The sequence below is a fragment of the Alicyclobacillus hesperidum genome, from assembly GCF_900107035.1.
Classification (GTDB): Bacteria; Bacillota; Bacilli; order Alicyclobacillales; family Alicyclobacillaceae; genus Alicyclobacillus; species Alicyclobacillus hesperidum.
The window spans coordinates 1-55,290 of the sequence record NZ_FNOJ01000019.1; the positions used below are offsets into that span (position 1 = coordinate 1).

At 56.0% G+C, this 55,290-nt stretch carries 57 protein-coding genes and 1 riboswitch; of the genes, 48 read left to right on the forward strand and 9 right to left on the reverse strand.

The features are described from left to right. The first annotated feature begins 105 nt into the window (after nt 1–105). The 7 genes from BLU70_RS12030 (at nt 106) to rho (ending at nt 7,052) form a co-directional block, all read left to right on the forward strand. Nucleotides 106–786: a 5-oxoprolinase subunit PxpA gene (locus tag BLU70_RS12030; protein WP_276326113.1), complete on the forward strand. Its 681-nt coding sequence runs from the start codon at nt 106–108 to the stop codon at nt 784–786. A 20-nt stretch (nt 787–806) separates the two neighbouring features. After that, nucleotides 807–1,595 carry an enoyl-CoA hydratase/isomerase family protein gene (locus BLU70_RS12035; protein WP_006445930.1) on the forward strand — a complete coding sequence of 263 codons (789 nt, stop codon included), beginning with the start codon at nt 807–809 and terminating at the stop codon, nt 1,593–1,595. Nucleotides 1,596–1,815: 220 nt separating this feature from the next. Further along, a complete protein-coding gene (gene rpoE / locus BLU70_RS12040; protein WP_006445929.1) occupies nt 1,816–2,337 on the forward strand; it encodes a DNA-directed RNA polymerase subunit delta in 522 nt (173 codons plus the stop codon). Between the two features lie 99 nt (nt 2,338–2,436). Then, nucleotides 2,437–4,053: a CTP synthase gene (locus BLU70_RS12045; RefSeq protein WP_074693622.1), complete on the forward strand. Its 1,617-nt coding sequence runs from the start codon at nt 2,437–2,439 to the stop codon at nt 4,051–4,053. A 126-nt stretch (nt 4,054–4,179) separates the two neighbouring features. Further along, nucleotides 4,180–4,542 (forward strand): response regulator, encoded by a 363-nt coding sequence (locus BLU70_RS12050; protein WP_006445927.1) that lies wholly within the window; start codon nt 4,180–4,182, stop codon nt 4,540–4,542. Nucleotides 4,543–4,709: 167 nt separating this feature from the next. Next, on the forward strand, nt 4,710–5,357 hold the full coding sequence (gene fsa / locus BLU70_RS12055; protein ID WP_006445926.1) for a fructose-6-phosphate aldolase: 648 nt from the start codon (nt 4,710–4,712) through the stop codon (nt 5,355–5,357). 399 nt (nt 5,358–5,756) lie between these two features. Then, a complete protein-coding gene (gene rho, locus BLU70_RS12060) occupies nt 5,757–7,052 on the forward strand; it encodes a transcription termination factor Rho (protein WP_006445925.1) in 1,296 nt (431 codons plus the stop codon). Nucleotides 7,053–7,170: 118 nt separating this feature from the next. Here rho and BLU70_RS12065 read toward each other — a convergent pair whose 3' ends face one another. Then, a complete protein-coding gene (locus tag BLU70_RS12065; RefSeq protein WP_074693623.1) occupies nt 7,171–7,356 on the reverse strand; it encodes a hypothetical protein in 186 nt (61 codons plus the stop codon). A gap of 249 nt (nt 7,357–7,605) precedes the next feature. On the opposite strand from BLU70_RS12065, the gene rpmE reads away from it, so the two are divergent. The 6 genes from rpmE (at nt 7,606) to BLU70_RS14655 (ending at nt 12,262) form a co-directional block, all read left to right on the forward strand. Then, complete coding sequence (gene rpmE / locus BLU70_RS12070; RefSeq protein WP_040288660.1) at nt 7,606–7,815, forward strand: 50S ribosomal protein L31; 210 nt, start codon at nt 7,606–7,608, stop codon at nt 7,813–7,815. Between the two features lie 139 nt (nt 7,816–7,954). Beyond that, a complete protein-coding gene (gene prfA / locus BLU70_RS12075; protein ID WP_040288772.1) occupies nt 7,955–9,025 on the forward strand; it encodes a peptide chain release factor 1 in 1,071 nt (356 codons plus the stop codon). Further along, nucleotides 9,022–9,936, forward strand: a complete 915-nt coding sequence (gene prmC, locus BLU70_RS12080; RefSeq protein ID WP_074693624.1) for a peptide chain release factor N(5)-glutamine methyltransferase — start codon at nt 9,022–9,024, stop codon at nt 9,934–9,936. Before prfA ends, prmC begins: the two co-directional genes overlap by 4 nt. Before the next feature lie 115 nt (nt 9,937–10,051). Next, nucleotides 10,052–10,744 carry a stage II sporulation protein R gene (gene spoIIR / locus BLU70_RS12085; RefSeq protein ID WP_058094386.1) on the forward strand — a complete coding sequence of 231 codons (693 nt, stop codon included), beginning with the start codon at nt 10,052–10,054 and terminating at the stop codon, nt 10,742–10,744. A gap of 57 nt (nt 10,745–10,801) precedes the next feature. After that, entirely contained in the window at nt 10,802–11,890 is a 1,089-nt protein-coding gene (locus tag BLU70_RS12090) for an L-threonylcarbamoyladenylate synthase (protein ID WP_074693625.1), read from the forward strand. Nucleotides 11,891–12,097: 207 nt separating this feature from the next. After that, on the forward strand, nt 12,098–12,262 hold the full coding sequence (locus BLU70_RS14655) for a hypothetical protein (protein ID WP_006445918.1): 165 nt from the start codon (nt 12,098–12,100) through the stop codon (nt 12,260–12,262). Between the two features lie 102 nt (nt 12,263–12,364). Here the strand turns inward: BLU70_RS14655 and BLU70_RS12100 are convergent, their stop codons facing one another. The 4 genes from BLU70_RS12100 to BLU70_RS12115 form a co-directional block, all read right to left on the reverse strand. Further along, nucleotides 12,365–13,582 (reverse strand): CaiB/BaiF CoA transferase family protein, encoded by a 1,218-nt coding sequence (locus tag BLU70_RS12100; protein WP_074693627.1) that lies wholly within the window; start codon nt 13,580–13,582, stop codon nt 12,365–12,367. Further along, nucleotides 13,579–14,433: an HpcH/HpaI aldolase/citrate lyase family protein gene (locus BLU70_RS12105; protein ID WP_074693628.1), complete on the reverse strand. Its 855-nt coding sequence runs from the start codon at nt 14,431–14,433 to the stop codon at nt 13,579–13,581. The genes BLU70_RS12100 and BLU70_RS12105 overlap by 4 nt, the downstream gene beginning before the upstream one ends. 42 nt (nt 14,434–14,475) lie before the next feature. Further along, nucleotides 14,476–15,747: an MFS transporter gene (locus tag BLU70_RS12110; RefSeq protein WP_040288654.1), complete on the reverse strand. Its 1,272-nt coding sequence runs from the start codon at nt 15,745–15,747 to the stop codon at nt 14,476–14,478. A gap of 189 nt (nt 15,748–15,936) precedes the next feature. After that, a complete protein-coding gene (locus tag BLU70_RS12115) occupies nt 15,937–16,635 on the reverse strand; it encodes a GntR family transcriptional regulator (RefSeq protein WP_074693629.1) in 699 nt (232 codons plus the stop codon). An 84-nt stretch (nt 16,636–16,719) separates the two neighbouring features. On the opposite strand from BLU70_RS12115, the gene BLU70_RS12120 reads away from it, so the two are divergent. Then, nucleotides 16,720–17,298, forward strand: a complete 579-nt coding sequence (locus tag BLU70_RS12120) for a hypothetical protein (RefSeq protein ID WP_143027537.1) — start codon at nt 16,720–16,722, stop codon at nt 17,296–17,298. Between the two features lie 355 nt (nt 17,299–17,653). After that, the gene (locus tag BLU70_RS12125; protein ID WP_244885204.1) at nt 17,654–18,385 is read left to right on the forward strand and encodes a YoaK family protein; all 732 of its coding nucleotides are present in this window, start codon (nt 17,654–17,656) and stop codon (nt 18,383–18,385) included. 14 nt (nt 18,386–18,399) lie between these two features. Here BLU70_RS12125 and BLU70_RS12130 read toward each other — a convergent pair whose 3' ends face one another. Continuing rightward, entirely contained in the window at nt 18,400–19,293 is an 894-nt protein-coding gene (locus BLU70_RS12130) for a C40 family peptidase (protein ID WP_176780904.1), read from the reverse strand. A 184-nt stretch (nt 19,294–19,477) separates the two neighbouring features. On the opposite strand from BLU70_RS12130, the gene BLU70_RS12135 reads away from it, so the two are divergent. The 27 genes from BLU70_RS12135 (at nt 19,478) to fabZ (ending at nt 42,052) form a co-directional block, all read left to right on the forward strand. Then, nucleotides 19,478–20,023 (forward strand): manganese efflux pump MntP, encoded by a 546-nt coding sequence (locus BLU70_RS12135; RefSeq protein ID WP_244885205.1) that lies wholly within the window; start codon nt 19,478–19,480, stop codon nt 20,021–20,023. Nucleotides 20,024–20,125: 102 nt separating this feature from the next. Continuing rightward, nucleotides 20,126–20,620 carry a low molecular weight protein arginine phosphatase gene (locus BLU70_RS12140; RefSeq protein ID WP_074693633.1) on the forward strand — a complete coding sequence of 165 codons (495 nt, stop codon included), beginning with the start codon at nt 20,126–20,128 and terminating at the stop codon, nt 20,618–20,620. Further along, nucleotides 20,595–21,251 carry a TIGR01440 family protein gene (locus BLU70_RS12145; protein WP_074693647.1) on the forward strand — a complete coding sequence of 219 codons (657 nt, stop codon included), beginning with the start codon at nt 20,595–20,597 and terminating at the stop codon, nt 21,249–21,251. Before BLU70_RS12140 ends, BLU70_RS12145 begins: the two co-directional genes overlap by 26 nt. A 111-nt stretch (nt 21,252–21,362) precedes the next feature. Next, nucleotides 21,363–22,619, forward strand: a complete 1,257-nt coding sequence (locus BLU70_RS12150) for a serine hydroxymethyltransferase (protein WP_040288647.1) — start codon at nt 21,363–21,365, stop codon at nt 22,617–22,619. Between the two features lie 68 nt (nt 22,620–22,687). After that, nucleotides 22,688–23,317 carry a uracil phosphoribosyltransferase gene (gene upp, locus BLU70_RS12155; protein WP_006445906.1) on the forward strand — a complete coding sequence of 210 codons (630 nt, stop codon included), beginning with the start codon at nt 22,688–22,690 and terminating at the stop codon, nt 23,315–23,317. 82 nt (nt 23,318–23,399) lie between these two features. Next, nucleotides 23,400–24,542, forward strand: coding sequence for a non-hydrolyzing UDP-N-acetylglucosamine 2-epimerase (gene wecB / locus BLU70_RS12160; RefSeq protein WP_074693648.1), 1,143 nt, complete (start codon nt 23,400–23,402; stop codon nt 24,540–24,542). A 390-nt stretch (nt 24,543–24,932) separates the two neighbouring features. Continuing rightward, the gene (locus BLU70_RS12165) at nt 24,933–25,193 is read left to right on the forward strand and encodes a hypothetical protein (RefSeq protein ID WP_237716379.1); all 261 of its coding nucleotides are present in this window, start codon (nt 24,933–24,935) and stop codon (nt 25,191–25,193) included. Next, entirely contained in the window at nt 25,190–25,591 is a 402-nt protein-coding gene (locus BLU70_RS12170; RefSeq protein ID WP_040288645.1) for a hypothetical protein, read from the forward strand. Before BLU70_RS12165 ends, BLU70_RS12170 begins: the two co-directional genes overlap by 4 nt. Before the next feature lie 8 nt (nt 25,592–25,599). After that, nucleotides 25,600–26,364, forward strand: a complete 765-nt coding sequence (gene atpB / locus BLU70_RS12175; RefSeq protein ID WP_074693634.1) for a F0F1 ATP synthase subunit A — start codon at nt 25,600–25,602, stop codon at nt 26,362–26,364. A 145-nt stretch (nt 26,365–26,509) separates the two neighbouring features. After that, nucleotides 26,510–26,758 carry an ATP synthase F0 subunit C gene (gene atpE / locus BLU70_RS12180; protein WP_006445901.1) on the forward strand — a complete coding sequence of 83 codons (249 nt, stop codon included), beginning with the start codon at nt 26,510–26,512 and terminating at the stop codon, nt 26,756–26,758. Between the two features lie 80 nt (nt 26,759–26,838). After that, nucleotides 26,839–27,333, forward strand: coding sequence for a F0F1 ATP synthase subunit B (gene atpF, locus BLU70_RS12185; RefSeq protein WP_040288643.1), 495 nt, complete (start codon nt 26,839–26,841; stop codon nt 27,331–27,333). Next, a complete protein-coding gene (gene atpH / locus BLU70_RS12190; RefSeq protein ID WP_006445899.1) occupies nt 27,327–27,890 on the forward strand; it encodes an ATP synthase F1 subunit delta in 564 nt (187 codons plus the stop codon). The genes atpF and atpH overlap by 7 nt, the downstream gene beginning before the upstream one ends. After that, on the forward strand, nt 27,887–29,395 hold the full coding sequence (gene atpA, locus BLU70_RS12195; RefSeq protein ID WP_040288642.1) for a F0F1 ATP synthase subunit alpha: 1,509 nt from the start codon (nt 27,887–27,889) through the stop codon (nt 29,393–29,395). The genes atpH and atpA overlap by 4 nt, the downstream gene beginning before the upstream one ends. A gap of 107 nt (nt 29,396–29,502) precedes the next feature. After that, a complete protein-coding gene (gene atpG, locus BLU70_RS12200; protein ID WP_006445897.1) occupies nt 29,503–30,363 on the forward strand; it encodes an ATP synthase F1 subunit gamma in 861 nt (286 codons plus the stop codon). Between the two features lie 38 nt (nt 30,364–30,401). Further along, a complete protein-coding gene (gene atpD / locus BLU70_RS12205; RefSeq protein ID WP_040288641.1) occupies nt 30,402–31,808 on the forward strand; it encodes a F0F1 ATP synthase subunit beta in 1,407 nt (468 codons plus the stop codon). A gap of 33 nt (nt 31,809–31,841) precedes the next feature. Continuing rightward, nucleotides 31,842–32,288, forward strand: coding sequence for an ATP synthase F1 subunit epsilon (gene atpC / locus BLU70_RS12210; RefSeq protein WP_074693635.1), 447 nt, complete (start codon nt 31,842–31,844; stop codon nt 32,286–32,288). A 112-nt stretch (nt 32,289–32,400) separates the two neighbouring features. Then, nucleotides 32,401–32,664, forward strand: coding sequence for a DUF1146 family protein (locus tag BLU70_RS12215; protein ID WP_083341290.1), 264 nt, complete (start codon nt 32,401–32,403; stop codon nt 32,662–32,664). A 159-nt stretch (nt 32,665–32,823) separates the two neighbouring features. After that, entirely contained in the window at nt 32,824–33,705 is an 882-nt protein-coding gene (locus BLU70_RS12220) for a YwmB family TATA-box binding protein (RefSeq protein WP_074693636.1), read from the forward strand. A 65-nt stretch (nt 33,706–33,770) separates the two neighbouring features. Continuing rightward, complete coding sequence (gene murA, locus BLU70_RS12225; protein WP_058094353.1) at nt 33,771–35,066, forward strand: UDP-N-acetylglucosamine 1-carboxyvinyltransferase; 1,296 nt, start codon at nt 33,771–33,773, stop codon at nt 35,064–35,066. A 213-nt stretch (nt 35,067–35,279) separates the two neighbouring features. Continuing rightward, complete coding sequence (locus BLU70_RS12230; protein WP_244885201.1) at nt 35,280–36,311, forward strand: SpoIID/LytB domain-containing protein; 1,032 nt, start codon at nt 35,280–35,282, stop codon at nt 36,309–36,311. Nucleotides 36,312–36,390: 79 nt separating this feature from the next. Further along, entirely contained in the window at nt 36,391–37,080 is a 690-nt protein-coding gene (locus tag BLU70_RS12235) for a M23 family metallopeptidase (RefSeq protein WP_074693637.1), read from the forward strand. A gap of 286 nt (nt 37,081–37,366) precedes the next feature. Next, nucleotides 37,367–37,675 (forward strand): sporulation transcriptional regulator SpoIIID, encoded by a 309-nt coding sequence (spoIIID, locus tag BLU70_RS12240; protein WP_006445889.1) that lies wholly within the window; start codon nt 37,367–37,369, stop codon nt 37,673–37,675. A gap of 94 nt (nt 37,676–37,769) precedes the next feature. Further along, nucleotides 37,770–38,789, forward strand: a complete 1,020-nt coding sequence (gene mreB / locus BLU70_RS12245) for a rod shape-determining protein (RefSeq protein WP_040288635.1) — start codon at nt 37,770–37,772, stop codon at nt 38,787–38,789. 44 nt (nt 38,790–38,833) lie between these two features. Next, nucleotides 38,834–40,045, forward strand: a complete 1,212-nt coding sequence (locus BLU70_RS12250) for a flagellar basal body rod C-terminal domain-containing protein (protein ID WP_074693638.1) — start codon at nt 38,834–38,836, stop codon at nt 40,043–40,045. Nucleotides 40,046–40,139: 94 nt separating this feature from the next. Next, nucleotides 40,140–40,925 (forward strand): flagellar hook-basal body protein, encoded by a 786-nt coding sequence (locus BLU70_RS12255; protein ID WP_074693650.1) that lies wholly within the window; start codon nt 40,140–40,142, stop codon nt 40,923–40,925. A 129-nt stretch (nt 40,926–41,054) separates the two neighbouring features. Then, nucleotides 41,055–41,594: a CDP-diacylglycerol--glycerol-3-phosphate 3-phosphatidyltransferase gene (pgsA, locus tag BLU70_RS12260; RefSeq protein ID WP_040288631.1), complete on the forward strand. Its 540-nt coding sequence runs from the start codon at nt 41,055–41,057 to the stop codon at nt 41,592–41,594. Between the two features lie 14 nt (nt 41,595–41,608). Next, a complete protein-coding gene (gene fabZ / locus BLU70_RS12265; protein ID WP_083341291.1) occupies nt 41,609–42,052 on the forward strand; it encodes a 3-hydroxyacyl-ACP dehydratase FabZ in 444 nt (147 codons plus the stop codon). A 91-nt stretch (nt 42,053–42,143) separates the two neighbouring features. Here the strand turns inward: fabZ and BLU70_RS12270 are convergent, their stop codons facing one another. Further along, entirely contained in the window at nt 42,144–42,776 is a 633-nt protein-coding gene (locus BLU70_RS12270) for a sigma-70 family RNA polymerase sigma factor (protein WP_083341292.1), read from the reverse strand. Nucleotides 42,777–43,093: 317 nt separating this feature from the next. Here BLU70_RS12270 and BLU70_RS12275 point away from each other — a divergent pair, with 317 nt between their 5' ends. After that, nucleotides 43,094–43,645, forward strand: coding sequence for a hypothetical protein (locus BLU70_RS12275; protein WP_244885202.1), 552 nt, complete (start codon nt 43,094–43,096; stop codon nt 43,643–43,645). 8 nt (nt 43,646–43,653) lie between these two features. Here the strand turns inward: BLU70_RS12275 and BLU70_RS12280 are convergent, their stop codons facing one another. Continuing rightward, nucleotides 43,654–44,322, reverse strand: a complete 669-nt coding sequence (locus tag BLU70_RS12280; protein WP_244885203.1) for a YigZ family protein — start codon at nt 44,320–44,322, stop codon at nt 43,654–43,656. A 678-nt stretch (nt 44,323–45,000) separates the two neighbouring features. Here BLU70_RS12280 and BLU70_RS12285 point away from each other — a divergent pair. Then, nucleotides 45,001–47,703, forward strand: coding sequence for a beta strand repeat-containing protein (locus BLU70_RS12285; RefSeq protein WP_074693640.1), 2,703 nt, complete (start codon nt 45,001–45,003; stop codon nt 47,701–47,703). A 587-nt stretch (nt 47,704–48,290) separates the two neighbouring features. Here the strand turns inward: BLU70_RS12285 and BLU70_RS12290 are convergent. Continuing rightward, a complete protein-coding gene (locus BLU70_RS12290) occupies nt 48,291–48,908 on the reverse strand; it encodes a tetratricopeptide repeat protein (RefSeq protein WP_074693641.1) in 618 nt (205 codons plus the stop codon). Nucleotides 48,909–49,272: 364 nt separating this feature from the next. Between BLU70_RS12290 and BLU70_RS12295 the strand changes: the two genes are divergently transcribed. The 4 genes from BLU70_RS12295 to BLU70_RS12310 all read left to right on the forward strand — a co-directional run bounded on the left by BLU70_RS12295 (nt 49,273) and on the right by BLU70_RS12310 (nt 54,889). After that, nucleotides 49,273–51,798 carry an HlyD family efflux transporter periplasmic adaptor subunit gene (locus BLU70_RS12295; RefSeq protein WP_143027539.1) on the forward strand — a complete coding sequence of 842 codons (2,526 nt, stop codon included), beginning with the start codon at nt 49,273–49,275 and terminating at the stop codon, nt 51,796–51,798. Continuing rightward, nucleotides 51,795–52,541 carry an ABC transporter ATP-binding protein gene (locus tag BLU70_RS12300; RefSeq protein WP_074693643.1) on the forward strand — a complete coding sequence of 249 codons (747 nt, stop codon included), beginning with the start codon at nt 51,795–51,797 and terminating at the stop codon, nt 52,539–52,541. The genes BLU70_RS12295 and BLU70_RS12300 overlap by 4 nt, the downstream gene beginning before the upstream one ends. Further along, nucleotides 52,531–53,748, forward strand: coding sequence for an ABC transporter permease (locus BLU70_RS12305; RefSeq protein ID WP_074693644.1), 1,218 nt, complete (start codon nt 52,531–52,533; stop codon nt 53,746–53,748). Before BLU70_RS12300 ends, BLU70_RS12305 begins: the two co-directional genes overlap by 11 nt. A gap of 247 nt (nt 53,749–53,995) precedes the next feature. After that, a riboswitch (cyclic di-GMP riboswitch) is annotated at nt 53,996–54,079 on the forward strand. Between the two features lie 48 nt (nt 54,080–54,127). Then, nucleotides 54,128–54,889, forward strand: coding sequence for a hypothetical protein (locus BLU70_RS12310; RefSeq protein ID WP_074693645.1), 762 nt, complete (start codon nt 54,128–54,130; stop codon nt 54,887–54,889). Nucleotides 54,890–55,290: the final 401 nt, after the last annotated feature.

The window sequence follows — 55,290 nt, forward strand, 5'->3', positions numbered from 1 at the left end:
GGTCACTTGAAATCTTCTCGAAGGTTGGGGTGAAGTCCTTTTTCATGTCTTCACACCCCTTGTCCTACAAGGCCTTATAAATCTGCAAAACGCTCGCTTCCGTATGTGACCTCGGTGAATCTCGCCTGTGGCTTACATGCAGGAGATCCGCATGTCATGTGGACGAGCGTCAACCTCGCCATCGATGCTGGGGTCGCCATCGGCGCTCATCCTGGATACCCTGATTTACAAGGCTTTGGGCGACGAGACATGGGACTTTCGGCCAAGGAAGTGTACGTCTATGTGCTCTACCAAATCGGGGCCCTCTCGGGCTTCCTGCGCTCCGCAGGCACGACCTTGCACCACCTGAAGCCGCACGGCGCTTTATACAATCGCGCGGCTGTCGATCCGGAGATCGCTCACGCCATTGTGCAGGCGGTCGCCGATTTTGATCCGGCGCTCGCCTTGTACGCGCCATTTGCCAGTTGCATGGCAAACGCGGGAGGGGAGTCCGGCCTGACCGTCTGCCACGAAGTCTTTGCGGATCGGCGTTATGAGGCGGACGGACGACTGACACCGCGCCGGCACCCAGATGCGCTCATTGAAGATCCGGAGGAAGCCTGTGAACAGGTACTAACCATGATTTGTGACGGGAAAGTGCGTGCCCGAACCGGCGAATGGGTCGAGGTGCGGGCAGACACGGTTTGTCTTCACGGCGATGGGACGGGGGCATTAGCCTTTGCCAAACGCATTCGCGACCGCCTCGCGGCAGCAGGCGTGCGCGTAGCGACATACACAAACGCTTAATCGAAGGGATTGGGGAAGAGATGGAAGCCTCGTTTATCAGTTGGCGTGTCGAAAGTGAAGTCGGCGTCTTGACGCTTAACCGGCCGCAGTCGCGCAATGCCCTGAGCCGGGCCGTGTTGTCGGAGCTTGGCGCACACCTCGCGATGTTGGTCGGCAATTCGGAAGTCCGCGCTCTGGTCATTCGCGGCGAGGGAAAAATGTTTTGCGCGGGGGCGGACATCGGGGAGATGCAAGGGCTCTCTCCTGCGGAGGCAGAGTCGTTTGCACGACTCGGCCAACGGATTTTTTCCGCACTTGAGCAGTTGCCTATTCCGGTTGTCGCACTGGTGCACGGTGGGGCCTTCGGCGGCGGACTGGAATTGGCGCTTGCCTGTGATATCCGATTTGCTGCTACGGGTACGCAGTTTGCGCTGCCTGAGGTTGGGCTTGGCATCAATCCCGGCTTTGGTGGCACATTCCGCCTGCCGCGCACGATTGGACTCGGCCGTGCACTTCCGATGATGCTGCTCGGGGAGCGCATCACTGCCGACGAGGCGCTGACTTATGGCCTTGTGTCGCGGGTCGTGCCGGAAGAAGAACTCGTTATGGCAGGCATGGAACTGGCGAAGCGACTTGCAGGTCAGTCGGCGTCGGCGGTGGCGGCCATCAAGCGCCTGGCTTACCTAGGTGCAGGTAGCGATCCGCAGCGGGCACAGACCCTGGAGGCTGCGCAGTTTGGCCTGTGTTTTGCGACGCCCGATGCCCGCGAAGGCATGGCGGCATTTCGCGAGAAGCGCAAACCAGAGTTCGGCGGATCGAAACCGATGTGAGCAGTTGTCTGTCGCGTAGCTTTGTACAGGCCAGGCCATTGTGTGGATGTACCTATAGTTGGGTAAAATGGTTGCAGAAACTGACGGGTGAACCGATTTCAGAGGCCGATTTGGTGGTCTAAACACATAGCGTCACCACATTGGCTGTGCTATAATCCATGTATTTGTGATGGGTAGGCGTGGTTGGTGTAGCAGCCCGGTGAGAAGGGAAGGTCGTAACATGGCAATTGCGTTGGCGCGGCCGGATCACGAGATTCAGCAAATGCCTTTGGTCGAACTCGTGTACGAGATTCTCAAGGCCCGCAAGGAGCCAATCTATTTTCGTGAAATCATGAAGGAAATTCAGGACTTGCGCCACATGTCGGACGATGAAGTCAAAGAGGTCATCGCGCGAGTCTTTACGGAGATCAACATCGATGGGCGGTTTGTCTGCATCGGTCAGAACATTTGGGGGCTTAACCGCTGGTATCCGACTGACAGAACGGCAGAACGCCTCGGCGGCAAGAAGTTCATCCGCAAGACGGGCGACGCTTTCGGTGACGAGGACGAAGACGAAGAAGAATTTGAAGATAGCGTGCTCGATGAAGAGAGCGAGTACGAAGAGATGCCGGTTGACGAGGAAGTTGGGTTCGACGAAACAGTCGACGAAGACGAGGAAGAAGTACTGGCAGAAGATGAAGACTATGAAGAATCACCGCTGTTCGACGAGGATGAGGATGACGAGGAGGAAGAGGAGGACTGACGTCCTCCCTCGCTTCTTCGCTATGCGTTCTGGATGCATCCGGAACGCTGTTTTTGTGTGCCTGTAGGCCATGGGACCAACTTGAGGAGGACGGGTGTGATGAGTGCAAAGTATATTTTCGTGACCGGTGGCGTGGTTTCCGGGTTAGGTAAAGGCATCACCGCCGCCAGTCTCGGCCGGTTGCTGAAGAACCGCGGCCTCAACGTCACGATTCAGAAGTTTGATCCATACATCAACGTCGACCCGGGCACGATGAGCCCTTACCAGCATGGCGAGGTGTTTGTCACCGATGACGGCGCTGAGACGGATTTGGACCTTGGCCACTACGAACGGTTTATCGATAACGATTTGAGCCAAGCCAACAATGTCACGAGCGGCCGCATTTATTGGTCGGTGATTCAGAAGGAGCGCCGCGGCGATTATCTGGGCGGCACGGTGCAGGTGATCCCGCACGTCACCAACGAGATCAAGGAACGCGTCATGCAGGCAGCGAAGCCTGACACCGACATCGTCATCACCGAGATCGGCGGCACTGTCGGCGATATTGAAAGTCAGCCGTTTCTTGAAGCCATTCGCGAGATGAAGGGCGAAGTTGGGCGCAATAACGTGCTGTATATTCATGTTACGCTCATTCCATATCTACGCATGGCGAGCGAAGTCAAGACCAAGCCGACGCAACATAGCGTGGCGTCACTGCGCAGTATCGGCATCAGCCCCAATATCATCGTCTGCCGCACGGAAGTGCCGCTGAGCCAGGACGTCAAACGCAAAATTGCCCTGTTTTGCGATACAGACGAAGACAGTGTGATCGAGGCGCGGGATGCTGACGTGCTGTACGAAGTTCCGCTTTGGCTGCGGGATGAGGGACTCGATGATATCGTCCTGCGCCACTTCGGCATCGTCGCGCCGCCAGCCGACATGCGCGAATGGGAGCAGATGGTTGAGCGCATCAAGCGGCTGCATCAAAAGGTCGAGGTCGCGATTGTGGGCAAGTATGTCGCTCTCCCTGACGCATATGCCAGTGTTGTTGCCGCGTTGCAACACGGCGGCTTTGAAAACGACGCAAGCGTGCAAATTCGCTGGGTCAACTCGGAAGACGTCACGGCGGAGAATGTGGACGAGCTATTGTCCGGCGTGGGCGGCATTCTCGTTCCAGGAGGCTTTGGCGATCGCGGAATCGAGGGCAAAATTATCGCGTGCCGCTACGCGCGCGAACACAATATCCCGTACTTTGGCATTTGCCTTGGCATGCAGATCGCCGTGATCGAGTACGCCCGGCATGTCGCCAATATGGCGGGGGCGCATACCAGCGAGATCGATCCGACGACGCCATACCCGGTGATCGATCTGCTTCCTGAGCAGAAGGAAGTTGAAGATAAAGGGGGCACGATGCGTCTTGGGGCCTATCCGTGCCGCGTGTTGGACCATTCGAATGCGCGTGCGGCGTACCAATCCGAATGGGCCTCCGAGCGCCATCGCCATCGGTACGAATTCAACAACGACTTCCGGGAGACGTTAGAATCACACGGCCTGCGCGTCACGGGTACGTCGCCGGACGGCCGGCTGGTCGAGATTGTTGAAATCCCGGAACATCGCTGGTTTGTCGGCGTGCAGTTCCACCCGGAATTTAAGTCGCGGCCCAATCGCGCGCAGCCATTGTTCCGCGAATTTGTGACGGCGAGCCTCCGGTACCAAAACGATCAGCAGCGCCCTTAACGCAGACGGCCGCAGGACGACGGTCAACCCTTGATCTGGTTTCGCCAGAACAGGCTTGACAGGAGTTCTTTTCAGGTGTGCCGAACAATACTCATGACGAGTTGAGCTAACGAAGAGGGTGTTTGCATGGCGTACAAGGTACTGGTTGTCGACGACCAGTTTGGCATCCGAGTCCTTCTTCAAGAAGTGTTGCAGCGGGAAGGATATGAAATTTTCCAGGCGCCAAACGGGGTAACTGCGCTGCAAATCGCGGAGCAAGAGAAGCCTGACCTGATCCTGCTGGACATGAAGATTCCCGGCATGGATGGGCTCGAGATTTTGCGCAACATCCGGAAACTCGAGCTGGACTCCAAGGTCATCATGATGACGGCGTACGGCGAATTGGATTTGATTCATGAAGCGATGGAAATGGGCGCTGTCGCGCATTTTACGAAGCCATTTGACATTGATGAATTGCGCCGCGCTGTTCGATCGCAATTGGACAGTTAGCGAGGCGAGTTTTACAATGGACAAGGCTGCTTCGGAGAGATGATCCCGCGTGAACATGGTATGATATATCCGTAAAGAAGTCGTCCGGCGGTTCATCTCGCATGAGGCGGGCGGCCGCAGAACCCTGCGGGCGGCTCCATAAACAGTCTAGGAGAGGATGAGGAGCAATGAAGTTTTTCATTGACACCGCGAATGTCGACGAGATCCGTCGCGCGGCGGAGATGGGGATTTTGAGCGGCGTCACGACCAACCCGAGCCTCGTGGCGAAAGAGGGTCGCGATTTCGTTCAAGTGTTGAAGGAAATCGTCGAGATCGTCGACGGGCCCATCAGCGCAGAGGTTGTCAGCCTCGATGCGAAGGGCATGGTGGAAGAAGCGCTCCCACTCGCGGAGATTCATAAAAACATTGTCATCAAGGTGCCGATGACGGTCGAGGGCTTGAAGGCCGTGCATCAATTGGCTCAACGCGGCATTCGCACCAACGTCACCTTGATTTTCAGCGCGAACCAAGCGCTGATGGCAGCACGTGCAGGTGCGGCATTTGTCAGCCCGTTCATTGGCCGTTTGGACGATATCAGTGTCGACGGCGTCGAGTTGATTGCGGACATCGCTCAGATTTTCGATATTCACGGCATTGAGACTGAAATTATTGCCGCAAGCGTACGCCATCCGATGCACGTCACGCAGGCTGCAAAAGCAGGCGCTCATATCGCGACGATTCCATTTGCTGTGTACGACCAAATGGTCAAGCACCCATTGACGGATCGCGGTATCGAACGCTTCCTGGCAGACTGGAGCAAACTTCAAAAGAAGTAAAGCCGATGGGCACCGGGTTCGCCGGTGCCCGATTTTGTGTACTCTTCGCGACGATACACGTCCACCGCTTGTGAAACGGCCCGCAGCTGTTTATACTACATATAGCCGCAGAATCATTCGATTCCGTGGGGGGATACGCTTCATCTTCCGTGCACCTCATCATTGGCGCACACGTACACCTCTCTCATCTCGTTTCCTGATGTGCTGAATCGGACAATGAAAGAGTGTAGCTAGAACGCCTCAAACATGCGAAAAGCCAATCCGGTCCCCAGAAGTACATGGATACAAACGCTTGCATACAAACGGCTGTTAACAGGGCAGTCGGTTTGTTTGATATAGATGTGCAAATGTAGATCGAGGTTGATATGAGACAGCGTAAAAAGAATGTGAGGGACGATTTTGGATATTCGTGAACTCGAAGAGAAAAAGCTGACGGAGTTATACAAGTATGCGAAAGAGTTTCAAATCCCGTATTACGGGACCATGAAGAAAAAAGAACTCATTTTTGCCATTCTTAAGGCGCAAGCGGAGCGCGACGGCCTGATGTTTGCGGCTGGCGTCCTCGAAATCATGCCGGATGGTTACGGCTTTTTGCGGCCAGTTGGATACCTTCCGAGTCAGGAAGACATCTATGTGGCGGCGTCGCAAATTCGCCGTTTTGACCTGCGCACCGGTGACCTCGTCAGTGGCAAGGTTCGCCCGCCCAAGGAGAATGAACGATATTTTGGCCTGCTTCACGTCGAAGCTGTCAACGGCTATAGTCCGGAAGCCGCTGCCGAACGCCTGCACTTCCCGGCACTCACGCCACTCTTCCCAAGTGAGCGCATCATCATGGAGACAACTCCCGAAAAACTTGCGACGCGCGTGATTGACTTGTTTGCGCCTATTGGATTCGGGCAGCGCGGACTTATCGTGGCGCCGCCAAAGGCGGGCAAGACGGTACTTCTCAAGGAGATTGCAAATAGTATCGCGGCCAACTACCCAGAAGCGCATTTGTTTGTCCTTTTGATTGATGAACGCCCGGAAGAAGTCACAGACATGCAAAGGTCCGTGAAAGGTGAAGTTGTGGCGTCCACGTTTGACGAACTTCCTGAAAATCACATTAAGGTCTCCGAACTGGTACTTGAACGAGCCCTTCGCCTCGTTGAGCACAAGCAAAATGTGGTTATCCTCCTCGACAGCTTGACTAGGCTTGCGCGCGCATATAACCTTGTCGTGCCTCCGTCTGGACGCACGCTTTCTGGTGGTATTGATCCCGCTGCATTTCACAGGCCGAAGCGATTCTTCGGTGCAGCCCGCAATGTCGAGGAGGGTGGCAGCCTGACCATTCTGGCGACCGCCTTGATCGATACCGGATCGCGCATGGACGACGTCATTTACGAGGAATTTAAAGGTACCGGCAATATGGAATTGCATCTTGACCGGAAGTTGGCTGAAAAACGTGTCTTCCCGTCGCTCGATATCCGCCGCTCGGGCACGCGCCGCGAGGAGGCTTTGATGCCGAAAGATGAGTTGGAGAAGGTTTGGGCAATTCGTAAGTCGATGGGTGACAACCAGGACTTTACAGAGATGTTTTTGCGCAAGTTTAAGCATTACAAGACGAACAAAGAGTTTCTTGATAGCTTATCTCTCAACCGTCCTGCGGAGCGCAAGCCCGCTACGTCAGCAAATCCACCGGTCGGAGCGCAAAGCTGATTTCGCCTGTTTGTCCCGATGATATCCCGTTAAGTGATCAGTACGGTCGAACGTACGTCGCAAAAAAGCCCACAGGCGGGCAGGCCCGTGGGCAATTCTGGCGGGTGTCATACACGGCTTACTCCCAATCGTCATCCGGCCAATCAGGCAGGAAGCCAAATGACGGGATGGCTGTAGACGTTGTGGTTGCAGCGGTTACGGTGCCAGGTGCATTGTGGCTGGCAACCGCGGCGTACGCCGGGCTTGCCATGACAAACAATGAACCTATGACGCCCAGACAGGAAATCACGAATTTGTTCTTCATCTGCATCCATCCTTTGCATTGTGTTGTGCTGCGAGTTCAGGATACTGGGCATCCGAGTTTGTCTCCATAACGGGCAGAAAACATTTGATTCATATCGAAAAAGTTCTCCAAAGTTATATGCGTGATCGCCAACTGTAAAATGGCGTGCATGTATATTCCAAAAGGCAGATGGCCATATTGCGTGACATATCACTGCATCTTTGTTATAATTCATTGCAGTGTGTTTTAACGAGATAGGGGTGAACAAATATGAAAACGGGTATTCATCCGTCCTACCATACAGTCACCGTGACGTGTGCTTGCGGCGAAACGTTTGAAACGGGTTCGACCAAAGAGGCGATTCGCGTAGAAATTTGCTCGAAGTGCCATCCGTTTTTCACGGGCAAGCAGAAGTTGATCGACGCGGGCGGCCGTGTGGACAAGTTCAACAAGAAGTACGGTTTGCAAACACAGCGGTAATGAGCGTGCAGCGAAAAAGCCATGGTTGGCTCCATGGCCGCCCGGCGACGGCGCGGCGTTTGGCGGAGTTGACTTTGGCTTTTTTGTCGTGCACGCATTTTCGTTATTTCGATGAGGCATGAGGCGGGAGGTGATGGCGATGTTCGAACGTTTGGCAAGCATGGAGGAGCGCTATGAGCACCTGAGCGATTTGCTCTGTCGCCCTGAGGTGATGAACAACCCCGCCGAGCTGCGCACATACGCGAAGGAACAGGCGGATTTAGCGGAGACTGTTGCGGCGTATCGCCAGTGGAAGCAGGTTGGCGGCGCGATCGAAGAGGCGAAGGCGATGCTGCAGGAGAAGCTGGACGAGGAGATGCGCGAATTTGTGCGTGCAGAACTCGACGAATTGCAGGCCGAGCGGGCGAGGCTCGAGGAACAACTGCAAATCTTGCTTTTGCCGAAAGACCCAAATGACGATAAGGACGTGTTTCTAGAAATTCGGGCGGCGGCTGGCGGCGAAGAGGCAGCTTTGTTCGCCGGCACATTGTTGCGCATGTACCAACGTTATGCGGAAGCAAATGGCTGGAAGGTGGAAGTCATCGACGCCAACTACACCGACATGGGCGGCTTTCGCGAAGTGACGATGGCCATCCATGGCAAGGGCGCGTTTTCCAAATTGAAGTTTGAGAGCGGGACGCATCGCGTGCAACGGGTTCCCGTTACGGAGTCGGGCGGTCGCATCCACACGTCGACGGCGACGGTCGCTGTCTTGCCCGAGGTGGAAGAGGTCGAGATCGACGTCCAGGAGAAAGACATTCGCATCGACACGTTTTGCTCCACGGGGCCCGGTGGCCAAAGCGTGAACACGACGCAATCGGCCGTGCGGATCACGCACTTGCCTACGGGCATCGTCGTCTCGTGCCAAGATGAGAAATCGCAGTTGAAAAACCGCGAGAAGGCGATGCGCGTCCTGCGCGCCCGGCTGTACGAAAAGGCGATGCGCGAGCAGCAGGAGGAACAGGCGGCGGCGCGCCGGAGCCAGGTCGGGACAGGGGACCGCAGTGAACGCATCCGCACGTATAACTTCCCGCAAAGTCGTGTCACGGATCACCGGATTGGCCTGACGCTGCACAGATTGGAGGCCGTCCTCGACGGCGACTTGGACGAAATCATTCAAGGGCTCATCGTCGCGGATCGGGCCGCCATGTTGCAGGCGGAAGAGGCATGACGAAGTCCGTGCACGTCGCGGCGTTGTTGCGCAGGCTGGCGGAGCAGTTGTCCAGGTCATCCGCCTATGTCGATCTCGCCCCTGACGAGCGTGTCCACCAGGCGCAGAATGAGGCGGAGCAAATCCTGCGCAGTGTTGCAGGTTGGACGCGTCTACAACTGCTTCAATCGCTACAGGAAGATGTCGATCCTAAGCTTGCCCGGTTGGTGGCCGAGATGGCGGCACGTAGGGCCTTCGGCGAGCCCATCGCCTATATCCTTGGCCGTGCCGACTTTTACGGCCACACCTTCGCCGTCCGTCCGGGGTGCCTCATCCCGCGCCCGGATACCGAAATCTTGGTGGACGCTGCCGTGTGCTTTTTACGCGCGTTGCCCGTGGGCGCGCAGGTTACGGACATCGGAACGGGCTCTGGTTGCATCGCCATCTCCATGCAGCTTGCGTGCCCGCAGGCGCGCGTGACTGGGGTCGATCGCGCCGCAGACGCGCTTGCCATCGCGAGAGAAAATGGGGAACGCCTAGGGGCCGACGTCGAGTGGGTGTTGGCTGATGGGCTAGAATGGTTGATTGCACAGGCTGCAACAGGGCGTCGATGGCACGCCATCGTCTCGAATCCGCCGTACATACCGAGTGCCGACATCGCTGGCCTGGAGCCGTCCGTGTCCGCATATGAACCGCGCCTCGCGCTCGATGGCGGCGCAGATGGGCTGATATTCTACAGGCAGTTTGCCGCCTTGCCACAAAGCGTGTTCGCTACCGGCAAGGCAGGATTGTTCCTTGAAGTCGGCTGCGGACAAGCGCCCGAGGTCGCAGATCTCTTTGCGCATTGGCGGGCAGATGGCTTTGCCATCGAAGTGACTCGCGATCTCCGCGGGATCGAACGCGTGGTGAAGATTGTTCGCCACGCGACCTAAGGCAGGGAACGGGGCCTCACAGCCTTCGGCGAATCTAGCATTTTTTCTACCAGCCTGTTTAACTTCGCTAGCCTCTGACCATACTGACTGCTAGAGAATGCAGGAGGGATGGCAGATGGGAGTCGCGAAGCGCTGGGTTGGGTTCTTGATGGCGGCGGCGTTGTGTATCGGAGCAGGGCGGACGGTGATGGCACATACAGCAGGCAGCGAGGCAAGCGACAACCTGTTGCATGGCATCGCGACGCCGCATGCCACGACGATTCCGCAGGACGCGTTGCGCTTGCGCATCATCGCAAACAGCGACAGTGCAGCAGACCAGACATTGAAGCTGGAGATTCGCAACGCAGTCGTGGAAGAAGTCGGCCAGCTCGTGCAGCATGCGACATCGGCCGCCGAGGCGAAGCAAATCGTCGAGGCGCATTTGGATCAGATTCGCGCGACTGCCGTTGCGGTGGAGCACCAGCATGGCGTTTACGAGCCCATCTCGGCGAATGTTGGTGAGGTGCCGTTTCCAACCAAAATCTACGGCAACGACGTGTACCCTGCCGGCAATTATGACGCCTTGCGGATCATCATTGGCAAAGGGCAGGGGGCCAACTGGTGGTGTGTGCTCTATCCACCGCTTTGTTTCGTCGATATCACCGAGGGGGATGCCGTTCCCAATACCGGATCGTTCCCGGACTTGCCGCCGCTGGAGACCATTGATGTGCCGACGGCTTCGGGCAAAAAGCAACCTGTACAGGTGCGGTTGTGGACGGTCGATCACGGTGAAGAAATCTACCATGCATTGACCCACATGTTTCACTAAGAGATCATCAACGGCTCATCGCGTATGACAGATTTTGAAGGGCAGAGGAGGTTGGCCATGAACAGGTGTGCAATCGACGATTTGCGCGACGTCGCTCAACTGCGTCGACGCGTAGCGGCAGCGGCGGCGAGCTTGCGGACAGGTGGCTTGGTTGCATTTCCGACGGAGACGGTGTACGGCCTTGGCGCCAACGCGTTTGACGACACGGCGGTGCGCCGTATTTTTGCGGCCAAACAAAGGCCCGTCGACAACCCGCTGATTGTCCACATTGCGAACGGAGACCAACTCGAAGCTTGTTTACCAGTTGGCTATCATCTGTCTCCGGACGAACGCAAGTTGATGCAGACTTTTTGGCCTGGACCCTTGACCTTGCTCCTGCCGGCGGGGCCGCAGATTGCGCCAGCGGTGCGACCCGGACAAGAGCTCGTTGGCGTGCGCATGCCCAATCACCCGGTTGCGCGCGCGCTCATCGCCGAGGCCGGCGTCCCCGTTGCCGCGCCCAGCGCCAACATCTCCGGCCGTCCCAGTCCGACTGTAGCCGACGCAGTGGCCGCAGATTTGGAGGATGCCATCGATTGGCTCATCGATGCCGGGCCGAGTGCCATCGGTGTCGAGTCTACCGTGTTATTGCTTGAGCCAGACTGCGCACGCATACTGCGCCCAGGGGGCATCACGCAAGAGATGATCGCCAAAACCATACAGCGTCCCGTTCTGTTTGCGGCCGACGTGTTTGATCTCGATGCCGCCCCGCTTTCGCCTGGCATGAAGTATCGCCATTATGCGCCCAATGCGCGGGTTCATGTATGGTGGGGTGAGGAGGCGGCAATCGCGTCTGCCATGCGGGCATTTCTCGAGGGGGAAGGCGATGGGGCGGATGCGGCAACGACGATTCCGGCGCTCATCGCGCCACAGGACTTCGTCAGCCGCTTTGAATGGCACCTGCCGCCAGTGCGCATGGCCGCGCTTCCCGCAGACGACTATGCTACAAACTTGGCGCATGCACTTTACGATTTGTTGCGCAGGTTCGATCAGGTCGGGGCAACGGATATTTTGGTATATGGGGTCGATCCCGCGCATGGCATCAGCACAGCCGTCATGAATCGGTTGCAGAAAGCTGCATCGGGCCGCGTGCGGAGAGTCGAGTGAGCCCCCCTTCGCGCGTCCGGTGCCTGTACGAATTGGTTGTTCCAGGGGTTTGAGTAAATGACATCCATATGTGTGGCGAAACTTCGGCGCCGATTCGAACAAAGTGCGACAAGTGGATTGAATCCGTTTTCATCGCCTGACTCGTGCAAGAACAGCCGATATAATGGCCTTGCAAAGCAGGAAAGATGCAAACGGGGGATGAGAAGCATGCAGATCGTTTTGACGGTCATCACTGTTGCGTTGATTGTGGTTGTGGGCACAGCCTTGTTGATTGGAAACAAACTCGTCGACAAGATGGTGCATAAGGATTCCGAGGAAGCTGAAGCGTTGTTGGCGCAAGCGGCGGCAAAAGGTCAGCGCACATCAGCTTAACCAGTTCAGTTATACGGCCTTCATCATTCGGTTTGCATTGATATAGATTGTCTGGATGTGTTGATGTGTTTCAAAAGAAAGTGTAAAACCCAGTGCGAGTTGTTAATCGCACTGGGTTTTTGTGTTTGATAGGTCCCCGGTTTCATTCAAGGCTTGGATTTGTGTGGGGGACAGACCCAAGTCACGAGCCAAGACAGCAAAAGTATCTTGGCCCACGACGGACGGCCCTGTCCAATGGATGGTTGGCTTTGACCGCGAGAATTTTGGGAAAACGCCCGTCATGCGCATCGGTCCAATATCTGGATCATGTACAGTGACTACCGATTCCCGAGCTTGGATTTGTGGGTTTTTCAGCATGCTGTCCACCGTTTCAAGCGGGCCCACTGCACATCCCATGTTTGACAGTTCTTCAATCGCTTCATCCCGCGTCCGCTCTTTGCACCAGGCTTCAATAAGGGCATCGAGTTCATCTGCATGTTGCACACGGTCCAAGTTTGTGCGAAAACGCGGGTCGCGGACGAGAGTCTCGCCGCCAATCGCTCGCAACACGCGTTCTGCAACCGGTTGTGTACTACCGGAAAGTGCCATCCAGCGGCCGTCCGAGCAGAGATAGGCGCCGCGCGGGGCGGTATCTTGCAACTGATTCCCCTTGCGCTTGTGCAATGTCCCGTTTTGGTCAAACTCCAAAATCTGAAGTTCGATGACTTTCATCAAGGCCTCATAAATCGCGAGATCGATAATCTCTCCTTCGCCTGTTTGCTGGCGCTTGTACAATGCGGCGAGTACAGCAGCCGAACCCAAGTAGCCAGCGACGACATCGGCGAGCGGGAACGCGGGCAACAGTGGTGGCCGGTCATCATATCCGGTAACGGCGGCCACACCCGTCATGGCCTCAGCTAAGGTTCCGAAGCCTGGCCTGTCTCGATAGGGGCCTTGTTGTCCATAGGCGGTCACGCGCAAGATGACAAGGCCAGGATGAATGTCCAGCAGTGTGTCCGGGCCTAGGTTCCATTTCTCAAGTGTACCCGGGCGGAAGTTTTCGATCACGACGTCGAATGACGTGATCCAGCGCTTGATGAGCTGTTGTACACCTGGCAAGTGAAGGTCGAGCGCCACGCTGCGTTTATTGCGGCTTAACGTCTTCCAGTAGAGTCCGTGCCCTTGCTTCTGGGCGCCAAATGTACGAACAAAGTCACCACGGCCAGGCTGCTCGACCTTCACGACCTCCGCCCCGTAGTCCGCCAATAAAGACGCAGTCGTCGGGGCGGCTATCATCGTCGACATGTCTAGGACGCGTATACCATCGAGTAAAGCCTTCATGCGTGCATCTCCTCATACCGTGCAACAATTTGCCGTGCTCGCTGAAGAACTGGCTCATCGACCAATTGACCGTCCATTTGTAAGGCGCCGTTGTCTTCCATGGCAGCGAGTATATCCTTGGCCTTCGTATATTCGGCCTCTGAAATCCGATAGACGTCGTTCACAACTTCAATTTGGGACGGATGAATCACATGTTTACCTTGAAAACCTAGTCGTTTGCCAATCTGCGTGTCCTTGCGCAGCGCCTCCGGATCGTCCAGCTTCATAAATACCGAATCCCAAGGCGGGGAGAGATGCAACTTCCTCGAGACCAAGGCAAGTTTTTCACGTGCACTCACGAGCAGTGGGCTGGGCGCAAGACTGAGATCTTCCCATGAGGTTCCGAGATCGAGCGCCAGATCTGCCATACCGATGGCCGCTGCTGAAATGAGGGGAGAGGAGGCCAAGATGGCCTCCATATCCATAATGGCTGTGGCTGTTTCGAGCAGCGGTAACCAATGAATTGGGAAGTCTAGAGGACCCTGATTGGCTTGTAACGTTTTCACGTACTCATCAAGCGTCCGCAATGTGTGTTCCGCCTTGGGAACAACAATTCCATCCGGACGAATCCGCATTGCGCTGGACACATCATCCTGCCAATACGAGGTGTGCAGTCCGTTGATGCGAACGTAGAGTCGTTTACCCGCAACGCGGTGTTTCCCCACCGCCTCGAGCATGGCGTGCCGTGCAGCTTGCTTCTGCGATGGGTGGACGGAATCCTCGAGGTCCAAAATGACACCGGAGCAAGGAAGTTGCATCGCCTTTTGCAACTTGCGTTCATCGTGAGCCGGAACGAATAGTAAACACGCCATACTGTCCGCCTCCTCTTTCCGCAGCATGCAGCCAAGCATAAGTTACATATGGAGACCGCTCTCCGAGGCAATTACATCCGTCGTTTTGGAGGATGGCAGAAGTATGAAGTAACAGAGGGCTCCAACGACGGCCAGGGCGCCAGAGAGTACGAGTGCGCTGACAAAGTTGCCTGAGTTTTGAACGAGGATACCCGTTAGGAGTGGGGCAAAGTACCCTCCGACGTTCCCGCCAAAGTTCTGCATTGATGCGACAGAACCTGCTTGGCCGCGCGGGGCAATTTCGGAACAAGCACCCCATGCGGCACCATTGCTAAACATGATGCCGGACTCAGCAATCGTTAGGAACACGAGAGCCCATTGCCATGCACTGACGAATACGGCAGGGATGACGGCCACACCGCAAATCAGGCCGATAACCATCGCATATTTGCGGCCGTTGCGATTTACTTTAACCCACTGATCGGAGAGGACGCCGCCGAGGAATGCGAAGACAGCGCCGAAAATGAATGGCAACATGCCATAGATACCGGTCTTCAAAAGGCTCATGTGGCGCGCCGTGACCAAATAACTGGGCAACCAAGTGATAAATACGTACATGATATACACTTGGCAAAAGTACCCTAGCATCAGTCCCCACGTCGATTTTCGCCCAAACAATTTAGCGTAGGGGACTTTCTGTTCTTCAATCAGCTCGTTCTCTGTACCGGCGTCAATCAAAGCTTGTTCTGCGGCGTTCACACGAGGATTCTGATGGCGATCCTTATAGAAAATCAGCCAGAAAATCAGCCAAACGAAGCCGAGTAACCCCGTGACGATGAACGAGGTGCGCCAACCAAACGCCGTGACAATCCATGCGACGAGCGGCAGTGCGACTGCGGAGCCGACGTTGACGCCGGCTGTAAAAAATCCGGTCGCAATGCCACGCTGTTTGCGAGGGATCCAGTCGGCTGCCGTTTTCGTAGCCGCAGGAAACGCCGGGGCCTCGCCGACGCCGAGAATCAAGCGAAACAGGTAGAGAATGCCGAAGGAATTGGCGATGGAAGTCGCCATCGACGCCAAGCTCCAAAGGATGATAGACCAGATATAAGTCAATCTGGTCCCTAATTTGTCAATGAGTGCACCAACAGGGAGCTGTAAAAGACCATAGGATAGCAAGAATGCAGAAGAAATGGCGCCCATGGCAGCAGGTCCCCAGTGCAAATTTGCTGCGATTTTGGGGAGTGCCACAGAAAGGTTTGTGCGGTCCAAATAGTTAATGGTTGTTGCAAAGAATAACAGTGTGATAACGCCCCATCGAACGTTACTCGGCTTCATGCCGATCCCCCTTTTGCTCATCGCCTTCACCTGGTTCAGGAAAGGTAAGCGCTTTCGTTCCAGGTGAAGAAAAGAAGTTGGTTTGATGATGATATATCATACTGCTTTCCTTTCTAAATTAACACCCTATTTTTAAATATCTGAGTTTCAAATCGTATATCATCTGTGGAGTTTCCGTACGGAGAGTAGTTAAATGGATCGATTGTCTTTCATGAGCTGGATCACATGTCGTTCGTAGTTGTCGATGTGCGTCACCATGTAGGAACCTGCTAAGAGCGCATCGCGGCGCACTAAGGCTTCAACAATGCGCTGATGTTCCTCCATGGAGGTTTTCATGCGGTCGACAGAGAGGCCGAAAACACCGCGCGGAAACATTCGCCAATGTGTTTCGATTAACTCTGTCAATCTCGGATTTCCGGCCGCGGTGTAAATTTCCATGTGAAAGGCGTGGTTGGCTTCTTGATACGCGTGGGGATCTCGCGATGTGATGGCATGATGCATATTTTGCATAGAGCGATCGATGCTGGTAAAGTGCTCTGGTGTCAACACCGCACAGGCCTGCTCGATGGCATACCTTTCTAGCACTTTGCGGATGGCGTACACTTCTTCGACGGAGCCTGTCGAAATTTGCGCTACGATGACACCAGCATACGGACGGCGAATGAGGAGGCCTTCACTGATTAACAACATAAAAGCCTCCCGCACAGGGGTGATGCCGAGACCCAAATCCTGCACCAATTCACTTTGACGCAAACGCATCCCTGCCTTGTACACTCCTGTAAGGATACGGTGGCGGATCTGCTGAACCGCCACATCGGTCTTCGTTTGTGCGACATTTGGGTCATCCGAAGCGGGGTTGGTCTGTTTGCGATCACGCATTGTACTCATCGCATTCATCCCTTTTGGCATGTCATGGCGTTTCTAGGTTAACTCGCAGGCGAAAGCGCTTGCCCAGAAGCCGTATTGCTTGCGGTGCCGGCGGTGGACCCCGATGTCGCCATCGGGGTTTCTGCTGATCCGCTCCTATTGCCAGTTGCCGAGGTGCTAGTCTGCACGCCGGTTGCTGGGGGAGTGGCACTGGTTGTATTGGTATTCGCAGCAGATCCACCCGTTGTTGTTCCCGCGGATCCGCCTAACGCCGTGCTATTCGATGACGATGCCGCAACACCGGAGTTCGATCCAGACGAGCTATTCGTCGGTGCAGGCGCAGTGCTGGACGTACCATTTCCTGCCGCGTTGGTCAAACTCGAATTGTTCGCAGGCGGGGTACCAACTGTATTATTTGTTGCGGTTGCATTCGTCCCGGTTGTATTGCTTGTACTCGTCACATTTGTCGTGTTGGTTGTTCCGGTCGTGTTTGTCGGCGAGCTCACGCTGACAGATCCTCCGCTTGGGCTCGTCCCAACACTGGCTTGTGTGCTCGAGGAACCGCCTGAACTGGCAGTTTGCGTCGTTGTCGACACATTCGGCTGTGACAACAGAGGATTGGTAGCCGCGTTCGTCACCTGTTCATTCGGAGACCAAGCAGGTTCATTCGTTGGTACGAGATGAACTGGCGTTGTGGCCGTGGTCGCGGCAACGGTCGTTCCCGTGTTCTCCGCCTGTGGCGTTTTGCCGCTTACATCCCACCAAGCGCAGAGCGCAACGGCGATGGCAGCCGCGGCGCCAATCCCAGCTTGCCAATATCGTCTTCTATTTAATGTGAATGGCCGTTTAAGCATGGCCTATCGCCTCGTTTTGTCAAATTTATAGTCATTATCCCGCATTTCGTCGAAGATTGCGAGGGGAATTCGCCAGTGGATGCGTGGTATGATAGAGCAAAGATCGAGGAACTGACGAAATTTTCTTCCAATGCCGTTTTGACATACGACGACGCATGAGAGGTGTGAGAGGTTCTGTGCTGAACATGTCAACCACGCGCGTGCTGTTAATCTTGTTGACCGTGGTTTCGGGTTGTGTGGACGCCATCAGCTTCCTGCGGCTGGGTCAAGTCTTCACTGCCGCCATGACCGGCAACACAGTTCTTTGCGGCATTGCCGTCGCCGGCGGGCACGGCGGACTCGCGGTGCGTTATGCCGTCGCACTCATCGGGTTTGCCGTCGGTGCGGCGGGCGCGGCTCTGGTCATGACCGGCCATCGGCGTGAAACTGGCTGGAGCCGCGCCGTGACTGGCACTCTCTGCCTCGAATTGGCCGCCTTGTTCGCGTTCTGGCTGTTGACGCAGTGCCTGCCGGCCACAGAACAGAAGCGTATCGTCAATGTGCTTTTATTCGTCTTGGCGTTCGCCATGGGTGTACAAGGCTCGACTGCGCGCCGGGTCGGGATCAATGGGATCACGACGACCGTCATTACGAGCACGTTGACGGGATTGGTCGAAACCGCCGTGTGGAAAGCTGTTGGTAAGGTGCGCTCCCACGCTGTCACGACTGACGGCAAGGCGTTCGAGCCGACGGCCGCCGCGCTCGTCTGGATGTGGCTTTCGGCCATTGTCGCGTATGGCATTGGCGCCGCCATGTCGAGTGCCATCATCGCCAAATGGTCCTATGAGGTGGTCTGGGTCCCAATAGCCATCGTCGTGATTGTCCTTCTGACAGGCCACCTGCAAGGCCGTTCGCAGAGCCAACAGATGTCCATGTAATCCTCATCTTCGTGTTAATAAAGCCGCCGGACGTCTGCAATGCGCTTGCCCCAATTGCTCTGTGGACCAATGGATACCCGAGCGACGGCGCCCAACTGGGCGTCGCAAGCGATCATCTGATCGTCACCACAATAAATACCTACCACCGAGCCGCTGTCGAAAAACACAAGATCGCCAGGGTGCAAATCCCAAACCGGTACACTGACACCAACCGTATCCCACAACTGCATGAGATCGTCCGGCAAGATGTAGCCGAGCGCATGATGGTACACGTAGGCGACGAATGTCGCCGGATCGCATCCTCGTTCGCCCGCCTCGGGACTGGCTCCCCAAACGAGCGGCTTGCCAATCAGACTCTCCGCTGCGCCGATGACGGCCGATGTCTTTACCTCATCGGGCGCAGACAAGCTAGCTATCGGTTGTCGTTGCGGATCGAGTTCCGTGCCAGGAGGTGGCAGGGGCAGGGATTGGCCCAATGACAACTCGGCGCTTTCGTCGTCGACGTCCGCGGCTACTCGCCGGGGCTGACCGACGTTTGCAAAAGCGACGATATGCCCGTCTTGATCCACGGCAACGATGCGCATGGTTGCTGGGTTCGCGTCTTTCGGCCGATGTGCGTGCGCGTAATTGGCTAATCCCGCGCGGTGCCTAATGTCGATCGCGCCGTCGCCGTGCTCGCCAGCTGCCGTGCGGGTGACGATGAGCACCAGCGAGTTGTCCGCCGGATCGACACGCGTGGCAACGACGTGCACGATGTGGGCTGCGGCTGCAGACGTCACCTGCGGTTGGGCAGGCCGCACCTGTGCTGCCGTTGTCGCAGCGCTGGCATGTGGTGCGCAAAGGGCGAGCGAAGACGCGTAAAGACACAGTGCGAAGGCCATGGTTGCGCGTCTTTGAAATCGCTGCAACTCGGACACCATCTTCCTATAAGTGGAATGTATACACAGGTTGTGTGGAACCGGCGCCGATTATGCTTCTTCTAACGGTGCTTGGTCGTTAGCTTTACATCGGATGTGAGCTTGCCCGCATGAGTCCGCCAGGCGACGCATACACATGGGACTAGTTAGCAAAGGAGGCGCCGCTTTGTCTCATGTGGACGATCTCTTGGAAATCATGATGATGTCCTTTGCCTTAGGCATGGATGCGCTGTCTTTGAGCATTGGGGTCGGCCTTGGCTCCATATCACGTAGGACGGCGGTGCAACTATGCGCCTTTATTGGTGTCTTCCACGTTGCACTGACGCTCATCGGCATCGGCTTTGGCGATTGGATTGGCGATTATTTAGGGGCCGTCGCGAAGTGGTTTGGCGCTTTGCTCATCATTGGCCTTGGCGTACATATGGCGTATCACACGCTGTTCTCAAAAGAAGAGAAGCGTCCGCGCACCATCGATAGCCTGCTCTCACTGGCGGTATTTGCGGCAAGTGTGTCGATCGACGCGCTCTCGGTGGGCTTTAGCCTCGGACTTCGCAGTGTTGCTTACGGGGCCGCGTCGGCCATCGCGTTTGGCGTGGTCAGTTGTTGCATGTGTGGGGCTGGCCTTGCCATTGGGCGCAAATTCGGCCAGGCCATCGGTCATTATGGCGAGTTGGCGGGCGCGTGCATCCTTATTCTTTGTGGTATCGGCTTTTTGCACTAACGGTGGACGTGGGCGTTCATTGCATCGGCGAATCTGGCACGGATATACTGAAAATAGAATCCTAAAGCACATGAGCTGAACGCCATAATCTAGGTGACGAAGATGAACATTTTATTTGTTTGCACCGGTAACACGTGCCGCAGTCCGATGGCTGCGGCCTTCCTGCGCCATCTGGCGGCACAGGAAGGCGTCTCTTGGACCGTCGATTCAGCAGGTTTGTACGCTTTGGACGGTCAGCCTATGACGCGGCATGCCGTCGACGCGTTAATTAGGCGACATGTCGTTGCGCCGACACATGCCGCCAAGCGATTGACGCGCGAATTGCTGTTGCAGGCTGACGTCGTCCTCGTCATGACTCATGGTCATCTGCAGGCCTTGCGCGACATGTTTCCAGAGGTTGCGCACAAAGTTTATACGCTCACCGCGTTTGCTCACCGTCAGGCGGAGGAGCAGGCAGGCGACGTGATGGACCCGTTTGGCGGTGACGAACACGCGTACGAGGCTTGTGCCGATTCCTTGTTCGCGCTGGTGGAAAAAGCGTTTTTGCGGTTGCGGGAGGAGGCTTCGCGCGATGGCGGATCTAACCAAGCCAACTGAGGCCGCATTCGACAAGCAAGCCTGGGCCATCGAACAGGTGCGCCGCGATTTGCCCATTGTGCTGGCTGATCTGTACCGGACGGCGCGCATCGGTCGTGACACGCTTTTGGTGATTGGCGCCTCCACCAGTGAAGTCGTGGGCGAACACATCGGCACCGCGACGTCGATGGCCGTAGGGCAGGCCATTGTCGACGTCGTTCAGGCGTTTGCGGCTGAGGCGGGGTGCGAAGTCGCATTCCAATGTTGCGAACACCTTAACCGCTCGCTTGTCGTCTCCGAAGCGTACGCAAAACGGCGCGGATGGCGCAAAGTGTCTGCGATTCCGGTGCCGGGGGCGGGCGGCGCGGTCGCGGCCGCGGCGTATTGGGCCATCGCGGACGCCTGTCTCGTCGATGCCGTCGAAGCAGACATGGGCGTGGATATCGGCGATACGTTGATTGGCATGCATTTGCGTCCAGTGGCCGTGCCTGTGCGCAGCCAGGTGCGGGAGATTGGTAAGGCGCATGTGACGATGGCGAGATCGCGCCCGCCACTCGTGGGGGGGACGCGCGCTGTGTACGATCGCGATGAAGCACGTAGGCGCGCGGGGCTGGATGGTTCTCACCATGCTTCTGCAGATATCGACAATTGACAAAACTCCCCTTGTGCACTCCGCTCGCGAACCGTAAGATGAAGATGAAATCGAACAGGGCTTGTGCTGCACGCCAATTTGCGTGCGCCAAGAGTGAAAGGAGTGCGCAAATTGTCGACAAATCTGCAGCGCTTTGACGCTGAGGTCGCGGCTGCCATGGAGCAGGAATTAAAGCGACAACAAGGGAACATCGAACTGATTGCATCCGAAAATTTCGTGAGCGAGGCGGTGTTGACCGCGCTCGGCTCGGTGTTGACGAATAAATACGCCGAGGGCTATCCTGGTCGCCGCTACTACGGCGGCTGTGAGTATGTCGATGTCGTCGAGAAACTGGCCATTGACCGCGTCAAGCAACTGTTTGGCGCAGAACACGCCAACGTGCAGGCACACAGCGGCGCGCAGGCCAATATGGCGGTCTACTTCAGCGTGCTCAAGCCCGGTGACACCGTTCTGGGCATGAACCTGGCGCACGGCGGTCACTTGACACACGGTAGCCCGGTCAATTTTTCCGGTCAACTGTACAAGTTTGTCGCCTATGGTGTCGACGAGACGACACACCGCATCGACTATGACGAAGTGCGCAGGCTGGCTATTGAACACAAACCGCGCATGATTGTCGCTGGCGCAAGCGCCTATCCACGCGTGATCGACTTCGCACAGTTGCGCGCCATTGCGGACGAGGTCGACGCCTACTTGATGGTTGACATGGCGCACATCGCGGGTTTGATTGCGGCAGGTTTGCACCCATCCCCGGTGCCGCACGCACATTTTGTGACATCGACGACACACAAGACTTTGCGTGGCCCGCGTGGCGGCCTCATCCTCTGTAAAGAGGAATTTGCTAAGGCCGTTGATAAAGCCATTTTCCCAGGCATTCAGGGGGGGCCGCTGATGCACGTGATCGCGGCCAAGGCGGTTGCGTTTGGCGAAGCGCTAAAACCCGCGTTTCGCACGTATCAGCAGCAGATCATCAAGAATGCGCAAGCCCTGGCGACCGCTCTGCAACACCATGGCTTCACGCTCGTGTCAGGTGGCACGGATAACCACTTGATGCTGATTGACGTGCGCAACGTCGGTCTCACGGGCAAGGAAGCGGAAAAGCGGCTCGATGAGGTGGGTATCACGGTGAACAAAAATGCGATTCCGTTTGATCCTGCAAGTCCGATGGTGACCAGTGGCATTCGCGTCGGCACGCCGGCGGCGACTTCGCGCGGTATGGACGTTGGGGCGATGATGGACATCTCGCACATCTTCAAACTCGTCTTGCAAGGCGATTTCACGGACGAGGTCAAGGCGCAAGCGCGGGAACAGGTGGCCGAATTGACGGCGCGCTTCCCGCTGTATCCGAACCTGTCCTATGTAGAATAACGAACATGTAACAGACTTTGCGAGCCGCCCGGGAACGGGCGGTGAACTTGCGTAAAGGGGCGTTCCGATTGGGACAAGTCCACGTATTGGACCATCCACTCATCCAGCACAAGTTGACACACATTCGGGATAAGCGCACGGGCACGAAAGAGTTTCGAGCGCTTGTGCAGGAAGTGGCCATGCTCATGGTATACGAGATCACGCGGGATTTGCCTTTGACCGAGGTCACGGTGGAAACGCCTGTGGCCACGGCCAAGACAAAGGTGATTGCCGGTAAGACTTTGGCGATTGTGCCAGTCTTGCGAGCCGGGCTCGGCATGGTTGAAGGTATTTTGAACTTAATCCCTGCGGCGAAAGTCGGTCATATTGGCCTGTACCGCGACCCGGAGACACTGCAGCCCATCGAGTACTACTGCAAATTGCCGGCGCACGTTTCGGACCGCGATGTCATTGTGGTCGATCCGATGCTTGCGACGGGCGGATCGGCCGCAGCCGCACTGACGGCCGTCAAACAGCGCGGTGTGCGCGAACCGAAGCTGATGTGCTTGGTCGCCGTGCCGGAAGGCATCGCGACGGTGCAAGAGCAGCATCCGGACGTCGAGATTTACGTGGCGGCGGTGGACGACCATCTTGATGACCACGGCTACATCGTGCCGGGGCTGGGTGACGCGGGGGACAGGCTGTTTGGCACGAAGTGAAACCCTGCTTGGACTCCCAGCTCGCGGTGGGCCATGCAGGGCGAAGGAGGAACCACATTTGAGTACAGCGCCAGTGCGCGTCATGACCGTATTCGGCACGCGCCCGGAGGCCGTGAAGATGGCGCCCTTGGTCAAGGCCCTCGAAAGCCACCCGGACATCGAGTCGCTCGTCTGCGTCACCGCTCAGCATCGTGAGATGCTGGACCAGGTGCTCGAGGTCTTTGGCGTCAAAACGGATGACGATCTCGACATCATGGAACCGAATCAAACGCTTGCCACCATCACCACCAAATCTTTGCGCGGGCTTGAGCGGGTGCTGGCGGAGCGCAAGCCCGACATCGTGCTTGTGCACGGCGATACGACGACGACGTTTGCGGCTGCGCTTGCCGCGTTTTACCAACAGATTGCCATTGGTCACGTTGAGGCGGGATTGCGGACATATCAAAAGTACAGCCCATTCCCGGAAGAGATGAACCGCCAATTGACCGATGTGTTGGGCGACTTGTTTTTTGCGCCGACCGATTTGTCCGCGGCCAACCTGGAGCGCGAAGGGCGACCGGCCAGCGCCATTTTTATCACGGGCAACACGGCCATCGACGCGATGCGCACGACGGTGCGTGAACATTATCGGCATCCGGTGCTCGATGCGATGCCGGCGGAGCGCAGGCTCATTTATATGACGTCCCATCGCCGTGAAAACTGGGGCGAAAAGTTGGAGAACATCTGTCGAGCCGCGCGCCGTGTGGTGGATCTCGCCGATGATATTCACCTTGTCTATCCGGTGCACCTCAATCCGACGGTGCGCGATACGGTGTTTACTATTCTCGGCGGCCACCCGCGCATCCACTTGCTCGATCCGCTCGGCGTTGTGGACAACCACAATTTTATGGCGAGATCGACACTCATCCTGACCGACTCTGGCGGCATTCAGGAAGAAGCGCCGTCGCTCGGCGTGCCCGTGCTCGTTTTGCGCGATACCACGGAGCGGCCGGAGGGCATCGAGGCGGGCACCTTGAAGCTCGTCGGGACCGACGAAGACGCCATCTTTCAGGAGGCGCGCACCTTGTTGACCGATGCCGCCGCATACGCGGATATGGCGGGGCGGAAGAATCCATACGGCGACGGTCGCGCCTCTGAGCGGATTGTGCAGGCGATTTTGCATCATTTCGGGCGTGCACAACGGCCAGAGCCGTTTCGCTATTTAGAGGGCGAACGACTCTTTTAAGGAAAGGGGCGTTGCTTGCGCTTTCAATTCCAGATATGGGGCAGGAATAAAGGGGCGGCCAATCGGATTTGACTTGGCCGCCGAATTGTGAACAAACGTAGAAATCCTGTCGTGATCGGCGATGTCGAAGCCTGGTATAGCCGTTGACATCGAATTTCGCGCTAGTGTACTATAGGCGAGGGTTCTGGCATTTCACCGTAAAAACCGGGTGTTTCACACTACGAGACAGGTGAGCTAGCGCATCCGTTTCTGGAAACGCCTACCTTCGTATGGTTATCCTGGCTTGCAAACGGTAATCATATGAATAATGGTTGGTGAAATCGCACAACCAACACCGCGATGAGACTACATTCATCAATTTATGTCCCTCTCTTCATCCTGTACTGGGTGGTGTGTGCGTTCGCAGACGAACAGCGTCAAAAGGCGCGCGGTGCGCGTCAAGAACCTAGTGTCTGGAAAACGTTTGCTGTTTTCTCTGGAGCCATTCTACAACTTGGCGGTAGCATTGTCGGGTTTGGCATCCTCGGACACTACATCGGCGCACAGACCCATCACGTCTGGCTGACGATTCTCGGGGTCATTGTCGGTGTCGTCGTCGGTGCTTCGGGGCTTGCGTTCCTCGCCAAACAGATTCTAGGAGACAGGCCATGAATGTAGAACGGTTGAACAAACGCCTGCGCGCCATTACCGTCTCTTGGTTGGTGTTTATGGGCCTGACTGCAGTATGTTTGGGTGTTCTAGGTGGGTTGCGGACCATCTTCAGCGGACTCCTGCTTGGAGAGTTCGGCGGTCTGTTTGTCGTGCTCAGCATGATTCGCCAGGGACATCACAACGACAACATGCAAGGGCCGGCTCTGTTTGCGTCAGGGATGCTGGGGATGTTCTCGCGCCTCGTGCTGATCGTCCTCATCATGATCATTTCCCTGAAATTTAAAACGCTGTTCAATCCGTACACTGCGCTCGTTGGGTATGTGCTGGGGTTCGCCTTCGTATTTGCCGGATTGTACAGTTATGCCAGGAACCCGAGTGACCAATCCACAGAAAAGTAGGTGAGACAGTGCCGGTATTCCCAACGCTATTCGCGGGGACGATTTGGCAGACCAATGTCACGGTGATCGCCACCATTATTCTGACGGGGCTGATTATTTTCGTCGTGTTGCGTGTGGGCCTGGCTCGCATGGACATGCGGCGGCCGCGCGGCTTGCAGAATCTGATTGAATGGGCGGCTGAGTTTGCGACCAACATGGCGCGCGAGACGATGCCAACCGAACAATCGGTCAACTTCATTCTGCCCCTGGCGTTTGTCATGCTGCTCTTCTTGTTCGTCGCGAACTGGCTCGGGCTCATTATGAGCATCACGGTGCACTTCAATCCGCATATCTCCGTGTGGGGATTGACTCCGTCAGATCTCGCTGGTTCCAAAGGCGATATCGAATTGTTTGACTCGCCGACATCGAACATGAGCATGGCACTCGCTTTGGCGATTATGGTCTGGGTCATCAGCCATGCGCGCGGCTTGCGCCATCCGAAACAGTGGCTGCGCCATTTCTACTCCCCATCGCCGCTGGCGGTGATTGAAGAAATCACGAATCCGTTGACGCACGGCATGCGACTTTACGGCAACATCTTTGCCGGTGAAGCGCTACTTGGCATCATGTTGCGCGCGCCATTCGCGTTACACTGGATTCCGTGGCAGTTGCCGCTGATCGTGTTGTGGTTGTTCTACAGTGGGTTTGTCGCAACGATTCAAGCGTATGTGTTCTCCATCCTGATGTGTCTGTACGTCGGCAACAAATCGTTCGAAGGCCACGCTCACCATTGACGACCGCCGTTTACCCGCGGCGGTTCGGACATGCATACCCGTATGTGAGAGAGTATTGTCGCGCAAACCGCGATGTTACCTGCACAATGTGCGCAGTGTTGGCGCAATTCATACCATACACAGCGACTAAGGAGGATATCTTGACATGCAATTGGATTTGGTAAAAGCGATTTACGACATTGCCGTCGCACTTTTGTTGGGCTTGGCGGCTGTTGGTTCCGGCGTTGGCGACGGTCTTGTCATGAGCAAATATGTCGAAGGCGTTGCCCGCCAGCCGGAAGCACGTGGTTCTATCTTTGCAAGCGCCCTGCTCGGCGTCGCGTTGGTTGAGGCATTCCCGGTCATCGCGTTGGCGTTCGGTATCATCATTCTCTTCACCAAGGGTGCGTTCTAAGTTCGCCGTAGGAGCGATTCCACGGCGTGGCTGGGCCCTGGCGAAGCGCGAATCCATAGCAGAAGGGAGTGTCGTCGCACATGGGTGGCGTCTTTCAGGTCGGGACGTTTATCTTTTCCATTATTTCGTTCCTGATTGTGTTCTTCTTCATCCAGCGGTTTGCGTTTAGACCGTTGGCGAAAATGTTAGAGCAGCGCAGACAACACGTTGAATCGCAGATTACCGAAGCGGAGAAGAGCCGCGAAGAAGCGGCCAGCCTGTTGGCAGAGCAACGTCGGTTGCTCGACGAGGCCCGCAAGGAAGCCAAGAACCTGCTTGATGCGGCGCGCGTGCGCGCAGATGAGCAGGCGAGAGAGATTTTGTTGAAGGCGGAAGAAGAAGCCTCTCGCATTCTGGAGGAGAATCGCCAAGCTATCGTTCGCGAGCGCGACGAAGCTTTGGCAGCCGTCACACAGCGCGTTGCAGAGTTGTCTGTCGAGCTGACGGCGAAACTGTTGCATAGCCACGTGTCGCCAGAACTGCATCGCGAAATGGTGGCCGAGGCAGAAAAGCGGTTGGGTGAACTCGTATGCTGAGCGGCGCGGTAGTCAATCGCTACGCGCGCGGGTTGCTCGCATTTGCACAGGAGCATGGCGCCATTGACGACATCGACGCGCAACTTGTGCAAATCGCGGAGGCCATCCGCGTCTCGAAGCCATTCAGACAGTTGTTGTCCAACCCGATTCTTCCGACAGATGTGAAGCTATCGACGATAGAACGAATTGTGACCGGGTCGTTGCGCGACGATGTGCGTCGATTTTTAGCGATTTTGCTCAAGCGAGGGCGCGGCGCATACGTCGGCTCCATCGCGTCGCGCTACCGCGAACTGGTCGATGAATTGCACGGTCGGCTCGCAATCGATATCGAGACGGCACAGCCGTTGACGGAGGCGGAGGAACAGGCGATTGTGACGCGTTTGTCGCAGGCGTATGGCAAGCAAATTGTGCCGCGCGTCCGCGAGAACGCCGAATTGATTGCGGGTTACCGGATTCAGGTGGGCAATCGCGTGCTCGACGCAACGACGCAAAGCGCCCTCCGCCAGTTTCGCGAGCGCCTGCTGAACGGTGCAGTCCGTAAGGAGGGAACACGTTGAGTATTCGTCCGGATGAGATCAGCTCCTTGATCAAACAACAGATAGAGCAGTTTGATGCGCAGGTGCAAGTCAGCGAGACTGGCACGGTGCTGTCCGTCGGCGACGGAATTGCGCGCCTGTACGGGCTAGACAACGTCATGTCCGGGGAACTGGTGCAGTTTGCAAGCGGCGCCTACGGCATGGCTTTAAACCTCGAAGAAGATAACGTCGGCGTCGTCGTCCTCGGCTCCGTGGTCGGCATCCAGGAAGGCGAGCAGGTGAAGCGCACGGGCCGATTGGTGCAGGTCCCCGTCGGCGACGCTCTGCTTGGCCGCGTCGTCAATGCGTTGGGCGAGCCCATCGACAACAAGGGCCCCATCGAGACGACGATGTACCGCCCGGTCGAATCGCCGGCACCTGGCGTCATCGTTCGTAAGTCGGTGCATGAGCCACTTGAGACGGGCATTAAAGCCATCGACTCGATGGTGCCGATTGGCCGCGGTCAGCGCGAGCTTATCATCGGCGACCGCCAGACGGGTAAGACGGCGATTGCCCTGGACACCATCATCAACCAAAAAGGCAAAGACGTGAAATGTATCTATGTCGCCATCGGCCAGAAGCAGTCGACGATTGCACAGGTCGTCGAGACGCTGCGCCGCCATGGCGCCCTGGAGTACACCACCATCGTGGCCGCGAGCGCGTCGGAACCGGCTCCACTGTTGTTCCTGGCGCCGTACGCAGGCTGTGCGATGGCTGAGTATTACCTCTATAACGGCCAGCACGCGCTCGTCATTTACGACGACTTGTCGAAACAAGCGGCGGCTTACCGCGAAATGTCGCTGTTGCTCCGCCGTCCGCCCGGCCGCGAAGCGTACCCTGGCGACGTGTTCTATTTGCACTCTCGCTTGCTTGAGCGCGCGGCGAAGTTGAACGAGGAAAACGGCGGCGGATCGCTCACGGCTCTGCCGTTTATCGAGACGCAGGCTGGCGACATTTCAGCCTACATTCCAACCAACGTGATTTCCATCACGGACGGTCAGATCTTCCTCGAAGCCGATCTCTTCTTCGCAGGCGTGCGCCCGGCTGTCAACGTCGGTAGCTCGGTGTCTCGCGTCGGTTCGTCGGCACAGACGAAGGCGATGAAGAAGGTCGCCGGTACACTGAAGCTGGATCTCGCTCAGTACCGCGAGTTGCAGGCGTTCACGCAGTTTGGTAGCGACTTGGACAAGGCGACGCAGGACACGTTGCGCCGCGGCGAGCGGATGACCGAGCTGTTGAAGCAACCGCAGTACCATCCGCTGACGTTTGACCGCCAGGTGGCGTCGCTGTGGACGGGTGTTAACGGCTATTTGGATGATATTCCGGTCGAAGCGGTGCTCAAGTTCGAGCGCGAATGGCTGGCGTTCTTGGATCGCGAATACCCACAGGTGTTTGCACAAATGCAAGAGCGCAAGTCCCTCGAAGACGATACGGTGGCACTCTTAAAAGAGGCAATTGGCAAGTTTAAGGCGACGTTTGTCGCTTGACGGATAGAACGGTGACGTTGTCGGCGCGGCCCGCATATTTCGGGCCGCGCGGCGCGAGTGCACGATACGGGGTCGGCGACGACCTCCCAAGGTGGTGAATTCGGACAATGCCACAAAATATGCGCGACATCAAGCGCCGCATCAAAAGCGTGCGCAACACGTCGCAGATCACGAAGGCGATGGAGATGGTGGCGGCAGCGAAACTGCGCCGCGTCCAAGATGCTGTTCAGCAGTCGAAGCCGTATTTGGCGAAGATGCAAGACATGCTCGCCAACCTTTCGCAATCGGCGCGCCACGTCAAGCATCCATTGCTTGCGTCTCGCCCTGTGAAACGCACGGGTTATCTGGTCATTACCGCGGATCGCGGGTTGGCTGGACCGTACAACGCACAGGTCGTGCGTGCGGCGATGCAAGAGTTCGGCAAAAAGGACAAGGCGTCGTTCGCCATTTATGCGGTCGGCAAACGCGGCCGTGACTACTTCCGCCGCCGCGGCTTCCCTGTCGCCGCCGATGTGGTCGATCTCGCGGACTCCCCGACATATCACTCCATCCGCCATCTCGCAGAGGCGGTTGTCAGCGCGTACGAGCGCGCGGAGTTCGACGAGTTGTACTTCATTTACAACGAATTTATCAACGCGGCGTCGCAGCGCCCCATCGTGAAAAAGGTGCTGCCGCTTGACAGCCTCGCGGACGAGGCGAAAGGCCCGCGTCGGATATATGAGTTTGAACCGGATGAAGAAGCGGTGTTGGCCGCTCTGTTGCCGCGTTATGCGGAAACGCTCGTCTACCAGGCTGTGCTGGACGCCAAGGCGTCGGAACACGCAGCGCGCATGACGGCGATGGGCAACGCGACCGACAACGCGAAGGAACTCATCTCGGACCTGACGCTCTCGCTCAACCGGGCGCGGCAGGCAGCCATTACGACACAGATTGCGGAAATCGTCGGCGGCGCGGAGGCATTGCGCTAATGCCCGCCCTGCGGCGATGTGCGTAAGGAGGGAACTTCGTGAGCAAAGGACATGTAGTGCAAATCACCGGTCCGGTCGTTGACGTCCGCTTTCCGGACGGGCAACTGCCGGCCATCAACAATGCCTTGCGCATCGATTACGAGGGCGAGGTGTCAATCCACCTGACGCTGGAAGTGGCGGTGCACCTGGGTGACAATGTCGTCCGCGCCATCGCGATGTCGTCCACCGACGGCCTTGTGCGCGGCGTCGAAGTCGTCGATACCGGCGCGCCCATCAGCATGCCGGTTGGCGCTGGCACCTTGGGTCGTATCTTCAACGTGCTTGGCGAAACCATCGACGAGCAGGGGCCTGTCGAAACGCCGGCACACTGGCCGATTCACCGCTCGGCGCCGTCTTTCTCTGAGTTGACGACGAAGACGGAGATTTTCGAAACGGGCATCAAGGTCGTCGATTTGCTCGCACCGTACGTCAAAGGCGGTAAGGTCGGTCTGTTTGGCGGTGCAGGTGTCGGCAAGACGGTCTTGATTCAGGAGCTCATTCACAACATCGCGAAGGAACACGGTGGGTATTCCGTGTTCGCCGGCGTCGGTGAACGCACGCGCGAAGGTAACGATCTCTATCATGAAATGAAGGACTCCGGCGTCCTCGACAAGACGAGCATGGTGTTCGGTCAGATGAACGAGCCGCCTGGTGCGCGTATGCGCGTGGCCTTGTCGGGTCTGACGCTCGCGGAATACTTCCGCGACGTCGAAGAGCGCGACGTGTTGTTCTTCATCGACAACATCTTCCGTTTCACACAGGCGGGTGCCGAAGTGTCCGCGTTGCTCGGCCGTATGCCGTCTGCCGTCGGTTACCAACCGACGTTGGCCACGGAAATGGGTCAATTACAGGAGCGTATTGCTTCAACTGTCAAAGGTTCCATCACGTCGATTCAGGCGGTTTACGTGCCCGCCGACGACTACACCGACCCGGCTCCGGCAAACACGTTTGCGCACTTGGACGCGACGACGAACCTGGACCGCCGCATCGCCGACATGGGTCTGTACCCGGCTGTCGATCCGCTGGCGTCCACATCGCGCGCCCTGCAACCGGACATCGTCGGGCAGGAGCACTATGAAGTTGCCCGCGGCGTACAAGCGGTGTTGCAGCGCTATCGCGAATTGCAGGACATCATCGCCATCTTGGGCATGGACGAGTTGACGGACGAGGATCGCCTCATCGTTGCGCGTGCGCGTAAGATTCAGAACTTCTTGTCGCAGCCGTTCTTCGTCGGCGAGGTGTTCACGGGCATCCCGGGCAAGTACGTGACGGTGCAGGACACCGTTCGCTCGTTCCGCGAGATCCTCGAAGGCAAGCACGACGACATTCCTGAGACGTACTTCCGCTATTGCGGCGCGATCGAAGATGTCATCGAGAAGGCGAAGAAGGACGGCTACGCGTCGTAAGATGGCGACGTCTCGGAGAGGTAGGTGAGCGGGATGATAACCGTACCGTTGGAGATTGTGACGCCCGAACGCATGGTGCTGGCGATGGATGTGCGCATGGTGACCTTGCAGGGTGGTTACGGTGAGCTCGGCATCCTGCCGCGCCATATGGCGCTCGCAACCGCGGTCAAGCCTTGCCTTGTGCGCATCAAGCTCGAGGACGGGCGCGAGGATGTCGTGCCGGTCAGCGGCGGCTTTGTCGAGGTGTTGCCGGACAAAATCACGCTGCTCGCCGATACGGCGGAACTGCCAGCGGATATCGATCCGGCGCGCGCCCAATTGGCGAAGGAGCGCGCGGAAAAGCGCCTTGCGCAAAGTGGCGAAGGCGCGGAGGCGGAGCGCGCACGCGCTGCCTTGGTACGCGCCAACCTGCGTCTGGAAGCCATCGCTGAACACCATCGTTTAAATGGATTTTTGACGGCGACACCAGCGCGTGCCTAAGATGTGGTAGGATTGAGATAGAGACAAGGCCGTCTCTCGCAGAATCGACATAGATACTGCGTTGGGGCGGCCTGTTCTATTCACGCTGCAGATGGAAAGGGGAGCCTTCCCTTTGAACACGACGATGCCAGGGACCGCGCACGTCAATGTGACGCTCGCGGCGGATGGGATGCTTGTGTTGTTGCTGTTTTTCATCGGCGTGATTGGCGTCTGGTGGGCGCTTGGCAGTCTGAAGTGGGAGAACATTGTACGGCAGCCCCTCAGTGGGCAGGCACAGTTGCTTCGCTTTTTTCTGGCCTTGGTTGGCGGCATTCTCACTGTGTTGGTCGCGGTGTTGCTCCTTGGCTCCATTCAACTCCTCAACGGCAGTTTGTGACGATTTGCGTAAGACGGACGACTTTCCGAAACCATCTACGAAACCTATCAAAGTTCGTGTTTCGATGTTTAGACTGACGTGATTCCGTCCAGACTGGGAACAGACGAAAGGCGCGGTATGGCGCCCAATCTTCTCCCGGACTGGATGGAGGTTATCCACGTGGCACAAACTAAGGAACAGCGGAGAGCGCGACTCGTAAAGCGGCGGATTAAACGCCGGCTGAAACAGGCGATGTGGGCAGGAATCTGCGTGATTGTCGGTGCTGCGGTGGTACATCACCCGGCGGCGCCGAATGTCGAGGCGGCCACCACTTCGGCTGCGACGGCGGCCCCGTTACAAAACGAGACCGATGGTGCGGCGCAGTACGCGTTTCTCGATGCGGCCTTGGCGGCAACGAATGCAAAAGCCACAGGATATGGTATACACGATTGGACCACGCTCAACAATGAGTTCCTACCTGTAACACAACTGGCGTCTATTGGTGGTCAGTTGGTGCAGGAGTTTGGTCTGACGAACGCGAACATAACTTCTCGGCAATTGAGCAATGAATCGTTCTGGCAAGTGGACGGACAATGGCCTAATGCAACACGTGTGCAACTGGTACTGACGAGTCTGCCTGGCGTGAATGGCAACGGCGTGGATTCGGCGCCACAGACGGTGCTGACCATCACGGCGTTGGGATCCAACTTGACGCAGACGGTGTTTTCGTCGCAATATGACCAAGTGGAGCACATGGTGGCAACGGTGGATGGGACGCCGCAGATGAGCGCATACATATCGGGCTTCTATTCGCAGGAAGTCGATGAGGCGGATGCGGATAGGATGGCGATGGCGGGGCTTGCGGCTGTCGGAGCGAATACGGTGGAAGGGCTGCGCACGCCGCTGGAGACGAGCATCTCTGGCTATAGCGCGAAGGCGCCTGTCTACATTTTGACGGGTGACAACCGGCGCATGAACGTGCAGGTGGCGATTCATCAGGATTCGTTCCGCCACGGAACCGACGTCTATGTCGGATCGCCCATCATCACCACCGCGTACTAATACGACACGTCCACGTAACGCTTCGTGACGAGGATGTCGAAGAGAGCCTTTGCGGAGGTTACGGCATGGCAAAAATAGTGATTCAAGGCGGGTGCCCGCTTGAGGGCACGGTTCGCGTCAGTGGGGCGAAGAATGCGGTATTGCCGATTTTGGCCGCCAGCCTGCTCGCGGAGCATGGCGTGAGCCAAATCGAGGAAGTCCCGCACCTGCTCGACGTCGAAAACATGGCCAATACGGTGGCCGCGCTTGGCGCCAAAATCGACTGGAAGGGAACGACGGTCCGCGTCGATGCGCGCAGCCTGTATAGCGTGACGCCCCCGGCGGAGCTCGTCCGCCGCATGCGGGCGTCGTTCGTCGTCGCCGGGCCGCTTTTGGCGCGCTTTGGCGAGGCGATGATTGCGTTGCCGGGCGGCTGTAACATTGGACCGCGCCCGGTCGATTTGCACATTAAAGGGCTTGAGGCTTTAGGTGCGACGAGCGTCGTGGAGAACGGGTTTGTCCATTTGCGGGCGCCCCGCGGCGGCCTGCATGGTGCGCGCATTTATCTCGACGTACCGAGTGTCGGCGCGACGCAGAACATCATGATGGCGGCGACGTTGGCAAAAGGTCAAACCATCATCGAGAATGCAGCCAAGGAACCCGAGAATGTCGATCTCGCCAATTATTTGAACGCGATGGGCGCACGCGTTCGCGGTGCCGGTACGGATATCATTCGGATTGACGGCGTGGATACGCTGAGTGGGGCGACGCATGCGGTGATTCCGGATCGGATTGAGGCGGGGACATTCCTCGTTGCCGCCGCGCTGATTGGGCGTGGCGTGTATGTCGAAAACGCGCTGTCTCACCATTTGATGTCGCTCATTGCGAAGTTGGAAGAGGCGGGAGCGACCATCGAAGATCGAGTGGACGGCATCAAGGTTTGGCCATGTCCAAGCGGGCGCATGCGGCCGTTGGACGTCAAAACGCACTATTACCCGTCTTATCCGACGGATATGCAGGCGCAAATCGTCGCGGCGCTGACGGTGGCGCAGGGCACGAGCATGGTCACCGAGACGGTCTTCGAGAACCGCTTTATGCATGTCGCCGAGTTGCAGCGCATGGGCGCCAACATTCATATCGAAGGGCGCACGGCGGTCATTGACGGCGTGGCACGCCTGTCTGGGGCGCGTGTCACCGCGACAGATCTGCGTGCGGGTGCGGCCCTGGTCATCGCCGGCCTGATTGCGGAAGGCGAGACGGAGGTTCATGGGTTGCATCACTTGGACCGCGGCTATGATAATCTCGTCGCGAAGTTTAAGCGGCTCGGTGCGGCCATCGAGCGCTTTGAGGACATCGGGCAATCGGCAAAATCGGTCGGCTGAACCGCGTTTCTTCAAGCGGATGGCTGGACAACGGTATATCGTCGACGCTCTTGGCGACTCTGCCAAGGGCGTTTTTTCTGTATGAAGTCGCGATTTTTTCGTTGACGTGGCATATTGGGCGGCTGTTTGGCATATCTCTTGGCAACAGGTTGTCCGCTGTGCGGCACACACAAAGCCTTGTCGCAATCCGTACGCAGAGAGGAGACCCAGCCCATGCCCCAGCCCACGCCGCATCATCCGTCGCGAGCCAACGGCCCCTTGCAATTTGCCGTGCGCGTCACGCTCGCGTTTATCGCGATGATTCTTTTGCCCATCGGGATCGCCAAACTGTTTCAACGCAGCCCAATGCCCAACATCGGGGCCTGGATCCAAAGTCCAGACGCTACTATCGATATTCGCGTCTATGATCCGTCGCTTAATCAAGTTTCTACCCTCCCGCTCAACTCGTATATTTTAGAAGTGATGAGCGCCGAGTGTTCGCCGGATGCACCGTTGGCAAGCCTGGAGGCGGCCGCTGTGGCGACGCGCACCTACGCGGAGCGGGCCATCGCAAATCCAGCCGCACTCGCCCGTAAGCACGGGGCGGAACTGACCGACGATCCGGCGCTGGATCTGCCTGTGGCCACGGAAGACGAGTTGGAATCGGCCATCGGGACGAGCCGAGCCTTGGCGTTCATCACGCGCATCCAAACCGCTATTGAAATGACGGGCGGGCGCATCTTGACGTTCAATCAGCAGCCTATTCTCGCCTTTATGTGCGCCATCTCGACGGGGCGTACGCGCACGGGGCTGGCAGCCCTCGGTCAAGACATACCTTATTTGCAGGCTGTCGCTTGCCCCGACGATGAGGAAAGCCCCAGCGATACGGCAACCAACACGTTTTCCATCGCGGCGCTCAACCAAGCCCTAGGCACCCATATCACCACCACAGCTTCGCTACAGGTGCAACGAGGGGCAGATGGCTTTGTCACCGCCGTGCGGATCGGCGACAAGACGCTGTCCGGTCAGACGTTCGCCAATCTACTCCAACTCCCATCGAGCGACTTTGTCTGGCATCTAACACCGCAGAGTGTGACCATCACGACCTATGGGCGTGGAAACGATCTCGGGATGAGCCTGCATGAAGCTTCGTTGCTCGCGGCCAAAGGGTGGACGTGGCAAGCGATTCTTGCGCACTTTTACCCTGGCGCCAAGCTCTCGCAAACCGCTATCGGTTCGAGTCTGCTGTCTGGAAGTAATAGGTAAGTAAATCTAGCCAAATTTTTTGTCCCTAGGTATAGACTCTAGTTTTCGTGGCGAGACTCACTACTGAGGTGAGCGCCACATGGATGATAAACAACATCCAAATCAAGAAAATCAGAAGCCGGACGCACCAAACGGGCGCCCGAGCAATGCGAAGCGATGGATGTCCAAGCGTTGGTTGTACCCAGCCATTTATCTCGGTGCCGCAGCTGTCATCATTGGCCTGATGTATGCAAAAAGCCAGTCTGGCAGCACGCAAACATCTGTCCAACCGACCGAGACCAACACCACGTCACAAACGACTACCCAGACGACATCGGCAGGTTTGGAACCCTGGCTGTGGCCGTATCAGGAAGGCACCGACGCCGCGGTGACGATGGGCTTCTATCCGATTCACGGCACGGCAACACAGCAGGAAAACGCACTCGTGGACTACGACAACACGTACTATCCGCACAAGGGTATTGATATTCAAGCCAAAGGCGGACAGACCTTCACCGTCGTCGCTGCGCAAAAAGGAACCGTAGAGTCTGTATCCAATCAGCCCTTGTATGGCTATGAAGTCGTCGTCAACTCTCCAGATGGTTACACAGAGACGTACCAATCGCTCGGATCGGTCGATGTGAAGCAAGGTCAGAGCATCGAGGCGGGAGACACCATCGGCACTACGTCGACCAATGTGTTTGAGCAAAGCCAAGGCAATCACTTGTATTTCCAAGTTAATCTCAATGGTTCGCCTATCGATCCTGAGACGGTATTGCCGAAGCAATAATGGCAATTCGGGCCGTGCCAGCGGACCTTCCGCCCGTTCCATTCGGGCGGTTTTTTCTTGTTTTCACGCGGATTTTAGCGATCGCGCCGGTTCGTCACAACTCGTCTCTAGCCTCTCTATTTCCCGGAAATTCGACCTCGTTTGCCTCACCTAGGTTATTTCCCAGGAAGTATTGTGTCGAATATACACAGACAATTCGAAATGGCCAGGCCTCCTGCGCATACGGTGTACACCCCCTCATATACATGTAACAGACCAACTGACCTGCAGTGGGGAGGCGAGGGGAGTGCATGATTACATCAAGGAGCGTACTCTTAAGATTGGAGAGTACATTGTCGAGACGCGCAATACGGTGCGTACCATCGCGCGCGAGTTTGGGGTCTCGAAGAGTACCGTGCATAAGGATCTGACTGAACGCCTGCCGGAAATCAACCCTGATTTGGCGAACCGTGTCAAAGAGATTCTCGAGTACCATAAATCCATTCGCCATTTGCGCGGTGGCGAGGCGACGAAAATGAAGTATCATAGGGAAGAGGAAGCGCAGGCGGGGTCGAAAAACTTCGAAACGCGCAGAGGAGTTTCAAGCGGGCTGTAGAACTACATCCTTGCATTCCCACTCTATATGTTCGAGGATACGAACGTCTTTCCCTCAATCATGCACGCTCTAATCTTAGGAGGACTCGCCGCAAATGTTTTCTAGGGATGTTGGTGTCGACTTGGGAACCGCGAACGTGCTCGTGCACGTCAAAGGACAAGGGATTGTACTCGATGAACCTTCCGTCGTTGCGATAGATCAGGTGACGAAGCAAGTGGTTGCGGTCGGCGAAGAGGCTCGTCGCATGCTGGGGCGCACGCCGGGCAACATTGTGGCCATTCGGCCGTTGCGCGAAGGGGTGATCGCAGACTTTGAAATCACCGAGATCATGCTTCGCCACTTTTTGAATAAAACGGTAGGCAAAAGCATGTTTGGCCGACCGCGCGTCATGATCTGCGTACCGGCTGGTATAACGTCGGTCGAGCAGAAGGCCGTGCGCGAAGCGGCTGAAGCGGTTGGCATTCGGCAAGTGGATCTCATTGAAGAGCCCAAGGCTGCCGCCATCGGAGCTGGACTGAACATTTTTGAACCGAGCGGCAGCATGGTGGTCGATATCGGCGGCGGTACGACCGATATCGCGGTCTTGTCGCTCGGCGACGTCGTTACATCGACGTCGCTGCGCATTGCCGGGGACAAGCTGGACGAGGCCATCGTCAAGCATATTCGCCGCGAATACAACTTAATGATTGGTGAACGTACGGCAGAAGAATTGAAGAAAGAGTTGGCGACGGTCTATCCGGGCGGGCGCACCAACAGCACCGACGTGCGTGGCCGGGATATGGTGACGGGACTGCCGAAGACCATCACGGTGCACGCGGAGGAACTGCGCGAGGCATTGCAGGAACCGGTCATCGCCATCGTACAGGCCACCAAGTCTGTGCTGGAACAGACGCCGCCGGAACTCGCTGCGGATATTTTCGATAAAGGTGTCATGTTGACCGGAGGCGGGGCGTTGGTCGACGGACTGGACAAGCTCATGAAGGATGAATTGCAGGTGCCGGTGCATATTGCGGAAAATCCGATGCATTGTGTCGTGATTGGCACAGGGCGAGTGCTGGAAAGTCCGGAATGGAACAGGTATCGCGATAAGGGGCGCAAACGGGCGCGCCGTTGAGCCTGCGCGCAGCCCGAAGGGCTCCCGAATGAGGAGGTTTTGGCATGATTCCGGGACTTACAACAGCGTCGGCCGGGATGGATGTGGACGAGCGGTTGGAGCAGCTTCTTTCTAATAACTTAGCCAACCAAGAGACACCTGGCTTCAAGGAGTCGCTCGGTGAATTCATCGAAGACCCCGTGCAGAACATGGAACACGTGAGCTACGGTTCTGGAGCCAGTGGCACCTACATTGGGCAGATGGGCACGGGTGTCGTCTTTCAGGAAGGCGTCCCGGTATTCTCCGAAGGTGCGGTGCAGTCGACAGGCCGTGCGCTTGATCTCGCGATTATCGACTCGTTGCCCGCGGGGCCGATGGCGTATGTGGTAGGAGCCAGCGGTGCGCAACCGACATCGGGGCCGGTGAGCGTCGGCCCGAACAATCGCCTGTCGGTCAATGGCCAGCCGCTTGCGGTTTACGATGCGAATGGCCAACAGGTGACAGGCCTCTACGCTGTGCGCAACTCCAAGTATCAGGGCAATGAACTGGTCGGAACAGACGGATCTCCCGATTATGACGCGGGTGGCAACCCGTCGTACGTGATCGCAAACGCACAGGGGCAAGTGGTGTACACCCCTGGTGCACTGACGACTGATCCATACTCGATTCGGGTCGGTACGACGGACAACATGGGTTACCACTCCTTTTTCCCGGTCAACTACACGGATGCCAACGGCAACAAGGGCATTGCGGTCACGCGCGATGGCGCTTTGCAACTGGATGCCAATAACAACCTTGTCGATGCTGCAGGTCATACCATCATGCCGATTGGCGCGAATGGTCAGCCCATTGTGGGCGGGCGCATCGAAATCAATCCTGCGTATCAAGGGACGCAGTTGTTTGGTGCAAACGGACAAGCCCTCGTCGACACAAGTGGTCAGCCATCGTATCGCGTCTACAATGCGAATAACCAGATTGTGCCGGGGGCGCACCTAGGGCTGGTCAATGCGGATGTGACCCACGTGTCTCCGCTTGGCGAAGGTGAGTTGATGGTCGGCAATGGCTACAGCACGGCGGGTGTGCTTCCGCTGTTACAAACGGGGACAGGCCACCTGCAAGCGGGTGCCCTCGAACAGTCCAATGTCGATCCGACGACGACCATGACGCAAATGTTGAATGCGGTGAATCTCTATCAGGCCAATCAGCGGGTGGTGCAGACGGTTGATTCACTGCTCAATACGGCGGTCAATGACATCGGCAAGGTGAATGGTGCGTAATGCCGGACGGACTCACCGACGACGTTGATGGAACCGGGGCCTTCATCGGTTTGGACGGATGCATGGTAGAGGCACAACGAGGGAGCGAGAGATGATGGGGCAGACCTTGTACAACGGACTCAGCGGGCTGACCGCGGCGAATCAGTGGCTTGACCGAATTGGCGACAACCTCGCCAATCTCGAAACGCCTGGCTTTGCGCAGGATCAGGGAACCTTCGCTGACGCATTGACCATGCAGGTCTATGGCAATCAGACGGGGCCCATTGACGCCAACCGCGTGACGCCGCCAGGGTGGCGCGGTGGGACGGGCGTGATAGCCGAGAGCGAGGGCCGGGATTTTACCAATATGAACGAAACGACGGGCAACCCGATGGATGTGGCCATCAATGGTCCTGGCTTTTTTGTCGTGCAAGGCCCGCAGGGCAAGCTGTATACGCGAGCTGGCGATTTCATTTGGAGCAAGCGACCGGACGGCACATTCCAACTGGCCACGCAAGCGGGCGATCCGGTGCTGTCCACGACCGGACAGCCGATTATCAAGCCTGCGAATGCGACGTCGTTCTCGGTTGCCGCAAACGGTCAAATCTCCTATGGGACGCAGGTAGGGCCGCGTATCGCCTTGGTTGAGATTGGGGAACCGTCGGCGCATTTGATTCCGGAAGGTGACAATCTCTATCAGCTTGCCGCTGGCGGGCAGGCGAAGCCAGCGGTTCAATCGCAGTTGGTGCAAGGCGCATTGCTGACGAGCAACGTCAACGAGTCACAACAGATGGCCAACATGATTGAGGCGCAAAATCTCTACCAGGAAAACGCGGAGAGTGTATCCATAGCCAATCAAATGTTGACTATTGCGGATACCATCCGCCAAAACGGCGGTTGATCGGGAGGTGAGTCGGGAGGCTCCTGCCATCCGGCTCGCCTTTGTCCTTCTAGCAGCCATTGTTATAATGGGGATGCTGGCCAGGTGCTGGCAGACGGCCAATTGCGGCCCGAGGGGAGGGGAGAACGCGTGAATTTGCCAAACTTGCTCACCTTGCTTCGCATGGTCCTTATTCCTTGTTATGTCTGGTCCTTCTATGCCACTCCAAGTCCTCATAAGATTGTCGCGCTCTGTGTCCTCCTGTTTGCCGGTTTGACCGATGTCCTCGACGGGTACATCGCCCGCACATACAAGCTGGAAACGTACACGGGTCAATTGCTCGATCCGCTTGCGGACAAGTTGATGATGGTGGCAGTCCTGTTCACTTTGATCGCGTCTGGCCGCGTGCCATGGCTTGTGGCAGGCTTGCTTGTGCTGCGCGATGTGCTGATGATTCTTGGCGCTGCCTATTTCTACTTTCGGGGTAAACGCGCGGTGCCGAAGGCGAACGCCTGGGGCAAGGTTACGACCTGTTTTTATTACATCGCCATTTGTTCATCCATCTTGGCGTGGCCAACGCTGCAAAGCGGCGAGATCGTCTTATGGTTCACGGTTGCGCTGTCCTATGTCACCACGATTCGCTATGTGCTTGGTATGGAAATCATCGCGGTGCGCCGCCGCGTCTATTGATGGAGGTCGATGAATTGGAACTGTCATTGCCGTTGTATGTCGAGGAGATTCAAAAGATCCTGCCGCACCGTTATCCGTTTTTGTTGGTCGATCGCGTTACGGAGATCGATGGCGGCAAGGTGAAGGGGTACAAACTGGTCACGGTCAATGAGCCGCACTTCACGGGGCATTTTCCGGAGTATGCCATCATGCCGGGGGTGCTCATTGTCGAAGCCATGGCTCAACTTGGGGGCGTGGCTATCCTGTCGCAGCCTACATTTGCAGGCAAGCGCCCATTGCTGTCGGGTATCGATGGCGCGCGTTTTCGCGGTCAAGTGCGACCTGGGGACAAGTTGGACATGGAAGTGGAGATTGACCGCCTAAAGGGTCGCATTGGCCGTGGCATTGGCAAGGCGTATGTCGATGGCACATTGGTTGCTGAGGCGACGATTTTGTTTGCCTTGGTTGACGCCGAGTGAAGCAAGTGTATGTGTGGGCAGCCTGCGCGTCCTGAAGAGGACGGTGCAGGCTGTTTTGCTTGCCCATTCAGATTGGTTGCAACGTGCGTTGTCAGAGGATATCGCTTGCTGTTAAGCCTGCCTTTGTGGCAGCGCGGCGCATTTTGCCAATTGCACGGCGTTGCCACGTCTTTGCCGTGTCATAACTGACTCCGTGCACCTTTGCAAGTTCGTCAAGCGGTTGACCCTTGCGCGCCGCCTCCAACCACATGCGCTCGCGAGCGGAGAGCGCTGCGCATGCCGCCAAGCGTTCCACGGCATCCTGCAGGAGGTACTTGTCGACCGCTTGGTCGGATGCAGCTTTCCCTTGCCCTGCGGCATACACATGGATGAGTGTAGCGCCGATCTCGCTTTCATCGCCATCTTGGGTGGTAGGCCGTGCAAATGCCTGCCGCTCAGCCGCCGTCCAGAGCCGGCGCATGGCGGTGCGCACGTCACCGTGTACGCGCGCCTTTGCGTAGGCCGGAAACGGCCCCGTCTCGGGTTGATAGGTCGCAATGGCGCGCAACAGTGCAACACACGCCTCTTGATAGGCTTCCTCATAGCCTGCCACATGTTGATACGTGCGCGCCACACGCCGCAAAAGGGGTGCAAACGCAAGAAATACATCCTGTCGCTCCCGTTCGCCACACGGACGCTGTGCCATGCGCACGGTATTCGTCAAATCCATCTCCAGCCAGTCCACACAAGCCTCATTTCTCCAGGCCGGCCTGGTTGCGATTGCATGCAGGACAAGTGTAGCGGGGCTGGCGACGTCCTGCAGGTGACGACCGCTAGCGCAGACTTCGCGGCAACACGCGTCAGGGCACGGATGGGATGGCACGCTGCATGGACGTGGAGCGAGTTTGCAGGAAGTCTCCTATTGTAATAATTCAAATACAAAGAATAAATTGACAATATTGGACAAGATGCGATAGACTTTGTGGGTAGTAAGGATTGCCAACGTTGTTAGTGTTGCGCGACCTTGGGAAAGGGATGTCATATGGGAGAGGAGATTGTCGTGTGAGGACGAATGTTGACCACGCCACCGCGCACCCCGTTGCCGACGCGACGGTGTTTGGGCGGGACGACGCGCCAGGCATCGCACAACTGGCGGAAGATTTGTTGGCCTTTATTCCTGTTTACTACAATGGTAACCGCACTCTGGTGGTGACATCCCAAGGTATATTCTATCTACCTTGGCGCTGTCAGTGGGTGAAGACGAATGTTTTGCAACATTTCGCGATTTCACAGCGCGATCTGCGCCGGGCCTGCGAACAGGATTTGAATCTGTCTCTGTTCACGCCTCTTGTCATCACGAGCGCGAAAGTGGTGTATGCACCCATGAAGGTGCGTGAGCCCATCAGCCGCAACGATGGCGCTCACGGTTATTTTCGGATTGACGCGATTCGTTCCGCTGATTCCATCTCGCCAAGCGCCACGCGGCTCGGCATTGGCGACATCGCCAGCATCGACATTTTGATGCCGCGGCCGAAGGTGCTGACACGCGTGCACGAAGCGAGATCGTCCCTGATTTTGCAGGAAGCGCGCAATGTGCCATACCCGAGTCTGTGAGTGGGACGTTACGAGGGCGGATCCACCCATACGTCGTGGACAATTTCGCCGTTTGGCGTAAGGCCCATGTATGCAGCGGGATGCATGTCACATCGCGCTTGGCCGCTGGTCCAATCGGCAAACTGCTGCGCGACTTGTTCGGCATCCCCTTCGGGCACGATGACGTGAAATGTGACGGCATCGGCGAACGTGGGTTCTCGCATGGCGATCTCGGCCTGCGCGAGTTGGTATTCCAGCTTGCCGTAGTGGCTGTAGTCACAGGTAACCACGATTTTCACCATCGGCTGGCAGTGCAGTTTAGGCGCGTCTGTGAGCGCTGCCGCCGCCGCTTCGGTATAGGCGCGGACAAGCCCGTTCGCGCCAAGCAAAATTCCTCCGAAGTAGCGGGTGACGACCACCAAGACGTTGTCGATGCCCTGCCGACGCATCACTTCCAGCACTGGACGGCCGGCGGTGCCGGACGGCTCGCCGTCGTCCGAGAAGCGTTCGTATGGCACGCCGACACCGATGCGATACGCATATACATGGTGGCGCGCGGTTGGGTGCGCCTCACGAACCGTCGCAATGGCCGTTTCCGCGTCAGTCACGGACCGGATGGGAAACGCGTCGGCGATAAAGCGCGATTTCTTTTCGATGATTTCGGCCGTGTACCTGGCCGCGAGTGTCATATATTCCATTTGGGCAACGCCCTCCGCCTTCGAATGTAGCAGGAATTCAAGTGTGGATCAAAAAAGTTGATTGATGATGAAACGAAAGCAGGGTGAGCGCCGTCTAATACGGTGGATGTGGGGGGGCGGTGCAAACTTGAATATCTGCTGGTTCTAGCGAAATGCATCGGAAAATTTTTAACGGCACCCACAAATATCAGTTGCCTAGCGAATACATTAGCAGGGTTTCAAATGGCGCGCCAAACTTTGACGATCGCTGGAAAATTTGCTGATGGCGCTACAACTCCTACCACATACTTTACTTGTGCGGGAAGAAAGCGTATAATGCGGCACTGAGGCCTTGTCTTGGGATACATAATCTTCTAAGCGTGTGCTTCAGGCATGAGGTTAATTCAATATTCTTTCGATGTTTTTTTGGTAACATCGGAAGCTGATGGATTAGGTATAAGAGATAGACGCGGGTGCTCATGCACTGAAGGGAGGGATGTCTTCCTGTGGGTCGGAATTGTCGAGTTTGGTAGATCTATGGATGCCTAACACATGGAACGAAATCTTGTGGTGGGGTCTATGGGTCTTCGGTAGTCGACATGGGCGCGCAGGGACAGTGACGATGGCCAGTGGAAGGTGACCTTCGTCACCAATCTTCAGTACTCATCTCACTTGTTGGACATGGGAGGAGAATTTAACTTGAAACGTGCACTGACAGGTTTCGCTGCGGCAGCGGTTGTTTTGGGCATGGCTTCACCGCTTGCATTTGCAGATACGTCCTCGAGCACTGCTTTGACCTCGGTTGGTCAGGTAGCTTTCAGCTTCAACGGTTCTACGGTCTCGAATCCGTACATCATGGACGGCCAAGACTCTGGCAACACAACGGCTTTTGCTCCTATCTATTACTTTGATCAGCTGCTTGCAAAAGCGGGCATCACGGCTACCTGGAATGGCGCTACCCACACGTGGGCATTGACCGACTCCAGCTTAGATGCAGCAACGGTTGCCGCGAACATCGCTGGTGGCGTGGGCACGGGTAACACGACGATCACCCTCAATGGTACGGTGATTAAGAAGATTAACACGCAAGTCGCGAAGGATCCGGCTGGCGGAGCCAAAGCGCAGGCAACCACGTACTTCCCGGTATATTATGTTCAAACGTTGTTTGCTGCTATTGGTATCAATACTTCGTGGAACGGTGCGACAGGCTTGTCCGTAAGCTCGTCTGCTGCAACGGCGAAGCTTGCTAACTTGGTATTCTCGGGCGCCTCAATGGGGTCTGGCACACAGTCGTCTCCTGCAGTTGGCGTTAACGGGACGCCTGTTACGGCATCGACCACATTGACGGATGCGAACGGTAATCCGGTTGCGGGTATCAACGTTACCTTCGATATTGTTGGCAGCAGTCTGCCTGTTGTTACGTCCAACGGCGTAGCCCAAACGGTTAGTGGCTCTGGTACAGCTATGAGCCCATACACTGTTTCGGTTGCTACAAATGCAGCTGGTATTGCTTCTATCACGATTTCGTCCTCAAATGCTGTATCTTACACGGTTCAGGCTGTAGCTCCGTATAGCCAGAATGGTATTAGCGTGACGTCGAACACGGGTTACGTTGAGTTCGGCCAACCCGGTAATTTGTTGCTGACGCCCGTAGGCTCAGTCAGCGAGGCTTTCTCTACATCAAGTAACAGTGCAGGGTTGGTTCCCGTTACGGCTACTGTCATTCCAACAGCTTCTGGCGTTTCGGTGGCGAACATTCCTGTTCAATTTAGCGTAACTGGTTCGAACGCGTACCTTGCGACGTCGTCGGGTTCTTACCTTCAACCTTTAGGCGATCAAACCGTCTATACGAACGCGAACGGGCAGGCTACGATTTATGTGAATGCTACTCAGCAAGCGAATGTTACTGTGTCTGCCTCTGCGACTGTGAACGGCGTTCAAGAGACCTCGGCTACGACCAATATTAATTGGCAGGCTTCCGGTACGCCGGCTAGCATCTCTAACACCCCGACGGGAACAATTGCTGCTGCAACGGGCACCAACGTGACCATCAGTGGGACAGTAGAGGATTCGCTTGGTAACCCAGTACCAAATGCACAAATTTTAGTTAGTGGCTATGACAAGGGCAATGGTGACCTTGACTACGTAGCAGGTGGTACGTCAACGGCGTTCCCGAATGTGGGTAACGGAAGTCTTAGCGGCGCAGATGCAGCTTCGGCGTTCGGTGATCTGATTACCACGGATGCGAATGGGAATTTCTCTTTGACGGTTTCGGACAGCAGTGCAGAGACGGGTAACCTTTACGTCTATGCGGTGCAAAATGGTCAACTGGGCAGCCAGATTGGTCAGTACACGATAAACTTTACAAGCACTACGAGTGGTCTCAGCGCATCTTATGTTGATACAACCGCAAGCGGCCTGGGCACGACTTCTGCAAATGACGAGTACACGAAGTTGACTGGCCTCAACTACCAAGAGGGCGGTTCTACGACACAGGCTCCGATTTACGTGGGTGCGTTCTCTGGTTCGACACCGTTTACCTCTGGAGTGGTGCAGTATACCGTCACGTCGAATAACAAGGGTTATGTCGCTGCGGTTGACGGTGTGGCTCTGAACGGCACCAATGCGCTTCCTAATGATCCATCTAGCGCAATAATTGACGTGACATATTCTGCCGGGGCGGTTTCGAATGTCACCGTTGATGGTACGTCAATCACGAAGTTGACGGGTTATTCGGCTCCTACTGCAGGTACGTTCACCTTCGTGCCTGGCGATAACAACGTTGAAAATGACACGTTCACCGTTACGACTGGCAGCTTAAGCGATACGGTGGGTGCAAACTTCGTTGCAGGTGCTCCATCCGAAATCAGTAATGCAGGGTCGTTCACTGTGAGCCCAGGTCAAAGTCAAACGATCTCGTTTACAGTTGAAGATTCGAACGGCAATCCCGTTCCATACGGTGCTGTGTCACTCGCGTCGGATCTCAATACGAATAATCTGTGGATTACTGCTGTGAACGGCCAGCAACTGGCACAAACCGTCTATAGCGGTGGCACCAGCTATGGGACTCAGCCGACGCCAATTCCGCTCTTTACCTTCAGCCCTGCGAACAGTGGTAGCCTTGAGTCAAGCATCTACTTGAGTGGTGCTGTGTCCGCGACTGGCGTTGGAACAAACTCGCAAAATGTCACCGTTTATGCGAACCAGTCGGGTCAAGTATCTATTACGTTTACCGCAGGCGGCAACGGTTACTGGGATGCTACATCCTCGAACCCGGGTGTGGTTGGATCTCCGATTGCAAGCTCAGGCTCTGTGGCATACTTCTCATACGGAAGCAATGGCACCATCAATGTTAGCAGCACAGCGCCGGCAAGTGACGGCATTGGATCTCTCACCTATTGATTTAACGTTCATTAGGCACCGGACGTCCTTGTCCGGTGCTTTTTCATTTTGATGGGTCAGTGTTTGTGAAATACTTGCGTGCAGGCAAATGGCAAAGCACTTCGCAAGCTCATAAAACGAAAGGCTTGCTGCTGCTAGCTAGCGGGTTACTGGCATAATGTGTTTATCGAGTCGGAGGATATTTAGGTATTGCGGATATTTGATTGATGATAGATGTGAAATCGGAACGGAAAGGGTTTGCGCCGCAGGGCAAGGCTGAACAACAGTGAGAAAGCACAAGTCGCGAAACGCGACTCATAGATGCATTACAATGGATTATCTTATTCGAAATAAATGCACTGGGTTAGCTAGCGATGGTGCGACAGGCGTGACTGTTGCAATTTGAGGGAGAATAAAGGGCGGTGTGGTGTGCTTTTGCGAAGAATACTTGTATCGCTTGTGCGAATCAATGGGTCAAGTTCGGACTTCGGACCAGGTCACCAATTGCTCAAATGATTCTATAAGGTCTACATTGATCGGCGCAATGAGTAATCGTAATCGAGATTTTAAAGCGAGGAAAAAGAGAGGAAGCCAGTGGAATAGCCTCCTCATTTGTTGGATTCAAGTTGCTTTTCTTCTTGTTTCAGCACAGCATAGTCTGGATTCGAGGTGCTGACCTTCTGCAGACCCTCAGCAATCACGGACTTTGCTTCCGAAGTATTGCCAACCTGCGCTTCTGCAACGGCCAACTGGTACCATCCAAAGGCGTAGCTAGGGTCAGCGGTGGTTGCTTTTTGGTAGAAAGGAATCGCGCTTTTTGGGTCGTTCTTCATTTCTCGATACACGTTTCCGAAGGCTGTGAGGTAAACCGCGGACTTTGGCTGTAATGCAATCGCCTTTTTATAGTACGTAATCGCCTCTGACGAGTTTCCGTTCATAAACGCACTTTGCGCCGCATTCACTTGTGCCTGAACATTGTTGGGCTCCTTCAAGGCCGTGGCAATTGCCTTCTTCAAATTCGCTTCACCAGCCAACGTTGCAGATCCCTGAATCAGGGAGTTGTTGTGCTTAACAATCACCGTGCTATTACTTGTAGATTTTCCGTGAGCAGCACTTGAATTGCTGGTGCTTGCCGTATTGGAAGTGGTGTTGGTCTGCCCGCAGCCTGCAAGTGCTAATGTACCCAATATGGTTGACGTTAACGCAAGCGTAGCAAGTCTATTCATAAAATACCCTCCTAATAGTGACGCGAGACGAAGTGACTTGTCCCACGATGAACAACTATGAAGTTCGAGACTCATGATTCGTGACGTTCAGGTATGACTATGGGTGATTATTTCATGAACCTGTCCTTCGTTCAAGAGTCAAAACAGGAAGGGTATGTAAAATAAAGCATGAAAGCGTATTGATGAGATACTTTTATGGCTATCACGCAAACCGAGCAATACACAATGTTCTTGCTATAAATGGTTCAAGATTAACTCGGTAAAATTTCAAGCTCAATTCAATCTTACAAGAGTAATGATTGGATGAACCACCAGGCTGCGAGCGAAATGGTCTTGGCAGGTTGGGTGCGTAGACGACTGGAAAGTGAGTGAACGAAATATGGGGATCACCCCTGAGCCGCGGTCAGAACTGACAAAATTTAAGTTCCATAAACGGGGGAGAAAGTGGCTATACGCTTCGGCGGCAGTTGTAATCGTTCTCGGAGCGGGCATTCCAATTACTTTAAAAAGCTTAGGGAACGGTGCGTCGGTTGCTTCAAGTGAACTGTATACCGTTGGGTACGGCAACCTCGTAGAGTCCATCGATACATCAGGTACAATCGTCGCGCCGAGCCAGTATAGCCTAAGCTTTCAAGGAACGACTGCGCCTGTCACTGCTATTTATGTGAAGGTAGGTCAGTCTGTCAAGGCTGGTCAGGTGCTTGCGAGGATGGATGACAGTTCGGAACAGGTCGAGCTTCAGCAAGCTCGTGCAAGCGTTACCGAGGCCCAAGCTTCTCTCGAGTCGGCACAAGCAAAATTGGAGCAGGACGAGCAGGGAACCACGCCATCAACCATTGCGATGGACAAGAACGCGATTGCGGACGATGAGACCGCCGTACACGAGGCGAAGCAAGCCTATCAGCTGGCGCTGGCGCAGTATAACGACAGATCAAGTGAGGAGCAGGCTGTACAAACAGCAGAGGATAACCTCGCGGAGGCAAAGCAGCAGCTAGCCACTGCAACTGATTCAGTCGCGCTGGATCAACAACAAATTGCCAGCGATGAGGCTGCTATCAAGAATGCACAGCAACAGTTGAGCGAAGATCAACAATCGACGCAGACCTCGGTTTCCGAGGCTGAGCAATCCCTTGCGGCAGACCAGCAGACGCTGGCCGATGATCAGCAAACGTTGTCCCAAGATGAACAGACCTTGCAGTCTGATGAGGCCAATTTGCAGACCGTGGAGCAGGAAAATGACAACGTGACGCAGGCACAGGTCGAACAGGCGTATGAGAAGTACGAAACAGAACTCGGTTTTTCTAACAGTTGGATCGAGGGAGGATACACCGGAACGAATCCATACTCCTCGGCTGTAGCGAACTACCAGTCTATCTACGAGAATCTGAATAATGAATACCAAGCAATTCAAAGCGCACAGAACACTGTGACATCGGATCAGACAAAGGTGACGAATGACGAAAAGGCCATCCAGCAGGATCAAAACAACATTGCGAAGGATCAGGACGAGATTGCCCAGGCGCAAACGAGTGCGCAGCAAACGGTGAATAAAGATCAACAAGCGGTGAGCAGCGACGAACAATCCCTGCAGAATGAAGAGATTGTTCTAAAGAGCGACGAAGCGCAGGCGAAGTTGAATCAGCAAAAAGATCAGGATGCCGTCACCCAGGACGAGCAGGCATTGCAAGCGGAGGAAGAAGCATATAACAATCGAACCTCGGCGCAACAGACGCTCGATAATGCGAAGAACGCCGTGACACAATCGGAAGAATCACTCAGAACAGCTCAGTTGCAGTTGGAAAACGACCAACAACCAGCAACAAAGGCGACTATCGCATCGGACGAAGCATCGGTGACCAACGCGCAAGGCCAGTTGCAGACGGCAAAAGCCAATTTGCAGTCTGCCGAACAGGCTGAATCAGAGACGATTTTGCGTGCGCCCATCGACGGTGTGATTACGGCTGTTAACGGTGAGATCGGTGAGCTACCTGGAGAAGGTGGTAGCAGTGCTTCGGCGAGTACATCTGCCTCTTCGGGAACGAGCAGTGGGTTTATCCAGTTGCAGGACTTGAATGCAAAGGATCTTGAAGTTGATCTTGAGGTTAGCGAATCTCAAATCGGAAGTATTCAGGTAGGGCAGAAGGTTTCCTTTACGGTACCTGCATATCCGAACAGCACGTACAATGGAACCATTACGCAGGTCTACCCAACGCCAACGACTACCTCTGATGTAACACAGTATGAGGTGGTGGCGACGGTCGATAATTCCTCCGGGCAACTGAAGCCGGGTATGACCGCGAGCGCGGTGATTCAAACCGCCTCAGTCACCCATGTGATCACGGTCCCTGCCATCGCTTTGCACCAGATAGGCAGCGTCGAGGGAGTATTTGTGGAAGGCAAGCGGCCAAGCGGGACAGCAGTCACATCCGCGGGGAAGACAGGTGGAAGCGTACATGGCAACGGTACATGGAAATCCAACGGCACCTCGAATGGCTGGAGACCCAGCAGTAAGGGCACTGGTATCACTGGCGGGACGAGTGGGAGTGCAGGCGGTGCGACTGCAACCAATACGTCAAGTGCGTGGGCAGCGATGAGGTCCTCTTCTTCTGCGGCGTCCGGAACCATTCCTGCAGGTACGTATTTCCAACCTGTGCAGGTTGGTTTGATGGGCACAAGCGAAGTGGAGATTACAAGCGGTTTGACAGTTGGAGAAAAAATACTCATCACACTTCCTAGTAAGACTGCGACAGCGCTCGTTCAGAGTGAAAGTAGCGGCACCGGATTTGGGCATGGCTTTGGTGGCTTCGGTGGAGGCGGATTTTCCGCAGGAGGATTTACGGGAACAGGCCGCGGTGGTTATGACGCATCCGCCGGAGGTGGTCAGCAGTGACCGAATATGACTCTGGCGCGCGCGCAAGCAGGGATTTAATCGTGATCGAGAATCTCGTGCGAGAGTACCAGGTAGGTGGGCAAACCATCCGTGCCCTCGATGGTGTTACGCTTACCATTCAGCACGGAGAGTTTGTAGCCATCATGGGACCATCGGGATCTGGCAAGTCAACGATGATGAACATGATTGGGTGCCTTGATACGCCCACGGCGGGGCGGTATTGCCTCGACGGGTTTGATGTGGCGCATCTTTCCGAGGATGACCTCGCGATGCTTCGAAATCAGAAAATAGGATTTGTGTTTCAAAGCTTCAATCTTCTGCCGCGGACGACAGCCTTGGAAAACGTTGAGTTGCCTATGATGTATCTCGGTGTACCGAGTAAAATTCGCAAGCAACGGGCACTGGAGGCACTTCAGCGAGTGGGATTGGCGGAGCGCGTGTACAACAGGCCTAATGAATTGTCCGGGGGACAACAACAACGTGTCGCGATTGCACGCGCGCTGGTCAACAACCCCGTTTTAATTCTTGCGGACGAGCCAACTGGCGCGTTGGACAGTCGGACGACTGAGGATATCCTGAATTTGTTCGAAGAACTACACGCACAAGGCAACACCATTGTTCTCGTTACGCATGAAGATGAAGTTGGCCGCCACGCGAAGCGGATTGTCCGATTTCGTGACGGTCGAGTAGAGCTTGACACGGGAGCGCAGCGGAAAGTGGGGGTGCCAAAGCATGTGGATTGAGATCATGCGTGTAGCGTGGAGGAGTGTGCGGGCGAACAAGATGCGCTCATTCCTGACGATGCTTGGCATCATCATTGGCGTTATGGCAGTGGTACTCAGTTCAGCCATTGGTCTGAGCGCGAAGGCAGGAGTCACAAAACAGGTTGAGAACCTTGGCACCAACGTTCTGACGGTGATGCCTGGATCCGCATCCTCCGGAGGCATTAGCCGCGGTTTCGGCTCCGCCTCAACGCTCACGACTTCAGATGCTACGGCGATTGCGGAGCAGGATCCTGATGTTCAGTACGTGGCACCGCTCGTATCTTCGGATCAACAGGTTGTATATGGGACGAATAACACCAACACAGCCATCGAAGGCACCAATGCTGAATATCCGGATATAAAGAACCTCACGATGGCTGAGGGACGATTTTTTCTGGAATCAGAGGTCAACAGTGCTGCGAACGTTGCTGTTTTGGGGAGCCAGGTAGAGGAGACGCTTTTTTCCGGCGAACGTGTTAACCCAGTAGGGCAGACCATTGACATCGGTGGGATTCCCTTCACAGTGGTAGGGGTGGCGGCGAGTCAAGGAACCAGCGGATTCTCAAACCAAGATGACGCCATCGCCATTCCGATTACCACGGCGATGAACTTATTCACAGGATCCGATACCGTAAACCAGATCCTCGTCTCAGCAAAGTCGCAGGACGTGATGGATCAAGCGCAACTGGAAGTCGAGTCAACCTTGCGTGTCCAGCACCAACTGAGCGCAGCAACGGCGGATGACTTTCAGATTAGCAATCAAGCCACCATTTTAAATACGTTAAGCGGTGTGGACAGGATCTTGACGCTTTTGTTAGACGGGATCTCAGCAATATCGTTGCTCGTGGGCGGAATTGGAATCATGAACATCATGCTCGTGTCCGTTACGGAGCGAACTCGCGAAATTGGTATTCGCAAGGCGATTGGAGCCAAGCGAAGCGTCATTTCCATGCAGTTCCTGCTAGAATCGTTGATGTTGAGTGTGTCAGGGGCAATTGTCGGGCTGATATTGTCCTCCATCGGCACGGAGATTGTGTCGAAATTGACGCAGGATGGAAACTTGCTTTCTCCAGTCGCAGTGGGTGCATCGATGGGATTTTCCGTCGCAATTGGGCTGATCTTTGGTGTGTATCCTGCACGCAAGGCGGCAAACCTCAAGCCAATTGACGCGCTGCGCTTCGAATAGTGGAGTCCTAATTGTGAGTTGGGTGATCTCTGCAGCCGTATGGTTGCCGGGGTCACCCTTTCGCATCCAGGAGCGATAGTTGCCGTCTTGCGGAAACGGATGAAACGAGATGTTGCAATGAGAGGACGACGCCCCTCCCCCGTTTTCTCACCCCAAACATAGCGGTGGTCATGCGTGCGACACAACGCTTTGGTAATCATCCCCTCAACCCCCGCAGTTTTTTCGAATCTCTCGAATCCTCTCGTAGGTAGGTCAAAGGCAAACCATGTGAAAGCATGGGACGCAAAGCTAAAGGGGCTTGGCCAAGTGGCCGTGCCAGCCAGCTGCCCGCTTGGGCCCAATGACCACCAGACAGAGCATTTATGGGAGGAATTCAGGAATGGGCCGTTTTACAAAGAAGTCTATCATGTCTATCGCAACTGCCGCTGTCGTTACGCTATCCGCGACCTCCATGGTCTATGCAGCCGTACGCGGGGATATCCATCGCGCGAATCCTGGCCACAACAGAGGCTGGAGCTTCTCGGCCGATGCGAATGAAAGTGACATGACCAATGTTACGGTCGGCAATTCAACTGCGACTGTCGCGACGAACTCGACGGCCAATTCGAGCGGGGAGAATCAGCAAGGGCCATGGGACAAGCGTGATCGCGACGATAGAAAGGATGCGGACGACAAGCATCAGAAGAAACCTGATGTAGATAAGCAGCAAGTTGTGCTGATGCAAGCAGCGCATCGCCTTTCGGCGGAGGTCAACGTGAAACTCGCACTGGCGCATGCGCAGCTTGAACGAGCAATTGCGAAGGCAAAAGGCAATGAAGCGGCCATCACGGCAGCCATCGCGGCGTATGAAACGGAGGTTCAAAAAGCACTTGCACAGTTGCAAACAGGCTGGAGCAAGGCTGAGACGACGGTTCAGACGACCACGACCGCAAGCACGAGTGGTAACACCACGGTGAGCACGACAAACGGCACTGGCGATGTCGCAGGGAATTCGACAAGCAACACCGCTACGGCATCGGGTAGCAACGCCACGGCAAATGACACGAGCAACAGCACAGGCGGTGTCACGGTGACGACAAGCAATGCCACGGCCAATACTACGTCGAATACCAGCACTGTATCAAATGGCACCACCAATTGAGTGGCGTATCACCCAAACGTGTCAATATAGAGCCCGCTTTTTCCAAGCGGGCTTTTTGTAGTACGCCCAGCATGGGCGGAATCTTTAGGGTGTAAGTCCCGAACGGGGGTTGGCGACATACCTACCGTTAGCCAAGAGCAAGGGTGTCCACCGTGAGGTGGAATCTGAAGGAAGCTGGAGGCAAACCCTCGACCTGAGGTACACGAATCGCATTTGAGGCTGTCATAGTTGGACGAGTTGCCTACACACAACGAAGTCCTAAGTCGCCAAGAGCTACGGCAGTAAACTGCGGCAGGTACGTGAGGGGAAAGAGTCCGTTCTTATCTGGGGAGACCTGTCTGCGCGCTAGCAAGGCTAGTAACCGTCATCGAGAGGTGACGCTGAACAGGCAGGGGTCAGCA

What these genes read in the sequence shown, in the direction of transcription:
- BLU70_RS12145 (WP_074693647.1), top strand. Translation starts at nt 20,595, where the DNA reads ATGGCGGATCTAACCAAGCCAACTGAGGCCGCATTCGACAAGCAAGCC.
- BLU70_RS12105 (WP_074693628.1), bottom strand. Translation starts at nt 14,433, where the DNA reads ATGGCGTGTTTACTATTCGTTCCGGCTCACGATGAACGCAAGTTGCAA.
- BLU70_RS12305 (WP_074693644.1), top strand. Translation starts at nt 52,531, where the DNA reads ATGTGGATTGAGATCATGCGTGTAGCGTGGAGGAGTGTGCGGGCGAAC.
- atpC (WP_074693635.1), top strand. Translation starts at nt 31,842, where the DNA reads ATGATAACCGTACCGTTGGAGATTGTGACGCCCGAACGCATGGTGCTG.
- BLU70_RS12290 (WP_074693641.1), bottom strand. Translation starts at nt 48,908, where the DNA reads ATGAATAGACTTGCTACGCTTGCGTTAACGTCAACCATATTGGGTACA.
- BLU70_RS12045 (WP_074693622.1), top strand. Translation starts at nt 2,437, where the DNA reads ATGAGTGCAAAGTATATTTTCGTGACCGGTGGCGTGGTTTCCGGGTTA.
- rpmE (WP_040288660.1), top strand. Translation starts at nt 7,606, where the DNA reads ATGAAAACGGGTATTCATCCGTCCTACCATACAGTCACCGTGACGTGT.
- BLU70_RS12255 (WP_074693650.1), top strand. Translation starts at nt 40,140, where the DNA reads ATGGGGCAGACCTTGTACAACGGACTCAGCGGGCTGACCGCGGCGAAT.
- prmC (WP_074693624.1), top strand. Translation starts at nt 9,022, where the DNA reads ATGACGAAGTCCGTGCACGTCGCGGCGTTGTTGCGCAGGCTGGCGGAG.
- rpoE (WP_006445929.1), top strand. Translation starts at nt 1,816, where the DNA reads ATGGCAATTGCGTTGGCGCGGCCGGATCACGAGATTCAGCAAATGCCT.
- BLU70_RS12170 (WP_040288645.1), top strand. Translation starts at nt 25,190, where the DNA reads ATGAATGTAGAACGGTTGAACAAACGCCTGCGCGCCATTACCGTCTCT.
- BLU70_RS12050 (WP_006445927.1), top strand. Translation starts at nt 4,180, where the DNA reads ATGGCGTACAAGGTACTGGTTGTCGACGACCAGTTTGGCATCCGAGTC.
- prfA (WP_040288772.1), top strand. Translation starts at nt 7,955, where the DNA reads ATGTTCGAACGTTTGGCAAGCATGGAGGAGCGCTATGAGCACCTGAGC.
- BLU70_RS12115 (WP_074693629.1), bottom strand. Translation starts at nt 16,635, where the DNA reads ATGAGTACAATGCGTGATCGCAAACAGACCAACCCCGCTTCGGATGAC.
- BLU70_RS12035 (WP_006445930.1), top strand. Translation starts at nt 807, where the DNA reads ATGGAAGCCTCGTTTATCAGTTGGCGTGTCGAAAGTGAAGTCGGCGTC.
- BLU70_RS12280 (WP_244885203.1), bottom strand. Translation starts at nt 44,322, where the DNA reads ATGGAATATATGACACTCGCGGCCAGGTACACGGCCGAAATCATCGAA.
- BLU70_RS12230 (WP_244885201.1), top strand. Translation starts at nt 35,280, where the DNA reads ATGCCCCAGCCCACGCCGCATCATCCGTCGCGAGCCAACGGCCCCTTG.
- BLU70_RS12125 (WP_244885204.1), top strand. Translation starts at nt 17,654, where the DNA reads ATGTCAACCACGCGCGTGCTGTTAATCTTGTTGACCGTGGTTTCGGGT.
- spoIIR (WP_058094386.1), top strand. Translation starts at nt 10,052, where the DNA reads ATGGGAGTCGCGAAGCGCTGGGTTGGGTTCTTGATGGCGGCGGCGTTG.
- BLU70_RS12140 (WP_074693633.1), top strand. Translation starts at nt 20,126, where the DNA reads ATGAACATTTTATTTGTTTGCACCGGTAACACGTGCCGCAGTCCGATG.
- atpH (WP_006445899.1), top strand. Translation starts at nt 27,327, where the DNA reads ATGCTGAGCGGCGCGGTAGTCAATCGCTACGCGCGCGGGTTGCTCGCA.
- murA (WP_058094353.1), top strand. Translation starts at nt 33,771, where the DNA reads ATGGCAAAAATAGTGATTCAAGGCGGGTGCCCGCTTGAGGGCACGGTT.
- fsa (WP_006445926.1), top strand. Translation starts at nt 4,710, where the DNA reads ATGAAGTTTTTCATTGACACCGCGAATGTCGACGAGATCCGTCGCGCG.
- BLU70_RS12250 (WP_074693638.1), top strand. Translation starts at nt 38,834, where the DNA reads ATGATTCCGGGACTTACAACAGCGTCGGCCGGGATGGATGTGGACGAG.
- atpE (WP_006445901.1), top strand. Translation starts at nt 26,510, where the DNA reads ATGCAATTGGATTTGGTAAAAGCGATTTACGACATTGCCGTCGCACTT.
- atpG (WP_006445897.1), top strand. Translation starts at nt 29,503, where the DNA reads ATGCCACAAAATATGCGCGACATCAAGCGCCGCATCAAAAGCGTGCGC.
- wecB (WP_074693648.1), top strand. Translation starts at nt 23,400, where the DNA reads ATGACCGTATTCGGCACGCGCCCGGAGGCCGTGAAGATGGCGCCCTTG.
- BLU70_RS12090 (WP_074693625.1), top strand. Translation starts at nt 10,802, where the DNA reads ATGAACAGGTGTGCAATCGACGATTTGCGCGACGTCGCTCAACTGCGT.
- BLU70_RS12310 (WP_074693645.1), top strand. Translation starts at nt 54,128, where the DNA reads ATGGGCCGTTTTACAAAGAAGTCTATCATGTCTATCGCAACTGCCGCT.
- BLU70_RS12235 (WP_074693637.1), top strand. Translation starts at nt 36,391, where the DNA reads ATGGATGATAAACAACATCCAAATCAAGAAAATCAGAAGCCGGACGCA.
- BLU70_RS14655 (WP_006445918.1), top strand. Translation starts at nt 12,098, where the DNA reads ATGCAGATCGTTTTGACGGTCATCACTGTTGCGTTGATTGTGGTTGTG.
- BLU70_RS12110 (WP_040288654.1), bottom strand. Translation starts at nt 15,747, where the DNA reads ATGAAGCCGAGTAACGTTCGATGGGGCGTTATCACACTGTTATTCTTT.
- BLU70_RS12065 (WP_074693623.1), bottom strand. Translation starts at nt 7,356, where the DNA reads ATGAAGAACAAATTCGTGATTTCCTGTCTGGGCGTCATAGGTTCATTG.
- mreB (WP_040288635.1), top strand. Translation starts at nt 37,770, where the DNA reads ATGTTTTCTAGGGATGTTGGTGTCGACTTGGGAACCGCGAACGTGCTC.
- atpF (WP_040288643.1), top strand. Translation starts at nt 26,839, where the DNA reads ATGGGTGGCGTCTTTCAGGTCGGGACGTTTATCTTTTCCATTATTTCG.
- BLU70_RS12100 (WP_074693627.1), bottom strand. Translation starts at nt 13,582, where the DNA reads ATGAAGGCTTTACTCGATGGTATACGCGTCCTAGACATGTCGACGATG.